The 57,671-nt window shown below is 61.0% G+C and carries 50 protein-coding genes and 3 pseudogenes (1 of these 53 running past the window's edge); 21 read left to right on the top strand and 32 right to left on the bottom strand.

The annotated features are described in order from the left end of the window. Positions 1–238: the 3' end of an aldose epimerase family protein gene (locus JFU58_RS09885; protein ID WP_093209920.1), read on the top strand. 911 nt of this gene lie to the left of the window's left edge; only the last 238 of its 1,149 coding nucleotides appear in the window; the start codon falls outside the window, past its left edge; it ends in the stop codon at positions 236–238. A 56-nt stretch (positions 239–294) separates the two neighbouring features. On the opposite strand, the gene araH is transcribed toward JFU58_RS09885, so the two are convergent. The 7 genes from araH to JFU58_RS09850 form a co-directional block, all read right to left on the bottom strand. After that, positions 295–1,263 (bottom strand): L-arabinose ABC transporter permease AraH, encoded by a 969-nt coding sequence (gene araH, locus JFU58_RS09880; protein WP_201140434.1) that lies wholly within the window; start codon positions 1,261–1,263, stop codon positions 295–297. A 10-nt stretch (positions 1,264–1,273) separates the two neighbouring features. Beyond that, complete coding sequence (gene araG, locus JFU58_RS09875) at positions 1,274–2,815, bottom strand: L-arabinose ABC transporter ATP-binding protein AraG (protein ID WP_201140433.1); 1,542 nt, start codon at positions 2,813–2,815, stop codon at positions 1,274–1,276. 64 nt (positions 2,816–2,879) lie between these two features. Continuing rightward, positions 2,880–3,884: a substrate-binding domain-containing protein gene (locus tag JFU58_RS09870; protein WP_201140432.1), complete on the bottom strand. Its 1,005-nt coding sequence runs from the start codon at positions 3,882–3,884 to the stop codon at positions 2,880–2,882. A gap of 48 nt (positions 3,885–3,932) precedes the next feature. Beyond that, positions 3,933–4,808, bottom strand: a complete 876-nt coding sequence (locus tag JFU58_RS09865) for an SMP-30/gluconolactonase/LRE family protein (protein WP_201140431.1) — start codon at positions 4,806–4,808, stop codon at positions 3,933–3,935. Between the two features lie 39 nt (positions 4,809–4,847). Then, on the bottom strand, positions 4,848–6,428 hold the full coding sequence (locus JFU58_RS09860) for an aldehyde dehydrogenase (NADP(+)) (RefSeq protein WP_201140429.1): 1,581 nt from the start codon (positions 6,426–6,428) through the stop codon (positions 4,848–4,850). Between the two features lie 11 nt (positions 6,429–6,439). After that, a complete protein-coding gene (gene araD1, locus JFU58_RS09855) occupies positions 6,440–7,432 on the bottom strand; it encodes an AraD1 family protein (RefSeq protein ID WP_201140427.1) in 993 nt (330 codons plus the stop codon). A gap of 21 nt (positions 7,433–7,453) precedes the next feature. Then, positions 7,454–8,776, bottom strand: coding sequence for an MFS transporter (locus JFU58_RS09850; RefSeq protein WP_201140426.1), 1,323 nt, complete (start codon positions 8,774–8,776; stop codon positions 7,454–7,456). A gap of 192 nt (positions 8,777–8,968) precedes the next feature. Here JFU58_RS09850 and JFU58_RS09845 point away from each other — a divergent pair, with 192 nt between their 5' ends. Genes JFU58_RS09845 through JFU58_RS09835 form a run of 3 tightly spaced genes read left to right on the top strand, consistent with a single transcriptional unit; the run spans position 8,969 to position 12,433 of the window. Beyond that, positions 8,969–10,705 (top strand): IlvD/Edd family dehydratase, encoded by a 1,737-nt coding sequence (locus JFU58_RS09845; protein WP_017480274.1) that lies wholly within the window; start codon positions 8,969–8,971, stop codon positions 10,703–10,705. A 56-nt stretch (positions 10,706–10,761) separates the two neighbouring features. Further along, positions 10,762–11,484, top strand: a complete 723-nt coding sequence (locus tag JFU58_RS09840; protein ID WP_063030227.1) for a FadR/GntR family transcriptional regulator — start codon at positions 10,762–10,764, stop codon at positions 11,482–11,484. 34 nt (positions 11,485–11,518) lie between these two features. Then, positions 11,519–12,433: a LysR family transcriptional regulator gene (locus tag JFU58_RS09835; RefSeq protein ID WP_201140425.1), complete on the top strand. Its 915-nt coding sequence runs from the start codon at positions 11,519–11,521 to the stop codon at positions 12,431–12,433. On the opposite strand, the gene JFU58_RS09830 is transcribed toward JFU58_RS09835, so the two are convergent. After that, positions 12,426–13,367, bottom strand: a complete 942-nt coding sequence (locus tag JFU58_RS09830) for a cupin (protein WP_201140424.1) — start codon at positions 13,365–13,367, stop codon at positions 12,426–12,428. The genes JFU58_RS09835 and JFU58_RS09830 overlap by 8 nt on opposite strands. Before the next feature lie 179 nt (positions 13,368–13,546). On the opposite strand from JFU58_RS09830, the gene JFU58_RS09825 reads away from it, so the two are divergent. After that, the gene (locus JFU58_RS09825; protein ID WP_201140423.1) at positions 13,547–14,965 is read left to right on the top strand and encodes a restriction endonuclease; all 1,419 of its coding nucleotides are present in this window, start codon (positions 13,547–13,549) and stop codon (positions 14,963–14,965) included. 257 nt (positions 14,966–15,222) lie between these two features. Here JFU58_RS09825 and JFU58_RS09820 read toward each other — a convergent pair whose 3' ends face one another. Next, a complete protein-coding gene (locus JFU58_RS09820) occupies positions 15,223–15,801 on the bottom strand; it encodes a hypothetical protein (RefSeq protein WP_201140422.1) in 579 nt (192 codons plus the stop codon). A 110-nt stretch (positions 15,802–15,911) separates the two neighbouring features. On the opposite strand from JFU58_RS09820, the gene JFU58_RS09815 reads away from it, so the two are divergent. Further along, positions 15,912–16,292, top strand: a complete 381-nt coding sequence (locus JFU58_RS09815; protein ID WP_201140421.1) for a RidA family protein — start codon at positions 15,912–15,914, stop codon at positions 16,290–16,292. Positions 16,293–16,528: 236 nt separating this feature from the next. Then, positions 16,529–18,517: a peptidase U32 family protein gene (locus JFU58_RS09810; RefSeq protein WP_003217801.1), complete on the top strand. Its 1,989-nt coding sequence runs from the start codon at positions 16,529–16,531 to the stop codon at positions 18,515–18,517. Positions 18,518–18,536: 19 nt separating this feature from the next. Here JFU58_RS09810 and JFU58_RS09805 read toward each other — a convergent pair whose 3' ends face one another. Continuing rightward, positions 18,537–19,436, bottom strand: coding sequence for a DMT family transporter (locus tag JFU58_RS09805; RefSeq protein ID WP_201140420.1), 900 nt, complete (start codon positions 19,434–19,436; stop codon positions 18,537–18,539). A gap of 130 nt (positions 19,437–19,566) precedes the next feature. On the opposite strand from JFU58_RS09805, the gene JFU58_RS09800 reads away from it, so the two are divergent. Both JFU58_RS09800 and JFU58_RS09795 read left to right on the top strand, forming a co-directional pair. Next, positions 19,567–20,010 (top strand): Lrp/AsnC family transcriptional regulator, encoded by a 444-nt coding sequence (locus JFU58_RS09800; RefSeq protein WP_201140419.1) that lies wholly within the window; start codon positions 19,567–19,569, stop codon positions 20,008–20,010. Between the two features lie 96 nt (positions 20,011–20,106). Continuing rightward, complete coding sequence (locus JFU58_RS09795) at positions 20,107–20,961, top strand: NmrA family NAD(P)-binding protein (RefSeq protein WP_201140417.1); 855 nt, start codon at positions 20,107–20,109, stop codon at positions 20,959–20,961. Positions 20,962–21,090: 129 nt separating this feature from the next. Here the strand turns inward: JFU58_RS09795 and JFU58_RS09790 are convergent, their stop codons facing one another. Beyond that, positions 21,091–21,864 (bottom strand): SDR family NAD(P)-dependent oxidoreductase, encoded by a 774-nt coding sequence (locus JFU58_RS09790; RefSeq protein WP_201140414.1) that lies wholly within the window; start codon positions 21,862–21,864, stop codon positions 21,091–21,093. 131 nt (positions 21,865–21,995) lie between these two features. Between JFU58_RS09790 and gcvA the strand changes: the two genes are divergently transcribed. Continuing rightward, on the top strand, positions 21,996–22,907 hold the full coding sequence (gcvA, locus tag JFU58_RS09785) for a transcriptional regulator GcvA (RefSeq protein WP_177025357.1): 912 nt from the start codon (positions 21,996–21,998) through the stop codon (positions 22,905–22,907). 439 nt (positions 22,908–23,346) lie between these two features. Here gcvA and xylB read toward each other — a convergent pair. The 5 genes and pseudogenes from xylB to JFU58_RS09760 all read right to left on the bottom strand — a co-directional run bounded on the left by xylB (position 23,347) and on the right by JFU58_RS09760 (position 29,337). Continuing rightward, positions 23,347–24,820, bottom strand: a pseudogene (gene xylB / locus JFU58_RS09780) (xylulokinase). A 1-nt stretch (position 24,821) separates the two neighbouring features. Next, positions 24,822–25,814: a substrate-binding domain-containing protein gene (locus JFU58_RS09775; RefSeq protein WP_201140412.1), complete on the bottom strand. Its 993-nt coding sequence runs from the start codon at positions 25,812–25,814 to the stop codon at positions 24,822–24,824. 21 nt (positions 25,815–25,835) lie between these two features. Next, positions 25,836–26,777 carry an ABC transporter substrate-binding protein gene (locus JFU58_RS09770; RefSeq protein ID WP_201140411.1) on the bottom strand — a complete coding sequence of 314 codons (942 nt, stop codon included), beginning with the start codon at positions 26,775–26,777 and terminating at the stop codon, positions 25,836–25,838. Between the two features lie 33 nt (positions 26,778–26,810). After that, positions 26,811–27,779 (bottom strand): ABC transporter permease subunit, encoded by a 969-nt coding sequence (locus JFU58_RS09765; protein WP_003209708.1) that lies wholly within the window; start codon positions 27,777–27,779, stop codon positions 26,811–26,813. Between the two features lie 25 nt (positions 27,780–27,804). Further along, complete coding sequence (locus tag JFU58_RS09760) at positions 27,805–29,337, bottom strand: sugar ABC transporter ATP-binding protein (protein ID WP_201140410.1); 1,533 nt, start codon at positions 29,335–29,337, stop codon at positions 27,805–27,807. Between the two features lie 410 nt (positions 29,338–29,747). On the opposite strand from JFU58_RS09760, the gene JFU58_RS09755 reads away from it, so the two are divergent. Genes JFU58_RS09755 through JFU58_RS09745 form a run of 3 tightly spaced genes read left to right on the top strand, consistent with a single transcriptional unit; the run spans position 29,748 to position 32,749 of the window. Further along, the gene (locus JFU58_RS09755; RefSeq protein WP_177025353.1) at positions 29,748–31,103 is read left to right on the top strand and encodes a sensor histidine kinase; all 1,356 of its coding nucleotides are present in this window, start codon (positions 29,748–29,750) and stop codon (positions 31,101–31,103) included. Further along, complete coding sequence (locus JFU58_RS09750) at positions 31,088–31,471, top strand: response regulator (RefSeq protein WP_003209702.1); 384 nt, start codon at positions 31,088–31,090, stop codon at positions 31,469–31,471. The genes JFU58_RS09755 and JFU58_RS09750 overlap by 16 nt, the downstream gene beginning before the upstream one ends. A gap of 9 nt (positions 31,472–31,480) precedes the next feature. Continuing rightward, a complete protein-coding gene (locus tag JFU58_RS09745) occupies positions 31,481–32,749 on the top strand; it encodes an EAL domain-containing response regulator (RefSeq protein ID WP_093209876.1) in 1,269 nt (422 codons plus the stop codon). Between the two features lie 270 nt (positions 32,750–33,019). Here JFU58_RS09745 and JFU58_RS09740 read toward each other — a convergent pair whose 3' ends face one another. Then, a complete protein-coding gene (locus tag JFU58_RS09740) occupies positions 33,020–34,015 on the bottom strand; it encodes a succinylglutamate desuccinylase/aspartoacylase domain-containing protein (protein WP_201140409.1) in 996 nt (331 codons plus the stop codon). Here JFU58_RS09740 and JFU58_RS32235 point away from each other — a divergent pair. Next, positions 33,960–34,592: pseudogene (locus tag JFU58_RS32235) on the top strand (TetR/AcrR family transcriptional regulator); the annotation flags it as partial. The gene JFU58_RS09740 and the pseudogene JFU58_RS32235 overlap by 56 nt on opposite strands. On the opposite strand, the gene JFU58_RS09735 reads toward JFU58_RS32235, so the two are convergent. From JFU58_RS09735 to JFU58_RS09700, 8 genes and pseudogenes are all read right to left on the bottom strand, one after another. After that, a complete protein-coding gene (locus JFU58_RS09735) occupies positions 34,548–35,546 on the bottom strand; it encodes a DMT family transporter (protein ID WP_201140408.1) in 999 nt (332 codons plus the stop codon). The pseudogene JFU58_RS32235 and the gene JFU58_RS09735 sit on opposite strands and share 45 nt — an antisense overlap. Further along, positions 35,543–36,240, bottom strand: a pseudogene (locus tag JFU58_RS09730) (ABC transporter permease). Before JFU58_RS09730 ends, JFU58_RS09735 begins: the two are co-directional and overlap by 4 nt. Before the next feature lie 7 nt (positions 36,241–36,247). Then, positions 36,248–36,952, bottom strand: coding sequence for an ABC transporter permease (locus JFU58_RS09725; protein WP_063030286.1), 705 nt, complete (start codon positions 36,950–36,952; stop codon positions 36,248–36,250). Between the two features lie 147 nt (positions 36,953–37,099). Beyond that, positions 37,100–37,936, bottom strand: coding sequence for a transporter substrate-binding domain-containing protein (locus JFU58_RS09720; protein ID WP_063030288.1), 837 nt, complete (start codon positions 37,934–37,936; stop codon positions 37,100–37,102). Between the two features lie 24 nt (positions 37,937–37,960). Then, positions 37,961–38,722, bottom strand: a complete 762-nt coding sequence (locus JFU58_RS32590; RefSeq protein ID WP_201140454.1) for an ATP-binding cassette domain-containing protein — start codon at positions 38,720–38,722, stop codon at positions 37,961–37,963. A 47-nt stretch (positions 38,723–38,769) separates the two neighbouring features. Further along, positions 38,770–39,954: an aminotransferase class I/II-fold pyridoxal phosphate-dependent enzyme gene (locus JFU58_RS32585; RefSeq protein ID WP_242488242.1), complete on the bottom strand. Its 1,185-nt coding sequence runs from the start codon at positions 39,952–39,954 to the stop codon at positions 38,770–38,772. Positions 39,955–40,057: 103 nt separating this feature from the next. Continuing rightward, positions 40,058–40,849, bottom strand: coding sequence for a CDP-diacylglycerol diphosphatase (locus tag JFU58_RS09705; RefSeq protein ID WP_201140407.1), 792 nt, complete (start codon positions 40,847–40,849; stop codon positions 40,058–40,060). 69 nt (positions 40,850–40,918) lie between these two features. After that, positions 40,919–41,902: an aldo/keto reductase gene (locus JFU58_RS09700; RefSeq protein ID WP_201140406.1), complete on the bottom strand. Its 984-nt coding sequence runs from the start codon at positions 41,900–41,902 to the stop codon at positions 40,919–40,921. A gap of 112 nt (positions 41,903–42,014) precedes the next feature. Here JFU58_RS09700 and JFU58_RS09695 point away from each other — a divergent pair, with 112 nt between their 5' ends. Both JFU58_RS09695 and JFU58_RS09690 read left to right on the top strand, forming a co-directional pair. Next, positions 42,015–42,941, top strand: a complete 927-nt coding sequence (locus tag JFU58_RS09695; RefSeq protein WP_201140404.1) for a LysR family transcriptional regulator — start codon at positions 42,015–42,017, stop codon at positions 42,939–42,941. A gap of 57 nt (positions 42,942–42,998) precedes the next feature. Beyond that, positions 42,999–44,345 carry a cation:proton antiporter gene (locus tag JFU58_RS09690; RefSeq protein WP_063030298.1) on the top strand — a complete coding sequence of 449 codons (1,347 nt, stop codon included), beginning with the start codon at positions 42,999–43,001 and terminating at the stop codon, positions 44,343–44,345. 3 nt (positions 44,346–44,348) lie between these two features. Here the strand turns inward: JFU58_RS09690 and JFU58_RS09685 are convergent, their stop codons facing one another. From JFU58_RS09685 to JFU58_RS09675, 3 genes are all read right to left on the bottom strand, one after another. Further along, positions 44,349–44,489 carry a hypothetical protein gene (locus tag JFU58_RS09685; protein WP_167410157.1) on the bottom strand — a complete coding sequence of 47 codons (141 nt, stop codon included), beginning with the start codon at positions 44,487–44,489 and terminating at the stop codon, positions 44,349–44,351. An 11-nt stretch (positions 44,490–44,500) separates the two neighbouring features. Then, positions 44,501–44,713, bottom strand: a complete 213-nt coding sequence (locus JFU58_RS09680) for a hypothetical protein (protein ID WP_063030300.1) — start codon at positions 44,711–44,713, stop codon at positions 44,501–44,503. 72 nt (positions 44,714–44,785) lie between these two features. Then, positions 44,786–45,331 carry a hypothetical protein gene (locus tag JFU58_RS09675; protein WP_063030302.1) on the bottom strand — a complete coding sequence of 182 codons (546 nt, stop codon included), beginning with the start codon at positions 45,329–45,331 and terminating at the stop codon, positions 44,786–44,788. Positions 45,332–45,730: 399 nt separating this feature from the next. On the opposite strand from JFU58_RS09675, the gene JFU58_RS09670 reads away from it, so the two are divergent. From JFU58_RS09670 to JFU58_RS09660, 3 genes are all read left to right on the top strand, one after another. Beyond that, entirely contained in the window at positions 45,731–47,140 is a 1,410-nt protein-coding gene (locus tag JFU58_RS09670) for a circularly permuted type 2 ATP-grasp protein (protein ID WP_063030304.1), read from the top strand. A 2-nt stretch (positions 47,141–47,142) separates the two neighbouring features. Continuing rightward, entirely contained in the window at positions 47,143–48,093 is a 951-nt protein-coding gene (locus JFU58_RS09665; protein WP_076013496.1) for an alpha-E domain-containing protein, read from the top strand. Positions 48,094–48,305: 212 nt separating this feature from the next. Next, on the top strand, positions 48,306–48,737 hold the full coding sequence (locus JFU58_RS09660; protein ID WP_063030306.1) for a nuclear transport factor 2 family protein: 432 nt from the start codon (positions 48,306–48,308) through the stop codon (positions 48,735–48,737). Between the two features lie 4 nt (positions 48,738–48,741). On the opposite strand, the gene msrA is transcribed toward JFU58_RS09660, so the two are convergent. The 3 genes from msrA to msrB all read right to left on the bottom strand — a co-directional run bounded on the left by msrA (position 48,742) and on the right by msrB (position 51,882). Further along, positions 48,742–49,437: a peptide-methionine (S)-S-oxide reductase MsrA gene (gene msrA / locus JFU58_RS09655; RefSeq protein ID WP_093209859.1), complete on the bottom strand. Its 696-nt coding sequence runs from the start codon at positions 49,435–49,437 to the stop codon at positions 48,742–48,744. Positions 49,438–49,582: 145 nt separating this feature from the next. Then, positions 49,583–51,340 carry a cytochrome c biogenesis protein DipZ gene (locus JFU58_RS09650; RefSeq protein WP_201140402.1) on the bottom strand — a complete coding sequence of 586 codons (1,758 nt, stop codon included), beginning with the start codon at positions 51,338–51,340 and terminating at the stop codon, positions 49,583–49,585. Positions 51,341–51,369: 29 nt separating this feature from the next. Continuing rightward, the gene (gene msrB, locus JFU58_RS09645) at positions 51,370–51,882 is read right to left on the bottom strand and encodes a peptide-methionine (R)-S-oxide reductase MsrB (protein ID WP_093209854.1); all 513 of its coding nucleotides are present in this window, start codon (positions 51,880–51,882) and stop codon (positions 51,370–51,372) included. A 298-nt stretch (positions 51,883–52,180) separates the two neighbouring features. Between msrB and JFU58_RS09640 the strand changes: the two genes are divergently transcribed. Together JFU58_RS09640 and JFU58_RS09635 are read left to right on the top strand one after the other, a co-directional pair. Then, positions 52,181–52,891, top strand: coding sequence for a response regulator transcription factor (locus JFU58_RS09640; RefSeq protein ID WP_093209852.1), 711 nt, complete (start codon positions 52,181–52,183; stop codon positions 52,889–52,891). Continuing rightward, complete coding sequence (locus tag JFU58_RS09635; RefSeq protein WP_201140400.1) at positions 52,888–54,369, top strand: sensor histidine kinase; 1,482 nt, start codon at positions 52,888–52,890, stop codon at positions 54,367–54,369. The genes JFU58_RS09640 and JFU58_RS09635 overlap by 4 nt, the downstream gene beginning before the upstream one ends. Before the next feature lie 432 nt (positions 54,370–54,801). On the opposite strand, the gene JFU58_RS09630 is transcribed toward JFU58_RS09635, so the two are convergent. Beyond that, positions 54,802–57,327 (bottom strand): hypothetical protein, encoded by a 2,526-nt coding sequence (locus tag JFU58_RS09630; RefSeq protein ID WP_201140398.1) that lies wholly within the window; start codon positions 57,325–57,327, stop codon positions 54,802–54,804. Positions 57,328–57,671: the final 344 nt, after the last annotated feature.

Genomic DNA, 57,671 nt, shown 5'->3' with positions numbered 1-57,671 from the left:
GTCCGGTCGGCGCTTGCAGCTGTATACCAGTGAACCCGGTGTGCAGTTCTATACCAGCAACTTCCTCGACGGCTCGATCAAGGGTAAAGGCGGCAAACCTTATGCCCACTGGAGTGCGTTTACCCTGGAAACCCAGCATTTTCCTGACGGGCCTAACCAGCCGAACTTCCCCTCAACCCGCCTGGATCCCGGCCAGACCTACACCCAAAACACCGTGCTGAAATTCTCCGCCGACTGAATCAGCTTGATCGTTCCCACGCACAGCGTGGGAACGATCGCAGCTCCCCCCAAGGATCAGCGTTGTTTCATACGGTCGATCACCACCGCCAGCAGCAGGATCGAGCCGCGGATCACATACTGGTAGAAGGTGTCGATGTTCTTCAGGTTCATCGCGTTCTCGATGATCGCCAGAATCAGCACCCCGGCAATCACGTGGCGAATCATGCCGACCCCGCCGCTCAACGACACCCCGCCCAGCACGCAGGCAGAAATCACCGTCAATTCGAAACCCTGGCCAATCATCGGCTGCCCGGAGGTCATGCGCGAAGCAAGGATCACCCCGGCCAAGGCGCCGATCACTCCGTGCACGGCAAAGATGATGATCTTGGTGCGATCGACGTTCACCCCCGCCAGCAACGCGGCTTCCGGGTTGCCGCCGATGGCCATGGTGTTGCATCCGTAGGTGGTGTAGTTGAGGAGCCAGCCGAAGAACAGGAAGCACACGATGGTGATCAGGATCGGCACCGGCACGCCAAACAACTGGCCGTTGCCGAAAACGAAGAACCCGTCCTGGGAGACGCCCACCGCCTTGCCATTGGCAAAGATATAGGCCAGGCCGCGCACGATCTGCATGGTCGCCAGCGTGGTAATAAGCGCATTCACCCGCAACTTGGCGATCACGATTCCGTTGATCAACCCCACCACCAGGCCCATCAGCAGTGCGGCACCGATGCCGAGCAAGACGCTGTCGGTGTCACGCATCACGATCGCCGCCACGACCCCGGCGCAGGCAATCACCGAGCCCACCGACAGGTCGAAATGCCCTGACGCCAGGCAATACAGCATGGTGCACGCGGCAATCCCGGTGGTTGAGATCGCCAGCCCAAGGCCGCGCATATTGAGCGGCGACAGGAAGTTGTCGATCAGCAAGGTGCAGAGCACGAAGATCCCCACCGCGGCCATCAGCATCGCCCAGTTGTCGAGCAGGCTGCGCAGGTCCAGCGGTTTGCGCGCCGTGGGCACAGCCGTGTTTTGGCTTGTCATAGTCACCTCGTCAGTTCCCCTGGCTCGCGGCGCGTTGGCGCGGCAGGGCCATTTGCAGCAGGTTGGATTCATTGGCGTGTTCGCGGCTCATCTCGCCGCGCATCGCGCCTTCACACAGCACCAGGATGCGGTCGGAAATGCCCATCACCTCCATCAGATCGCTGGACACCACAATCACCGCAATACCGCGAGCCGCCAGGTCATGGATGATCTGGTAAATCTCGGCCTTGGCGCCGATATCGATGCCCCGGGTGGGCTCGTCCAGCAGCAGGACTTTCATCGGCATCGACAGCCACCGCCCGAGAATCGCCTTTTGCTGATTGCCGCCGGACAGGTACATGATCTTCTGCGCCGCCGTGGGCGTCTTGACCTTCAGCGCCTTGATCTGCGTGGCGGCGTTGTCTTTCTCCCAGCCACCGCGCAACAACCAGCCAAAGCGCGAATGGGCACTGCGCGCGCTGATGTTGATGTTCTCGGCGACACTGGACAGCGGCACGATGCCCTCCTTCTTGCGGTCCTCGGGGCACAGCAAAATACCGGCGTCGATGGCGTCACGGGGCGAACGCAGGCGCAGCGCATCGCCGCACAACTCAAGGCTGCCGGCACTGTTGCGCTCAAGACCGCCCAGCAGCCGCAGCAACTCGGTACGCCCGGCGCCCACCAACCCGAACAGTCCGAGAATCTCCCCCTGGTGCACCTCGAAACTCACTGGTTCACGCAAGCCGGGGCCCAGCAAGCCATTGACCTTGAGGGCCACCGCCCCCCGCTCACGGGGCCGGTAATCGTAGATGTCCTGAATGTCGCGACCGACCATACAGGTCACCAGTTGATCGTGGGTCAAGGTGCTCATGTCCTCGAACGTGCGCACGTAGCGGCCGTCCTTGAACACCGTCACCGCGTTGCAGATGCGGAACACCTCTTCCATGCGATGAGACACGTACAGCACCACTTTGCCCTCGTCCCGCAAGCGACCGATGATTGCCATCAGGCGGTCGATCTCCCGCGCTGACAAGCTGCTGGTGGGTTCGTCGAACGCAATCACATGGGCGCCACGGGACAGCGCCTTGGCGATTTCCACCAACTGGCGCTGGCCCAGGGACAGGCGGCCGACCTTCTCCTGGGGATCGATTTCATCCGCCAGGCCCTTGAGGCATGCCAACGCCTGTTGGCGCAACGCGCTGCGATTGATCAAGCCAAAGCTGGCCGGCAGATGCCCGAGGAACAGGTTTTCGGCGACGCTCATTTCCGGCACCAGGTGCAGCTCCTGGTGGATCACCGCGACGCCGCTGGCGATGCTGTTCGCCGCGCACTTGAAGGCCATGGTGTGCGCGCCGATCTGGACGCTGCCGGTGCTCGGCACATAGGCGCCACCGAGGATTTTCAGCAGCGTGGATTTACCGGCGCCGTTCTCGCCCATCAAGCCGTGGACCTGCCCCGGGTGGGCGCTGAAGCTGATGCCATCCAGCGCCTTGACCCCGGGAAACGCCTTGCCGATACCGTTGAAACACAAGCTGGCACCGGTGTTGTCGGGTTGTTTCTGTTGCGCGTGCATAACCACCTCGTCACACAGGTCAGGTGGCCCTGTCAGCAGGGCCGCCGGGGAACGTCAGCGGTCTTCAGTTCCACAGACCGATCTTTTCCAGTTCCTGCTTGAAGTTCTCGCGGGTGATCAGCGTCACCTCGTCCATCGCGGTGTACTTCGGTGGTTCCTTGCCGGTGGTGACCCACTCGAACATCATGCTTGCGGTGTTGTAGCCCTCGATGTGCGGGCTGGGCAGCATGGAGCCGAAGAAGCCGCTGTTGGCTTTCTTCAGCTCGCCGATGGCGTCGGTGCCGTTGATGCCGATACCAATGACATTGGCGGCGGCAAAGCCGGCGCTTTCGGTGGCGCGCACGCCGCCGAGCACCGTGTTGTCATTCATGCCGCCGATGATCAGGTTTTTCGCGCCGCTGGGCAGTTTCACCAGTGCCGAGTTGGTGGCGTCCATGCTGCCGGGGACGTCGAGGGTCTTGAGGGCTGCATACAGGATGTGGTCGTCCGGAATACCCGCGGCCTTCAGGGATTTGACTGAGCCGTCGGTGCGCTTTTTGCCGGTGTCGAGTTCGTTGTAGGTGTTGATCACGGCATAGGTGTCTTTCCAGTCCCAGCCGCGTTTTTTCGCTTCCGTGGCCATGGCACTGCCCTGCTTCTCACCCACTTCAAAGGCGGCCATGCCCAGATACGGCACGTCTTCCATGAAGTTGCCCTTGGCATTCACAAATCGGTCATCCACGGCGATCACTTTCAAGCCATTGGCTTTGGCCTTGGCCATGATGGCCGGACCGAGGGACACGTCCGGCGGGCAAATCACAAAACCCTTGGCGCCGTTGGCCGCCAGGCTGTCGATGGCCGAGAGGGTTTTCTCGCCGTCGGGTACAGCAATCTTGATCACTTCAAAGCCCTTGTCCTTGCCGGCCTTTTCGGCGAAGGCCCATTCGGTCTGGAACCAGGGCTCTTCGGCCTGCTTGACCAGAAAGCCGATCTTCACCGGCTCGGCCGCCAGCAACAGGCTGCTCAGGCTGACGGCGGATACCGCCACAGCGGCGCAGCACAGGGAACGGATACCACGACGACGATTCATAGGGTGACTCCTTGTTGTTGTATTTGAATGCGTTAAACAGCCTGTTGGTTATCCTGCAAAGCGGTGACAGATTTTCCCCGGCACATCGACCTCGATCGCCAGCACCGCGCCGTCCAGCGGGTGATTCAGCGGGCTGGCGGCACTGGTGATGTACAAGGTCTTGAGGTCCGGGCCTGCGAACACGCAACTGGTGGGACGACTGACCGGCAGCTCAATCACCCGCTCGACTTCACCGTCCGGCGTCAGTCGCAGCAGGCAACTGCCGTCCCAGCGGGCGTTCCAGATATAGCCTTCGGCGTCCATGGCCGAGCCGTCCGGGCCACCCCGGGAGTGAGGCCCGAACCAGACCTGCGCGGGTTCAAGCTGACCATCGTCGGTGATCGCGTGCCGATACAACGTGCCGTCCAGGCTGTCGCCGAAATGCACGTGGGTAGTGGCGTCGTTCCACAGCAAGGTGTTGGGAATGCCCAAGCCCTGCAGCAGCGGCGTGACCTGCCCGTCGGCATCGACCCGGAACAGGCCGCCGGAACGCCGCAGCACCGGCAAATCTTCACCGTGCGCGCCGATGTTGTTCTGCATGGTGCCCAGCCACAGCCGGCCCTGGGCATCGCAACGGGCTTCGTTGGCACGGTTGCCCGGTTGCGGATCGGCGACGCAGAGCAAGGTCAGGCGTGGATCCCTCGGCGCCGAATCGAGGTCGAGGCGATACACGCCACTGCTCAGGGTCACCAGCGCATCGCCGCTGGCACACGGGATAAAAGCCGAGACGGGCTCAGGCAGTTGCCAGGTGTGCAGTTGCCCGTCTTTCAGGCGTAACGCCTGCTGGCCGATGATATCCACCCAATACAGCGCCTGACCCTGCTCGTCCCAGAACGGGCCTTCGCCGAGCCGAGCGCGGTGCGGTGTGACGGCATTCCACGACATGAAACCTCCTGCTTTCTTGTTGTTTTCAGGTGGTACGGGTTACAGCGCGTCGCGCGACGGCTGCCCATCTACCAGACGCTGAATGCGCAACGGGTTGGCATTCTTCAGCGCGTCGGGGAGCAGGCTATCAGGGTAGTTCTGAAAGCACACCGGTCGCAGGAAACGCTCGATCGCCAGGGTGCCCACCGAGGTGCCACGGGCATCGGAAGTCGCCGGATAAGGCCCGCCGTGGACCATCGCGTCACACACCTCGACGCCGGTGGGATAACCATTGAGCAGGATGCGCCCGACTTTTTGTTCCAGCAGCGGCGTCAACTCGCCGAACTGGGTGAAATCCGCCGGCTCGCCAATGATCGTCGCCGTCAGTTGGCCATGCAGGCCGTGCAACGCGGCACTCAATTGCGCCTGATCGGCGACTTCCACGAACACGGTGGTGGGGCCGAACACTTCTTCCTGCAGCACTTCATCGCCGTTGATCAACAGGCTGGCATCCGCTTTGAACAGCTGTGGCTGCGCCTGATTGCCGGCTTGCGCCTGGCCCGCCAGGTGCTCGATGCCAGGATGGGCGAGCAGCGTGTGCAGGCCTTTGCCGTAGCTGCTCAAGGTGCCGGTATTGAGCATGGTTTGCGCCGGCTGGTCGCCGATCAGTTGGGCGACCTGTTGGGTGAAGGCAGTGAACGCTGGCGACGCAATCCCGATCACCAGGCCCGGGTTCGTGCAGAACTGGCCGCACCCTTGCACCACCGACGCCACCAGGTCGCGGGCGATGGTGTCTGCCCGGGTTTGCAGGGCTTGGGGTAAGACGATCACCGGGTTGATGCTGGACATCTCGGCGAACACCGGGATCGGTTGCGGACGTGCCGCTGCCATATCACACAGGGCCCGGCCACCCTTGAGCGAGCCGGTGAAACCCACGGCGCGGATCGCCGGGTGCTTGACCAGTGCTTCACCCACCCCGCCGCCGAAGATCATGTTGAACACGCCGTCGGGCATGCCGGTGCTCTGCGCCGCCCGCATGATCGCTTCGGCGACCCGCTCGGCAGTGGCCATGTGGCCGCTGTGGGCCTTGAACACCACCGGGCAGCCGGCCGCCAGCGCGGCGGCGGTGTCGCCACCGGCAGTGGAAAAGGCCAAGGGAAAATTACTCGCCCCAAACACCGCGACCGGGCCGAGACCGATGCGGTACTGGCGCAATTCCGGGCGTGGCAAAGGCTGGCGATCCGGCAGCGCCAGATCGATCCGCGCCCCGTAGAAATCACCGCGCCGCAGCACCTTGGCGAACAGCCGCATCTGGCCGCTGGTGCGGCCGCGCTCGCCCTGGATACGCCCGGCGGGCAACGCCGTTTCGCGGCAGACCAAGGCGATAAAGTCATCGCCAAGGACGTCCAGCTCATCGGCTATTGCCTCCAGGAACGACGCACGATGCTGCGCGCTCAGGCTGCGATAAACCGGGTAAGCCGCTGCTGCGGCGTTGGCTGCCGCGTCGACTTCCTGCGCCGTCGCCTGGTAGAAATCATAGGGCAACGCTTCGCCGGTAGTGGCGTCGACGCTGTGCAGCGTGACGCTGCCGGTAGCGCTGCGCTGGCCGCCGATGTAGTTGTGGCCGTAAATCCGGGTCATGTCTGTCTCCTTCAAAGAGTGCCTATGTCGCCAGGTGCGGCGCCGCCATTGGCCACGGCAATGCCGTTGATCAAGGGCGCGCCAAATTCGGCCTGGCTGATTTCAAACACATCGCCTGGCTGGGTACGAATGCCGTCGGCAAACGACAAGGTTGCGGTGCCGAAAAAGTGGATATGCACGTCACCTGGGCGCAGGAACTGGGTGTATTTGAAATGGTGATATTCAAGGTTCTCGAGGCTGTGGCACATGTTGGCTTCGCCACTGAGGAATTCGTGCTGCCACAGCACCTCGCCGTTGCGCAGGATGCGGCTGGTGCCCGCCAGGTGCTGGGGCAGTTCACCCAGGCGCAACTCGGGACCATAGCTGCAACTGCGCAGTTTGGAGTGGGCCAGGTACAGGTAATTCTTGCGCTCCATCACGTGGTCGGAAAACTCGTTGCCCACCGCGTAGCCCAGGCGATACGGCTTGCCGTCGTGACCAATTACGTAGAGCCCGGCAATTTCCGGCTCTTCGCCGGCGTCTTCGGCAAACGCCGGCCACGGGAACGGCTGGCCCGGGCGCACCACGATGCTGCCGTCGCCTTTGTAGAACCACTCCGGTTGTACACCGGTCTGGCCAGAAGCCGGTTTGCCGCCCTCCACGCCCCATTTGAAGATGCGCATGCTGTCGGTCATCGCGCTTTCGTCACTGGCGTTCTGGTGCATCTTGTCCCGCGCCGACGCACTGCCCAAGTGGGTCAAGCCGGTACCGCTGACCAGCGTGTGCGCCGGGTCCGGGTGATCCAGCGGTGGCAGGATCTTGTGCCCGGCCAGCAGTTCGGCGTAGTCGTGGCTCTCGCCCAGGCCGAGGTGATCTATTTGCTGTTGCAAGGTGACGCCGGCCTCGATGGCGGCAAGTGCCAGGTCACGTACCGTGCGTGCGGCGTGCACCTCGCGTACCTGATCACCCTCGACCACGCCCACCCGGCGTTCGCCGTTGCTCAATTCAAACTGCACTAAACCCATGAGTCTTCTCCTGATTGCCAATTAAGTACGGGTGGCGCCACGGGCGCTGGCGGCGAACTGGTCCGGCGGCAGTACGTGCTTGCGCTCCAACAGCCGATAGACCACCCCCGTCAGCACCACCCCGAACAGCATCACGCACGCCAGGAAGTACAAGCCCGATGCGAGGTTGCCGGTGTACTCCATGAGGGCGCCGATCACGAACGGCCCGATGTAGCCGCCGAGGTTGCCCACCGAGTTGATCAAGGCGATGCCCGCCGCCGCACTCGCGCCGGCAAAGAAACGTCCCGGCAAGGTCCAGAACACCGCCGTGCAGGAGAACAGCGCGAACGCCACCAGGCACAGCGCTGCCAGTTGCCACAGCGGCGCTGTCAGCCAGGCGCTGAGGAACAGGCCGATGGCGCCCAACACGTAGAGCACGGCGAGGTGGCCGTAGCGATCATTCAGGCGATCGGAACTGCGCGGGACGATCAGCAAACCGATGATCCCGAAGAGGTAGGGCACCGCCGACACGAACCCGGTCGTCAGGTCGCTGCCGCCGAACTGCTTGATCAAGGTCGGCAGCCACAGGCCCAGGCCATAAATGCTCAAGGTCACCGGCAGGTAGAACAGCGCCAGCAGCAATACGCGTTTGTCCTTCAGCGCATGCAGCGGGTTGCCGTGCCGGGTCTGGCCGTAGGCCTGCAGGTCTTTGGCCAGCTCGCCGGTGAGCCAGTCCTTCTCGGCCTGGTCCATCCATTTGACCTGTTGCGGGCCGTCCGGCAGATAACGCAGCACCGGCCAGGTCAGCAGGATCGCCGGGGTGCCGATGACGATGAACAACCACTGCCAGCCGTGCAGGCCGAGAATCCCGTCCATGCCGAGCAAGCCGCCCGCAACGGGGCCGGTGATCATCATGGCGATGGGCTGGGACAGGATGAACAACCCGAGGATCTTGCCGCGGTGGCGCACCGGGAACCATTGGGTGATGTAGTAGAGGACGCCCGGGAAGAACCCGGCTTCGGCGGCGCCCAGAAGGAAGCGCATCACATAGAAACTGTGGGGACCCTGGACGAATGCCATGCCGATGGTGATGGCGCCCCAGGTGACCATGATCCGCGCGAACCAGCGCCGCGCGCCGAAACGGTCGAGCATCAGGTTGCTGGGGATTTCCAGAAGGAAGTAGCCAATGAAGAACAGCCCTGCCCCCAAGCCATACGCCGCATCGCCGATGCCGACATCCGCGCCCATGTGCAATTTGGCGAAGCCCACGGCCGAGCGATCCACGTAGGCAATCAGGTACAGCAAGATCAGGAAGGGAATCAGTTTCAGCGTGATGCGACGTATCAGCCGCTGTTCCTGGCTCATGTGAGCAGTCTCCGATTGTTATTTTTATAGAGCGTTGCGGGTCGCCTCTCGCGAAAAACCGCCAGGGCCAGGCCTCGTTGAATCGGACTATATAGTAATACTATTTAATCAACAACACTTCCAAAGCCTCGAATTTACGCCTATGTTAAGCCAGGATTAGATCAATATAGTCTTACAATAAGAGAGTCAACCATGTCCGAGAAAAAGCCCGTCCTGCGCTCCGCCAGCTGGTTTGGTACCGCCGATAAAAACGGCTTCATGTACCGCAGCTGGATGAAAAATCAGGGGATTGCCGATCATCAGTTCCATGGCAAACCGATCATCGGGATCTGCAACACCTGGTCGGAACTGACGCCCTGCAACGCGCACTTCCGCCAGATTGCCGAGCATGTGAAGCGTGGGGTGATTGAAGCGGGCGGCTTTCCTGTGGAGTTTCCGGTGTTCTCCAACGGCGAATCGAACCTGCGCCCCACCGCCATGCTCACCCGCAACCTGGCCAGCATGGACGTGGAGGAAGCCATTCGCGGTAACCCCATCGACGGCGTGGTGCTGCTGACCGGCTGTGACAAAACCACCCCGGCGCTATTGATGGGTGCCGCCAGTTGCGACGTGCCGGCAATCGTTGTCACCGGCGGGCCGATGCTCAACGGCAAGCACAAGGGCCAGGACATAGGCTCGGGCACCGTGGTATGGCAGCTCAGCGAACAGGTCAAGGCGGGTACCATCACCCTCGACGATTTCCTCGCGGCCGAAGGCGGCATGTCCCGCTCGGCAGGCACCTGCAACACAATGGGCACCGCCTCGACCATGGCCTGCATGGCCGAAGCACTCGGCACTTCCCTGCCCCACAACGCGGCGATTCCGGCGGTGGATGCGCGGCGTTATGTACTGGCGCACATGTCCGGCATGCGTGCGGTGGAGATGGTGCGTGAAGACTTGAAACTGTCGAAGATCCTGACCAAGGAGGCGTTCGAAAACGCGATCCGCGTCAACGCAGCCATTGGCGGCTCAACCAACGCGGTGATTCACCTGAAAGCCATCGCCGGGCGTATCGGCGTCGAGCTCGACCTGGACGACTGGACACGCATGGGCCGTGGCATGCCGACCATCGTCGACCTGCAACCGTCCGGGCGCTTCCTGATGGAAGAGTTCTACTACGCCGGCGGCCTGCCGGCGGTGCTGCGCCGCCTCGGTGAAGCCAACCTGATCCCGCATCCGAACGCGTTGACCGTCAACGGTAAGTCCCTGGGCGAAAACACCCGGGAAGCGCCGATCTACGGCCAGGACGAAGTGATCCGTACCCTCGACAACCCGATCCGCGCCGACGGTGGCATTTGTGTGCTGCGGGGCAACCTCGCGCCACTGGGTGCGGTACTCAAGCCTTCGGCCGCCAGCCCCGAGCTGATGCAGCACCGCGGGCGCGCCGTGGTGTTCGAGAACTTCGACATGTACAAGGAACGCATCAATGACCCGGAACTGGACGTGGATGCCAACTCGATCCTGGTGATGAAAAACTGCGGGCCCAAGGGTTATCCGGGCATGGCGGAAGTCGGCAATATGGGCTTGCCCGCCAAACTGCTGGCCCAGGGTGTGACCGACATGGTGCGGATTTCCGATGCACGCATGAGCGGCACGGCCTACGGCACCGTGGTGCTGCATGTGGCACCGGAAGCGGCGGCCGGCGGCCCATTGGCCACGGTCAAGGAAGGCGACTGGATCGAGCTCGATTGCGCCAATGGCCGCCTGCACCTGGACATCCCGGACGCCGAACTTGCGGCGCGCATGGCCGACCTTGCTCCGCCCCAACAGCTGATTGTCGGGGGCTACCGCCAGTTGTACATCGACCACGTACTGCAGGCAGACCAGGGCTGCGACTTCGACTTCCTGGTGGGCTGCCGTGGTGCGGAAGTGCCGCGTCATTCCCACTAATTGGGACGGGAGCAATGCTATGATGCCGCGTATTTCGCCAGAGTAGCCTCCCTGTTATGGATCAGCAGCCGACCAAGCCGCGCAAGAGCATGCACGCCCAAATCGTTCAGGACTTGGGCATGCACATCGTTTCCGGACGCTTCAAGCCGGAAGAACGATTGCCCATGGAGGCCACCTTGTGCGAGGAGTACAAGGTCAGCCGCTCGGTATTGCGTGAGGCGACTCGGGTGCTGAGCGCCAAGGGTCTGGTGATTTCCAAGCCGAAGGTCGGCGCTGTGGTGCGCCCTCGGGTGCAGTGGCACTTGCTGGACCCGGACGTGCTGTCGTGGCTGATGCAGTCGACACCTCACAGCGAGTTTTTCAACACCCTGGCCGGTGTACGTCGGATCCTCGAGCCGGAAATCGCCGCCATGGCTGCGACCACCGCGACCGACGACGACATTGCTACCATCGAAAAAGCCTACCTCGGCATGGAAACCGCCAATACCCACGACGCGCTGTTACAGGCCGACCTGGACTTCCACCGCGCAATTGCCGATGCGACCCGCAACGACTTGCTGGCCTACATGTGCAATATGCTGTCGCTGCCACTTCGCGAGTCCATCAACATCACCAACCGCCGCCCCGACATCCAGGGCCTCAGCCTGCCCCGGCACAAGGCGATCCTCACGGCGATCAAGAACCGTGACGCCCTCGGCGCGCGGCATGCCTCCCTGGTGCAACTGGACGATACCCGGGTCGCGCTGGACACCGTGATGAATGTGCTGACGCCGCTGTAGGCCAGGCAACCCACCGTCAAGATCGAGGCCGCCCTTGGATTACTTCGCTGCGTTAACCGCCTTTGTCGAAGCCGCCGAGGGCAATAACTTCTCCCGCGCCGCCGACCGGCTTGGCATCAAGGCCTCCACGGTTTCCCGTTACGTGAAGGACCTTGAACAGGACCTCGGCATCGCCCTGTTCAACCGCTCTACACGCACGCTGCACCTGACTGAGGGAGGCCAGACGTTTCTGATGCACGCACGCCGGGTACTGGATGAACTCGAACAAGCCAAGGCCGCCACCTCCGCACTGAACGAACAGCCACGCGGCGTGCTCAAGCTCAACCTGCCGCCCGCCTTTGCCCGCCACCATGTCCTTCCCACCTTGAATGCCTTCCTGGCCCGCTACCCGCAGATCAAGCTGGAACTGGTGCTGGACGACAGCCACGTCAACCTGATTCATGCCGGTGCGGACTTGGCGATCCGTATTGGAACCCTGGCGGATTCCACGTTGAAGGCACGCAAGATCTGCGATGAGCGCTACCGGCTGGTGGCCAGCCCGGGGTTTTGCCGGGAATATCCGGCGCCCTCCGTTCCTTCGGGACTGGCGGCGCTGCCGGTGATTCTGGGGAGAGATATCGCGGCGGATATCGCGTTTGCCAACGGGCATGAGCTGTCGCCGCTGTTGCATAAAGACGCTATCCGCATCAACGACCTCGACGCACAGCTGATCGCCGCACAACAAGGCCTGGGGTTTGCCTTGCTGCCTGACTGGCTGGTGGCCAAGGCTGTTGAAGCCGGCGAGTTGGTGGTGTGGTTGCCGGAGTGGACTGTCCGGATCGCCGGCCGCGAACCGGCGGTGTGGTTCGTCTATCCACCCAAGCGCATCGTGTCTTCCAAAGTGCGATGCTTCATCGACTTTATCGTCGAGCAGCTGGGCGAAACACCGCACTGGAAACGTCTCAACTGAAGCGGATATCCAGCGACCGCAGATAGGTTTGCAGCCCGGCGTCCTGGATCGGAATCAGGAAGGCTTCCGTGTCGGACTCGTTGAAGTGGGCATGCCAGTAGCCTGGCGGGGTGACGAACGCCAGGCCAGGCGACCAGTCGACCCGCACCGGGTTGCGGATCTGCCCATCGGCGTCCAGTTCGGTGCCCACCAGCGAGTAGCAACCCTTTGGGCAGTCGATGATGAAATCCAGCGCAATCGATTGGTGCCGGTGAGGCTTTTGAATCGACCCGGCCGGCAGGATGCCGTACATCGCCCACAGCACATGGGTCACGGTTCGGGTCTGCGGGAAGTTGCGATTGCCCAGCAGGATGCTGATACGGCTGCGGTCCTGGGCGCGGGGATCATCGGCCGCTTCACGCAGCTTTGCGTTGGCCAGTTCTGCGGGATACAGCGTCGGTACGAAGCGATCGGTACTGCGGGTCACACCCAGGTAACGCAACAGCGGCTCATCGTGGACGTAGTACAGCCGCGCATCCTCAGATGCACTGAACTGCGCTTGCTGCAGGCCTGGCAGCGCGATGAAGCAGCCTTTGGTCCAGTCGATGCGGTGCTCGCCATGGACCACAACGCCCTGCCCCGCAATGACATAAAACACTTGTGAGGTGGCATTGGGTTTCAGCTCCAGCGTGTCGCCTGCGTTCAGGCGCATGAAGTTCGCACACAGCCCCGGCCCGGTCGCCGGGCCTTCGCAGCCCAGTGCCTCGCTGAGGTCCAGCGGGACCACCCGGGACGGGCCGCTGTCATACAGCGAGGCCGGAAAGCTGTGGTAGGGAATGCGAGTGATCAGGTTGGCGCTGATGGGGTTCGCGGCCTTGCTGTATTCGAAGTACTCGGCGTCGAGCAGGTGCAGGGGTTGGGTATCGGTCACATCAGGCTTGAATTCGCTATTCATTATGATCACCTCAATCTACGGCTGGATTTCGCAACGGCCCATGGGGCGCTGCGGCGGTGAAAGCACTATAGGCATTCGGCGGTGGTGAATTAATCCCTTATGCTGCACAGCAGTTATGCGAAATGGGGCAGGCTCCCGTCTGCCTGACGGCCTTATCAATGCTATAGAGTGAGATCAAATTGGCTTTACTGGACTTCTCTGAAATCCCGCCCTCGAAGTCGCCCTCAACGGATGTCGACGCGTTTGAAAAGTTCGCCAGGGACTTCTTCGTGACTATTTTTTCAGCGGTCGTTGAGAAGACTGTAGGTCGCGGGCCAGATGATGGTGCCGATCTCGTGATCCGTGTGGGCGCCGAGCGCTGGCTTGTCAGTTGCAAAAACTACACAAACGGCTCTGTTCCGCGCAGTGCCGAGGACTCACCTCTCGGTGATATGCAGCAATGGGGTTGCCAGAAATTCATCGGCTTTTATGCTCCGGCCCCTTCCTCCGGGCTAGAGGCAAAACTGCGGCAAACGAAAGATAACAACCCGTCGTTCAACTATCAGATATTTGACAGTGATGATATCGAACGACACTTGATCTCCACCGTAACTTCCGCCGGTTGGATCCTTGCGTTTCGCTGGTTTCCAAGAAGTTATCCCAGAATTGCGAGTTCGCTGGTCTTGCCGGTTGCTGAATTTGGACCAGAGCACGTCCTGACAGAGCCCGGCGCTTCGCGGATTGCGGGGTTGCATACGACGGTGAGGTATTGCGAAGACAATCTTGAAGCGGCCAATGCGGCCGCAGAAGATTTGGTGTCGTTCGCTAACGAGTTAGCTACTGAAAAAGCGTTTTCTTCCATATTCATGGAGCGTATCAAGGAATTCTGCCTGGTGGTTCCTGGTTCGTTTTTGCGCCCGGCATTTGTGGCTGACGATGCCGTCTGCGCCCAAGACCTGTATCCAAGTTGGGACATAGACCTGATCAGAACTATCTGTACGTCGAGAAACCGCTACGGTCTGAAAAGCTTGTGTGTGGTGTGGTCTTTCTGGAGCCTGAACCTTGCCCAGGCCGTCTATTGTTACGGCAGGACACTGATCGATAAAGACGTGGATATTTCAAGCCACGTCGATGAGGTGTCTCCGGGGGATTTCGCGCAGGCCGTGGCCAACTATGAAAAAAGCCCGGGCGCCGCCTATCGAGTGCGTGGCTTGCGAGATGCGCTCTCACTGGCTGACATTACTTCCTCCGGCCGAACCGCCGAGCGAGGCTACTTCGCCTCCTTGTTGTGTTTTTTCCCTTCAGGATTAAGTGCGGGTATTTCCAGAGAGTATGCGTTGACGATGTTGGCGATGGCGCTGGATGAAGAGCAGCAACTTACCCGGTCTATCAGAACGCTGGTAGCGTCGTTCGACGCTGACGATCAAACCTACGTGGAAGCCAGGGGCGTCAACTTGCATGAACTACTGATTTCAGTGAACGTTATTGATACTGACTATTTTGAAAAAGTTCCTCGGCTGGATCCTCTGCTGAAATGTGCCTCTACCCGCTTTACCGAAACCTGGATACCCGCGGGCCCGGTCAACGCTTCAGTCGCCGAGGCGCTAGGCTTTCGCTGAAAGCAAGCAAGATGAAAGTCATGAACTTTTTTATACGTTGTGAACTTAATCCAATATAAAAAATCCGCCGCAGAGACTGCGGCGGCAAACCAAAGGATTTTGTCGAAGCAGAGCGGCTAAGACAGGGTTAAAACTACAGCAGCGTGCGCGCATGCGTAGTGAATTTTAATTAATCGAGTTTAATCGTTCCTTCACTGGTTCTTTACGGCCAGCCAGTTAAACATTCGCCGTAGCGCAGAGGCCGGCGACGGGTCTTCTCAGTTTGATCGAAAAAGCAGCAGTAGCGCGATGATCACAAACAGAGCACCGCACATACACATCAACCCATTGATTTTGGTATTCATCGCTTCAGCGTTTTTGACGATTGCATCCAGTTGGCTTGTGTAGTCGATGCGCGTTTGTTGCGTATTCGACTCGGCAGGTTTGGGATGGTCGTTGGAACTTACTTCAGCGTGTGCAGCAATGAGGCTGCCCCCAGCGCCACCGCAAGCGATGGTGATCATGAGCTTGAACATCTCGACTTTTTGGTTTTCAACAGATTGCCAGAGTTCTTTCCCCTCAAGCAGAGGAAAGTACCTTGGCAAGTACAACAGCTGAAAAAAGACGGCCAAACCGATCAAGATCACCCCTTTTATGAATCGGTCCTGCGAGCATCCAACTACCCCCACGAGTAACATCAGGCTGGCCAGGATCATGCCCGTCGAACCATAGACTTCCCGTTGAGAAAACGGGGCTCCAATGAGTCCGACTACAGCGAATCCGATCAACAAACGGTTAAAGATTTTATGCCGCCGATTTGCATCGACTTCCGGAAACACAGAGGAATATTTAAGCATGTCAGGGTCGCTTCCTTGCAATCGTGTTGAGATAGCTGGTAAGTCTAACGGTTTTTAGCGACGTTCAATTAAACTGGCATCAACTTCTATCACTTAAAGAAAGAGCCCCAATGTCCAACCACGACCTCGCCTTCACCCCCGACCTCGACCCGGATTCCATCTCCTCAGACGTCATCGGCTTCAACGGTATTCTCGTCTCCACGCAAATCCCTACCCGCGCCGACGGCAGCCTGGAGCTTGGCGACATCACCCTGCAAAGCGAATGCACCCTGCAAGCCCTCAAGGTTGCGCTCGAACGTGCCGGCAGTTCGATTGACCGGGTCATGCACCTGACCATCTACCTGACCGACATGGCCGACCGCGCCGCGTTCAACGAAGTCTACAAACGCTACTTCGCCAAGCCTTGGCCGGTGCGCGCAGCAGTGGGCGTGGCGGCGCTGGCTGTCGAAGGCATGCGGGTGGAAGTCACGGCGATGGCCGCCAAGGGCTGAGCCAAACGCTCTATATCAACCAACGATGATCAAATGTGGGAGCTGTCGAGCCCCAGCGAGGCTGCGATGGGATCGCCTCGGTGTCACTGATACACCGCGGTGTCTGCATCGCGGGCAAGCCCGGCTCCCACCGTTGAATGCATTCCAATTTGGGAGCACGCGTAGGCTTGATAGATGTCGATAGCGCATTTCGCAGCTACAATGCCCGCCTCCGTGACAAGCCTGACTAAAAAACTATGTCCTTGCCCAAGCATCACCTGGAATTGCTCAGCCCTGCCCGCGATGTTGCCATCGCCCGCGAGGCCATTCTGCATGGCGCCGACGCCGTGTACATCGGCGGCCCGAGTTTCGGCGCGCGCCATAACGCCTGCAACGACGTGAGCGATATCGCGCAGTTGGTGGAGTTCGCCCGGCGCTACCATGCGCGGGTGTTCACCACCATCAACACGATCCTGCACGACAACGAGCTGGAGCCGGCGCGCAAGCTGATCCACGAGCTTTACGATGCCGGCGTCGACGCGCTGATCGTCCAGGACCTGGGGGTGATGGAGCTGGATATCCCGCCCATCGAACTGCATGCCAGCACCCAGACCGACATCCGCACCCTGGGCCGGGCCAAGTTCCTCGACCAGGCCGGGTTCTCGCAACTGGTGTTGGCCCGTGAGCTGAACCTGCAAGAGATCCGGGCGATTGCCGATGAAACCGATGCCGCCATCGAGTTCTTCATCCACGGTGCCTTGTGCGTGGCCTTCTCCGGCCAGTGCAACATCTCCCACGCCCAGAATGGCCGCAGCGCCAACCGCGGCGATTGCTCCCAGGCCTGCCGCCTGCCCTACACCCTCAAGGATGACCAGGGCCGTGTGGTTGCCTTTGAAAAGCACCTGTTGTCGATGAAAGACAACAACCAGAGCGCCAACCTGCGCGCCCTGGTGGATGCCGGCGTGCGTTCGTTCAAGATCGAAGGCCGCTACAAGGACATGGGTTATGTGAAGAACATCACCGCCTATTACCGTCAGCGCCTGGACGAGATTCTCGAAGACCGCCCGGACCTGGCTCGCGCCTCCAGCGGCCGCACCGCGCATTTCTTCCTGCCGGACCCGGAAAAGACCTTCCACCGTGGCAGCACCGACTACTTCGTCACCGACCGCAAGGTCGACATTGGCGCCTTCGACACCCCAACCTTTACCGGCCTGCCGGTGGGTGTGGTGGAGAAAGCCGGCAAGCGTGACTTGCAAGTGGTCACCCATGAGCCGCTGTCCAATGGCGACGGCCTCAATGTGCTGATCAAGCGCGAAGTGGTGGGTTTCCGCGCGAACATCGCCGAGCCAAAAGGCGAGTTCGAAGAAGACGGTGAGAAGCGCTACCGCTACCGCGTCGAGCCCAATGAGATGCCGGCCGGCCTGCATCAACTGCGGCCGAATCATCCGTTGAACCGCAACCTGGACCATAACTGGCAGCAGGCGTTACTGAAGACCTCCGCCGAGCGCCGTATCGGCGTGTCGTGGGCGGCTCGCCTGCAGGAAGACCGCCTGGAACTGACCGTCACCAGCGAAGAAGGCATCAGCGCCAGCGTTGCCCTGCCCGGCCCGTTTGGCGTGGCCAACAAGCCGGAACAGGCCCTGGAAACCCTGCGCGACCTGCTGGGCCAACTGGGCACCACCCAGTACCACGCCACCGCGATCGAGCTGGATGCGCCGCAGGCGTTCTTCATCCCGAATTCGCAGCTCAAGGCCCTGCGCCGTGAAGTGATCGAGGCGCTGACCGAGGCGCGTATTCAGGCTCATCCACGGGGCGGCCGCAAGGCGGAAACCACGCCGCCGCCGGTGTACCCGGAATCGCACCTGTCGTTCCTGGCCAATGTCTACAACCAGAAGGCTCGCGACTTCTATCACCGCCATGGCGTGCAACTGATCGACGCGGCGTACGAAGCTCACGAAGAAACCGGCGAAGTGCCGGTGATGATCACCAAGCACTGCCTGCGTTTCTCGTTCAACCTGTGCCCTAAACAGGCCAAGGGTGTGACGGGGGTGAAGACCAAAGTGGCACCGATGCAGCTGATCCACGGCGACGAAGTGCTGACGCTGAAGTTCGACTGCAAGCCTTGCGAGATGCACGTGATCGGCAAGATCAAGGGCCACATCCTCGGCCTGCCGCAACCGGGCAGCGTGGTGGGTTATATCAGCCCGGATGACCTGCTCAAGACCATCCCGCGCGGCGCACACTGAGTCGCGGGTGAGCGTCATGCTACGGCGTGATGCTCACCACTGTTTTCGAACGCCACCACCAACCCCGCTGCAACCCCGCCGCCGCGAGCAAAATCGCCGCCACGCCCAGCCATTGCAACCAGCCCAGGCGATGCCCAAAGGCAATCCAGTCGACCAAGATTGCCGCAATCGGGTAGATAAACGACAGCGCGCCGGTGATTGCCGTCGGTAACTTCTGGATCGCGCCATACAGCAGCACGTACATCAAGCCGGTATGCACCACGCCCAAGGTCAGCAATGCCGCCCAAGCATCCATCGAGGCAGACAGGCTGTGCCACTGCATCAGTGGTGCCAGCAGCAAGGCGCCCGTGGTCACCTGGATCAACGCCATCAAATGCGGCGGCACTTCCTTCAAGCGCTTGATGATCAGCGCCGCAATCGCATACAGAAATGCCGCGCCCAGGGCCAACGCCACACCCATCAAATAGTCATCCCCGGTGTTTTGCTGACTGCCATGGGCGGTGACAATCGCTAGCATTCCCACGAACGCCACGCTCAACCAGGCAAGTTTTTGCACGGTGATTTTCTCCCCCAGGAACACCGCCGCCAGCATCACCAACATAAACGGCTGGACGTTATACACCGCCGTGCTGATGGAGATTGAAGCCCTGGCGTAGGACTCGAACAGCAGCAACCAATTGCCCACAATCGCCACGCCGCTGAGCATCGCCAGCCCGAGCTTGGTGTAGCTCAGCAAGTCCAGGCGCAGGTAGCCCAGCAACCCGCACACCACCAGCAGCGTCAGCGCGCCGATCACGCAGCGCCAGAACACCACTTCGACCACCGGCACACCCGACACCAGTACGAACCAGCCGATGGTGCCGGAGATGAGCATGGCGGCGACCATTTCCCATGAACCGCGACGTATGGATTTGTCCATGATTGAGCTCCTCAAGTGAGGCTCAATTATGGCAATCTGGCCGGTAGCGACTCCAGATTCTAAATAAGGCGAACCTTGCATTTCGCCTATTCTTATTAGGCAAACCTGAGCAATCGCTTTCGGAGCGACCATGATTGACAGCATTGACCAGCAACTGATCGCCGCGCTGATGGATGATTCGCGCTTGTCCCTCAAGGCCTTGGCGGGCATCACCGGCCTCTCCTCCCCCAGCGTCGGCGAGCGGCTGCGGCGCCTGGAAGAGCGCGGCGTCTTGAAGAACTACACCGTGGACATTGACCCCAAGCATTTTGGCTATCTGCTGCAAGCCATCGTGCGCATCCGGCCACGTCCCGGGAAACTGCAGGAAGTGGAGCGCCAGATCCAGGCGATCCCCGAGTTCACCGAATGCGACAAAGTGACCGGCGATGACTGCTTCATCGCACGCCTGCATGTGCGCACCATGGACCAACTGGACACACTGCTTGACCGACTCAACGCTTACGCCGAAACCAACACCGCCATCGTCAAGAAAACCCCGGTAAAACGCCGGTTGCCACCACTGGGTGATTCATGATTCTGAGTCACTGATGCAGTGACTGGATCGCTATTCTGTCAACGCAGAGCGGTGTTTATGCTTGATCCACCCATTGGAACAACAGGCGTAAACACCATGTATGTCATCACCGGAATCACAGGCAAAGTCGGCGGCGCCCTCGCGCGCTTTCTCCTCAACGATCGTCAACCCGTGCGCGCAGTCATTCGCGATGCCAGCAAAGGCGCCGAATGGGCCGCCCTTGGTTGCGAGGTCGCCATCGCCAATATGGACGACGCCGCTGCCCTCACCGAAGCGTTCAAGGGCGCCACCGGCGTGTTCATCCTACCGCCATCGGATTTCGACCCGGAGCCCGGCTTCCCCGAGGCGCGCAAGGTGATTGCCGCCGTCGCCCAAGCCATCGAGGCGGCGGTACCGCAAAAAGTGGTGTGCCTGTCGACCATCGGCGCCCAGGCCGAGCACCTGAATCTGCTAACCCAACGCACCTTGATGGAACAGGCGCTAAGCGCGTTGAACGTGCCGGTGACCTTCCTGCGCCCGGGCTGGTTCATGGAAAACGCCGCCTACGACGTAGCCACGGCCCGCGAACACGGAGTGATCCACAGCTTCCTGCAACCGCTGGATAAGACCGTACCGATGATCGCCACCGCCGACGTCGGGCGCCTCGCTGCGCAATTGTTGCAGCAACACTGGACTGGCCGCCGTGTGGTTGAGCTGGAAGGTCAGAGGGTCAGCCCGAACGACATCGCCCGCACCTTGACCGAAGTGCTTGGTCGCGGTGTGACTGCACAGGTGGTGCCTCGCGATGCGTGGGAGCCGATGTTTCGTGAGCAAGGCGCGCAGAATCCAATGCCGCGCATGCGCATGATTGATGGGTTCAACGAAGGCTGGATCTGCTTTGAGCAGGCGGACGTGGTCATGGGTGAGACCACATTGCTCAAGGTGCTACGCGAACTGGCTGCCAACGTCTAAACCTGGGCTGGAGGGCTTTTTGTGGCGAGGGAGCTTGCTCCCGTTGGGCTGCGCAGCGGCCCGAAAAATCGTGGGAGCGCTTCGCCCTCCAGCGGGAGCAAGCTCCCTCGCCACAGGCTGAGTTTTCGATCAGTTACGCCCGGCAGTCACGCCGCCATCGACGGGCAACACGGTCCCGGTAATCCACGAAGCCTCACTGGACGCCAGGAACAGGATGGCCTGGGCGATATCCGCCGGTTGGCCATTGCGCCCCAGCGGGTGAAAAGCGTTGAAGGTCGGCAGCACTTCCTTGACCTGGTTTTCGTCCATGAACGTCCCATACACCGGAGTTTCCACTACGGCCGGTGCCACGGTGTTGATGCGAATGTTGGACGACGCCAGTTCAATAGCCAGGTTACGGGTCAGCGCATGCACCCCGGCGTTGGCCGCCGAGTACGCAGCCGACGGTGTAGCGCCAATGGCCTGGATCGCCCACAGGGAACCGGTCTGCACAATCACACCACCGCCACGCTGCAACATGGCTTTCGCCGCCGCCTGGGCCATGAAGAATTTGCCCTTGAGGATGGTGTCGAGAAACCAGTCGTATTCCTTGGCATCCACTTCGAGGAACGGTTTGGGGCGGAACACTCCGGCGTTGTTGACCAGGATATCCACACCACCGAAAGCCCTTACCGCTTCGTCTACCAGCGCCTGGGCAGTCGCCGGGTTGGCGATGTCGCCAGCCAACGCACGAATCGAAGTGCCGCTCGGATCGATTTCTTCAGCAGCACGCTGCAGCTTCGCGAGATCACGACCACCGATCACCACATTCGCCCCCTCCTCCACAAAACGGCGTGCGACTTCTTTACCGATCCCCGAACCGCCCCCGGTGACGATCACAACTTTGGAAGAAAACCTTTGCATGACGAATAACCCCTGAGCGTATGGTTTGCCAGCGTCTGTAGCTTGTATCGCTGGATTGCCTGCTATTCTTGCGATTCAGCGTCAGGCCAACAAACCAGATCTCTTTCGTCGCCATTAAAGAAATTCTTTAGATGAACCCACTTGGATACCTCAATGCCTTGCGTGCTTTCGAAGCAGCGGCCAGGCATCAAAGCTTCACTGCGGCGGCCGAAGAGCTGAACGTCACCTCCGCCGCCGTCGGCCAACAAGTGCGCAGCCTGGAATCCTGGCTGGGGCTGCCGTTATTCACCCGCGCCAGCAGCGGCAATGCCCGACTGTTGCTGACGGACGTGGCCCGTTCTGCGTTGCCGGATATCCGCGAGGGTTTTGATCGGTTGCGAGTGGGATTGGCACGTCTCAAGGAAGCGTCACAGAGTACCGACCTGACCGTGACGGTCAGCCCGGCGTTCGCCGGCAAATGGTTGCTCCCCAGACTGGAGCGTTTTCAGCAGTTGCATCCGGAAATCGACGTACTGCTGAACACCAACCTCAAGACCCTGGATTTCCTCACCGAGCGTATCGACATCGGCGTGCGTTATGGCGCCGGTAATTGGCCTGGATTAGCAGCGATCAAGTTGATGGATGAAGACCTTTTTCCCGTCTGCTCCCCGAACTATCCAGCGCTGGCGGACGGCAAGCTCAGCCTGGAAGCGCTCGCACAGTGCACGCTGATTCACGACCTTTCGATGGCCGGCGACCCCAGCTTCCCAAGCTGGCGAACCTGGCTGGACGCGATGGAGCAAACGGGAACGGATGCCAGCCACGGGCTGCGTATCAACAACTCAGCGGCCGTGGTACAGGCCGCGATCGAAGGACAAGGCATCGCGTTGGGCCGCAGCGTCATGGTGCGCGACGACCTGGCATCCGGGCGTCTGATCCGGCCGTTTGGCGAAGTCAAAAGCGCCGTGGCCCTCGCCTACTACGTGGTCTACCGGCCAGAGTGCGGCGAGCTGACAAAAGTCCAAGCGTTCCGCGACTGGATATTGACCGAGACTGCTACATAGATCGCAGACAACTGGTTTTTTCAGATAAACCGAGGTGATGCCATCGCAGGCAAGCCAGCTCCCACAGTTGACCGTGCCCGCTTTAGCTTTTGATTTGGCTTTTGCTTCACCACACTCAAGCCGGCCGGTAGGCCGCTGTGCTCTTGATCTGCTTTTGATCTTGATCTTAGGCGCCCCGTTAAACCACGCTGGCCGAACGCAGGCTTTGGAGCGTGGGTAACCTGGCAGGACGCCAGGTTAGCCGTCCTGGGCCATGGATGGCCCATGACGGCGGCCCACGGTCCAAAGCCGGAGTGAGGGCACACCGAGCCTGGGCGAGGTGCCGAGTGGTGGGGCAAGAGCGTTTTGCTTACTTTTGCGCTTTTCAAAAGTGAGCCGCTGTAAGAGCGGAACCAATAGCAGCCGTTACCCAAATAACGGATATACACCCAAAACTTAGCTAATCGTGCAAAGCCTTAGCCGCCCCCAACAGCCCCTGAAACTTCCGATAACGTGCCTGCAACACACCCGCTTGAGCACCATCCGGAAAAAACCGCGCCTTCACCGGCATCCCCGCCTGCAACAGCGCCCCACCCCGCCCAATCGCCACAAACCCCAACTTCGCCGCACCAATACACGCCCCCAACTCACTGCCATGCAACGTATAGATCTCCCGCCCAAGAATATTGGCCAGCAACTGCGCCCAATACTCACTGCGGGCCCCACCCCCACCAACGCACAAGCCCCCACCGAGGCCCCGGCCGACTGCACCGCACTCAGCGCATCCAACAAACCGAACCCAACCCCCTCCATCACCGCATAACCCAACATGGCCGGCGTGCAATCATGCCCCAGATTCATAAACCCACCCCGCAACAGCGGGTCGTTATGAGGCGTACGCTCCCCCGCCAAATACGGCAAAAACAACGGATTGGAAACCGGCACAACCTGCCCGATCGGCAACTCGGCCTGCACCCGATCTAACAACGCCTGCTCATCAACCGACCCCGTCAACCGCGTCACCCAACGCAAGCAACTGGCCCCGGCCAACATCGCCCCCATGGTGTACCAACGCCCAGGCAACGCATGACAAAAACTATGCACCGCACTCGCCGGATTCCCCGCCGAGTGACCAGTAATCGCCACGATGGCCGCACTCGTCCCCAACGTGATAAACGCATCACCCGCATTCACCCCCCAATGCCCACCGCCGCCACCGGGTTGTCCCCGCCACCGCCAGCAATCACCAGGCCCTCAGCCAAGCCCAGTCGCCCCGCCGCCGCAGCATTCAAACAAACGCTGGCCGCGCCGCCTTCCACCAGCCGTGGCATCTGCGCCAACCGCAAACCCGTGGCCTGCAGCATCGGTTCAAACCATTCCCGGTTGGCCACATCCAGCCACAACGTCCCCGCACCATCAGACACATCACTCACGCGCTCACCACTCAAGCGCAAACGCAGATAGTCCTTGGGCGACAGCACGCAATCAATGGCGCTGAATACCGCCGGCTCATGCTCCTGCAACCACAGCAGCTTGGGCGCCGTGAGACCGGCCATCGGCAAGCTACCGGTGATGCCGGCAAACTCACGGCCCAACGCTTCAGCCTGGGCCATGGCACGGGAGTCATCCCAGAGAATCGCCGGGTACAACACCCGGTCGTCTTGCCCCAGCAATACCGCCCCGTGCATCTGTCCGGACAAACCGATGCAGCCGACACGGCCATAGGCATCCGGCTGATCAATGCGCAGTTGGTCCAGGGCCTTCAGGCACGCTTGCCACCAGTCCTCAGGCGCCTGCTCGGACCAGCCTGTGTGCGGGCGCGAGACCGTCAGCCGCGCCCCCGCATGAGCGAGGACGCGGCCTTGCTCGTCCATCAGGATCGCCTTGAGTTCCGAGGTGCCGAGATCAATGCCAAGGGAAACCGGGTTGTTCATATCAGGGGCAGCCGCATGAATTACGAATCTTCAGGGTGGGCGCGAGCCGCACGCTGTGTGTTTTACGCTTGGGCGACGCCATGCGCTCAAGCAGCAGGTTGACCGCACGGGCGCCCAGTTCCTGGACCGGCTGCGCGATCAGGGTCAGGCGCGGCACAAAGAAATCCGCCCATTCAAAATCATCGAAACCCACCAAAGCCATTTGCCCGGGCACATCGATATGCGCATCGCGCAACGCATGCATCGCACCGAGGGTCATCAGGTTGTTGCCCGCCATGATCGCCGTGGGCGGTGTGTCCAAGGCCAATAACTGCGCCGTCGCTTGCCGTGCAGGTTCGCTGCTCGACCCACCATTGACCAGCAACTGCGGATCAAACGGTAACCCCGCCGCAAGCAACGCGGCTTGATACCCGGCCACGCGCTCACTGGAAGTGCCCAGCCCCGCCCGCCCGGAAATAAAGCCGATCCGCCGGTGGCCGTGCCCGATCAAGTGCGCCACCAAAACCTGGGTCGACAAGGTGTTTTCCACCCCGACCTGATCGAAACGGTCGCTCATCATCCGGTCCACCAGCACTGCGGGTACTTCATTGGCCTGCAAGTACTCCAGGGCCAGGGAACCGGTAGACGGCGCCAGCAGAATGCCGTCCACCCGTCGATGGTGCAGCGTCGTAACCACCCGCAACTCCTGCTCGGGATCGTCGTGGGTATCGACAAACAGCATCATGTAGCCGTGTTTGGCGCACTCGGTTTCAATCGCGTGCACCGTTTCACTGAAGTAGTGGTTGGACAGCGCCGAGATCGCCACGCCAATGGTATTGGTGGTGGATCGAGCCAGGGAGCGCGCCAGCGTGTTGGGGATGTAGCCCAACTGCCGGATCGCGCTCTGCACCGCTTGCACCGTGTCCGGGCTGACCTTGCGGGTGCCGTTCAAGACGTGGGAAACCGTCGACGTCGACACCCCTGCAATTCTTGCCACATCCTCCATGGTTGCCACGGTGCTCACTCCTGGGTTCTTTTAATGTTTGCTGGACCAACCGCTATAGGAACCGACGTTGTCGCGGGTGATCAATTTTGGCGCCAGCAGGGTAACCGCTTCGGCGGGTTGTTTGTCATTGAGAATGTCATTGCCGACGTTGACGGCCGTCTGGGCCATGGCCCATGGGTCCTGACTGGCAGAGGCCTGGATCAGGGTGTCGGTCTTCAGGGCATTCTCGATGTCCGGCGCGCCGTCCACGGAGGTGATGATGATGCCGCTGCGTTTCAGCTGCTTGGCCGCCAGGTCGCTGCCGATGGCTTGCGGGTCGTTGATCGCGAACAGGCCGTCGATTTTCTGGAAGCGGGTCAGGTAGCCCTGCATCACGTTCAAGCCGCCTTCGCGGGAGCCTTTGCCGTCCTGGTCATCAGACAGCACCTTGATATCCGGCGCACTGGCCAGCGCAGCTTTACAGCCTTTGACGCGATCGGTCACGGCGGTGACCTGCGGGCCATTCTGGATAATCACGTTGCCCTTGCCCGACAGTTTGTCGACGATGAACTGGCAGGCGAGCTTGCCGGCTTCGACGTTGTCGGTCTGCACCGTGGCATTCACGCCCTTCGCATCGACGTCCACCGCCACCACCACGATCCCGGCGTCACGGGCTTTCTTGATCGCCGAGGCCATGGCCGACGGGTCGACGGCGTTGAGCAGGATCAGGTCGACCTTGGACGAGATGAAGTTGTCGATCTGCGAGAACTGCTTGCTCAGGTCGTAGTCAGCCGACACCGAGGTGACCTTGACCGCCGGGTTCAGCTCCTTGGCCCGGGCCGTGGCACCGTCGGCCAGGGTCACGAAATACGGGTTGCCCAGGGAACCCGTGCTGATGCCAATGGCTTTCAGTTCACGGGCCTCCACGGCTTGGGACATCAACACGGCAACGCCCAGGGAGGCGACAACAGGAAACATGCGTTTGAAGTTCATGATGACTCTCTTGTGATTGTTGTTTGAGTGAAATCAGGTCCGCGCACCGGACTGGCGATAGCGATCCAGCGCTACGGCGCCAATGATCACGATGCCCTTGATGATGTACTGCCAGATATCCGAGACGCCCAGCAGCACCAGGCCGTTGGTCAATACCGCGATGATCAGGGCACCAATCAGCGTGCCGCCGATGGTGCCGACGCCGCCGGTAAAACTGGTGCCGCCGAGGATCACCGCGGCAATCGCATCCAGCTCATAGGATTGCCCCAGTTGCAGGCCATTGGCGGCGAACAGGCGTGACGCGCTCATCACCGCGCCGAGGCCGGCTAGGGCACCGGACATGGCATAGACGAACAGCAGGACTTTCCACACCTTGATCCCCGACAACCGCGCCGCTTCCGGGTTGCCACCCACGGAGTAGATCTGCACCCCCATCACCGTGCGCCGCAGGATGAACCACGACAATGCGATGACGGCCACGGCGATGATCACCAGCCACGGCACGCCCAGCACCGAGTCGTTGCCGATAAACGCGAATGGCAGGTCCGGGTTGAATACGGTTTTGTCGTCGGCCAACAGGCGTGCCAAGCCGCGCATGGCCGTCAGCGCACCGAGGGTGACGATAAACGGCGGCAGGCGCATGAAGGCGATCAGGCCGCCATTGACCAGGCCCAGCAACAGGCCGAAGCCAACCCCGGCGGCAATCCCGAACATGCCGAATTGCGGCGACATCGAGGCTTGCAGCGCGACCACGGCCGAGGCCGCGAGAATCGCGCCTACCGACAGGTCGATGCCCGCCGTGAGGATCACAAAGGTCATGCCCGCCGCCAGCACCACGTTGACCGACGCCTGCTGGGTGATGATCGACAGGTTCTGCACCGTCATGAAGTTTTCGCTGGCGAGGGCAAAGCCCACCAACAGCAGCACCAACACCGGCAGCATGCCCACCGTGCGCATCAGTTCCCGAATACGCTCAGCCTTGCCGATCGTTGCCACAGTCATGGTGTTGCTCCCGCTCGTAGTTGAATTAGCCATGGGCGGCCACCTGCTCGCTGCCGGTGGCGAGGTCGATGATCGCCTCCTGGGAAATATCCAGCCCCGATGCCCCGCCCACTTCGGCTACCAATTGCCCTTCGCGCATGATCAGCACGCGGTCGCAGGTGCCGATGATTTCCGGCAACTCGCTGGAGATCACCACGATGCCTACGCCGGCCTTGGCCAACTGATTGATGATGCGGTAGATCTCGGATTTGGAGCCGATGTCCACGCCACGGGTGGGTTCGTCGAGGATCAGCACATGAGGCTTGACCTCCAGCAGCCGGGCCAGCAGCACCTTCTGCTGATTGCCACCGGACAAGCTGCCGACATTGACCTTGCCCGACGCCACGCGGATCGACAGGGACTTGATTGCATCGCGTGAGCGTTGTGCCGCGTGGCCACGGTCGAGCACCCCACCGGCATGGGCATCCGGCACACAGGCACAAACGTTGATGTTGTCGGCCACGCTCATGTCGAGAAACAGGCCCTGGGCCTTGCGGTCTTCGGTGAGGTACACCACGCCGGCACGAATCGCATCCGCCGGGTTGCGCAGTTGGGTCACGGTCTTGCCGACCACCTCCAGGGTGCCCGAAGTACGCGGGTCGGCCGCAAAGATCAGCCGCGCCAGTTCGGTACGGCCAGCGCCCACCAGCCCGGCAATGCCCAGCACTTCACCGGCGTGCAGGTCGAAACTGCAATTGCGCACGCGCTTGCCGTCGGCCATGTCGCGCACACGCATCACCACCTGGCCGGGGTCGTAGGCGGCATGTTCCTTCTTGTAGAAACCGGAAAGGTCGCGGCCCACCATCATCTTCACCAGCACCTCGGCCGACAGCACGTCCCGCGCCAGTTCGCCGACGTACTCGCCGTCCCGCAGCACCGAGACCCGATCCGACAGTTCGTAGATTTCGGCCATGCGGTGGCTGATGTAGATGATCGCCAGGCCTTGGCTGCGCAGCTGTTTGATCAGCGCAAACAGGCGGTCGGTTTCCCGGGAAGACAGCGGCGTGGTGGGCTCGTCCATCACCAGGATTTTCGCGTGGGCATGCAGCGCCCGGGCGATTTCTACCAGCTGACGCTCGGCGATGGACAGGCTGGCGACGCGGGTGGTGGGCAGGAACTCCGCGCCGAGCCTTGCCAGCACTTCAGCCACCCCGGCTTCCATGCCCTTGCGGTCGATGGTCCAGCCACGGCGCAGTTCACGGCCCAGGTAGATGTTCTCGGCCACCGTGAGGTTCGGGCACAGGCTGAGTTCCTGGTAGATCACGGCAATGCCAAGGGCTTTGGCGGAGGCTGGGTTGTAACTGGCGACAGGCTGGCCATCGATGAGGATGGTGCCGCCGTCATCGGCCTGGTAGGCACCGGAGAGGATTTTCATCAAGGTCGATTTGCCGGCGCCGTTCTCACCCATCAAGGCGTGGATTTCACCGGGGTAGACCTTCAGGCTGACGTTCTTGAGCACCCGCAGGCCGTTGAAGGTCTTGCTGATGCCCTGCATTTCAAGCAAGGGTTCAAGGCTCATGACTGAGCTCCTGGTTTTATTATTGTTGTGTTCAAGCGTTTGCCGATGACAGCCATCGGCAGACCTGACTGCTGCCGACTCTAATCAGATATATTTGCTTACGCAAGCGCTTGCGTCAGCCGTTTATCGCTTGATTAAACGTTTCACCTGATGAATAAATGTTCAATCGGCGATCTGGACCGGTTAAGCGCACACAAAATCGCGCCTTGTTCATCGGAATCTATCCAGTTGGGTGATTTTTCGAAAAAGGCACTGCTTTTGGCCACCGCACCCCCTGTGGTTTGCTGTTAATCTGCTATCGTCCAAAGACATCATCTCCTCCTCATCGTGCCTGCGCGATCTTCTGTGAGCATGCTCTGCGGCGCTGCGTTTGGGCAGCGTCAGGCCTCAAGCTCACGGAACACGTCACGATGGACAATTCTTCAGCCGACAGCCCCATCGAGCCGCAATCCCGGGCCGAGAAAATCGTCGAATTCAAACGCCAGAAAGCCCTGCTCAAGACCGGCGCGCTGCAAGACGCGATCTTCAACAGCGCCTACTTCTCCAGCATTGCCACCGACGAAAAAGGCGTGATCCAGATCTTCAACGTCGGCGCTGAACGCATGCTCGGCTATGCCGCCGCCGATGTGCTGAACCGCGTCACACCGGCCGACATTTCCGACCCCGCCGAGCTGATCACCCGCGCCGCCGCCCTCAGCCTGGAACTGGACACACCGATCACGCCCGGCTTCGAAGCCCTGGTGTTCAAGGCTTCCCGGGGTATTGAGGACATCTACGAGCTGACCTATATCCGCAAGGACAACAGTCGCCTGTCGGCGATGGTCTCGGTCACCGCCCTGCGCAACCGCAACGACGCGATCATCGGCTACCTGCTGATCGGCACCGACAACACCGCACGCAAGCAGGAAGAGGCACAACGCAAAGGCTTTGAGCGTGCCCTCGAAGAGAAGAACCTGGAGCTGGAACACGCCAGCCACATGAAGTCCGAATTCCTCGCCACCATGTCCCACGAGTTGCGCACGCCGCTGAATGCCGTGATCGGTTTTTCCGAGGCGCTAAAGGACGGCCTGGTGGGCGACATGAGCGATATCCAGCGCGAATACATTGGTGACATCTTCACCAGCGGCCAACACTTGCTGTCGCTGATCAACGACATCCTCGACCTGTCCAAGGTCGAGGCCGGGATGATGGACCTGGAACTGGAGGCCGTGGAGCTGGCAGGGTTGTTGGCCAACAGCCTGCTGATCGTGCGGGAAAAGGCCGCGCTGCAACGCATCCAGTTGAAACTTGAATGCCAGGACGACTTCGGCACCCTGGAACTCGACCTGCGCAAGACCAAGCAGATCATCTACAACCTGCTGGCCAATGCGGTGAAGTTCAGCGAGCACGGCGGCTCGGTGACCCTGTCAGTGCGCGAGGTGAGTCGTGCACAAGTCGGGCAGGTTCCTGGCGACTGGCCCACCTATGGTTTTGCCCTGCAACCCAGCGAGCACCAACAGTTCCTGGAATTCAGCGTCAGCGACACCGGCATCGGTATCGCCCGGCACGACATGAGCAAGCTGTTCAAGGCTTTCAGCCAGATCGACAGTAGCCTGGCGCGCAAATTCGAAGGTACGGGTCTGGGCCTGGCGATGGTCAAGCAACTGACCGACCTGCACGGCGGCAGTGTCGCCGTGGCCAGCCGCGAAGGTGCCGGCGCGCGATTTGTGGTGTGGCTGCCACTGCACCGCGCTGCGGATGCGGAGGCCCCATGGCCGAAATCCTGATCGTCGAAGACAACGAAGCCAACATGCGCCTCGCCCGCTTGCTGCTGGTAAACGCCGGCCACAGCGTGTTGTGGGCGGCCGATGCCGAGACCGGGTTGACCCTGGCCCGGGAAAAACAACCGGCGCTGATCCTGATGGATATCCAGTTGCCCGGCATGGACGGCCTGGCGGCCACGTCACTGCTCAAGCAGGACCCTCACACCGCCCACATCCCGGTGATCGCCCTGACCGCCATGGCCATGAAGGAAGACCGCGACAAAACCCTGCGGGCCGGCTGCGATGCCTACATCATCAAGCCACTGCGCTACAAAGAGCTGTACCAGGTAATCGATACGCTGCTGCAAAAGAACATTACGCCTCCGACTTGAGTCCTCTCCATGGCCAGCCAACCCGCAACGCTCTTGATCGTCGATGATGAAATCCAGGTACGCAAGCTGCTGGAAACCCTGCTGCGTCACGAGGGTTACCAGACCGTGAGTGCCGCCAGTGGTGAAGAAGCCTTGCAGTTGGTGGCGCAACGGCCGCCAGACTTGATCCTGCTGGACATCATGATGCCGGGCATGGACGGTTACGAAGTGGCCAACCAGCTCAAGAGCAACCAGGCCACGGCGAACATTCCGATCATCATGCTCTCGGCCCTGAGCGAATCCAGTGCGCGACTCAGTGGCCTGGAAACCGGTGCTGAAGAATTCATCAGCAAACCAGTGGAACGGGTCGAGTTGTGGCTACGGGTACGCAACCTGCTGCGGCTCAAGGCCCACGGCGATCAGTTGAAAAACCATAGCCTGTTGTTGGAGCAGCAACTTAAACACCACCAACAGGAGTCCTCGCGGTTGAATGTGCATGACCTGGCGCGCCTGGACCTTGAAAAAGCCCTGCGCCTAGCCGTCGAGCGCGAAGAATTCGTGCTGCATTATCAACCCAAGGTCGAACTGGCCAACGGTCAGGTGTGTGCCCTTGAGGCCCTGCTACGCTGGGACCGGCCCGGTTACGGTGCAGTGTCTCCGGCGGTGTTCATACCGATCCTGGAAAGCCAGGGGCTGATCGTCACGCTAGGGCGTTGGGTGATCGACAACGTGTGCCGTCAGATCGCGACCTGGCAATCCAGCGCGGTGGGTGCGGTGGAAGTGTCGGTCAACGTTTCCGGGCATCAATTGATCGAGGGCGACCTGATTGCCGATATCGCTCAATCACTCGCGAATGCCGGCGTCGAGGCCCATTGGCTGGAGGTTGAACTGACCGAAGGCTCGTTGATGGAGAACACCCAACACACCATCGCCAGCTTGCAACGCCTGCGGGCCATGGGGGTGAAGATCTCCATTGACGACTTTGGCACCGGCTATTCCAGCCTGGCTTACCTGCGGCGGTTCCCGATTGATACGCTGAAAATCGATATTGCGTTTATCCGCGAAGTCACCAGCAACCCCCAGGACGCGGCGATCACCCGCACCATCATCGAACTGGCCCACAGCCTCAAGCTGCGAGTGGTCGCCGAAGGTGTGGAAACCCAGGCACAGCTGGAGTTTCTGCGGGAAGCCGGCTGTGATCAGATCCAGGGGTATCTGTTCAGCCGGCCGCTGCCGATGAAAGAACTGGAGCGCTTGTTGCTGGAAAAACGCGGCCTGGTCAGGCCGCAGCCCCACTGACTTCGAACAGCCCCACCCGCTTCTGCAACTTGTTGGCTCTGCTTTTCTGTGGGAGCGGGCTTGCTCGCGAAAAACCTGAGAGCGCCGCGTTCATCCAGAATGCCAGCGTCATCGTTAACGACCTTCGCGAGCAAGCCCGCTCCCACATTTGGACCGTGCCCGCTTTAGGTTTTGATCTTGCTCTTCAACACTCAGCCGGCCGGGAGGCCGCTGTGCTCTTGATCTGGCTTTTGATCTTAGGTTACCCAAATAACGGATATGTACTCCCGCCTAAGGATCCAACACCCCCCCGCTGTAACCCTCAGACAACCGCGTCCCGGTAAACTTGGCCACCACCGAACCCTGTGACACCAACCGCTCCCGATGCCTCGTCACCATCCGCCCGGTTTGCGCCGCATGCAGCACCACTTCAGAATCCGGATCCCCAGGCCGCCGGATAATCCGCGCAAACCGCTCACCCTCTTCCACCTGTTCGCCCAAACCTTTTTCAAACACCAACACCCCGGCACACGGCGCCAGAATGGTCTCCATACAGCCCATGTCCACCACTTGCCCCCGCCATTGCGCAATCACCGGCGCCTCATCAATCACCCCACTGGCACAAAGCCAACCCCAGATCCCGTCACCATCCCGCCCGGCCAAGGCATCACTCACATCCGCCTGTCCACGCAATTCAATCGTCGCCGCCAACCGCGGCTTCCCGTGATCAATGATCGTCTCTTCAAACGACCCATCACCGCCCTCGTCCCAGACAATCACCACATCCACCTGCAACGCCGCCGCCAACACCTTGCCCTCAGGCCAAAAGCTGCGATGGATATACAGATACGGCAGCGCCTCATCATCAGTGTGCAGATCCAGCACCAACTCCGCATCAGCCGCCAGTTGCACCAGACTTTTCTGCCATTGCGCCAAGTTGCTCGCCGGCCGCTCCATGGCCAATGAATGATCAAACGCCCGATTAAAGTTCTGCCCGGTGGCCTCATGAAACCGCCCCAACAACCGCCCCTGGCGAAACTGCCCAATGCCAAACGGATTAGCCTGAGGCACCACCGTCACCGAGCCCTTGAGTCGCCCCCGGTCCTGACACGCCTGCAACCGTGGCAGCAGTTGATGCAACACCAGCATCCCGGCGATTTCATCGGCATGCACACCCGCTTGCAGGTGCACCCGAGGCCCGCTGCCGTCACCCTCGAAGCGCCAGGCGCCGATGTGCAGGGTGTTCCCGGAATCGCCGGGGACTTGCCACGAAAGGTCTTTTGCCATGCCGTTGCCCTCCTCTTGTTGGTTCTGCAGGTATATATTGAACACACGTTCAACCATCTGGGATGTGCCTGTGACCGAAGACCGTCGCGACCTGCTGATTGCCGCCACCCTCACCAGCCTCGCCCGGGACGGGCATGCCGGCATTTCGGTGCGGCGCATCGCCGCTGAAGCCGGGGTTTCGGTGGGGTTGCTCAATCACCATTTCGGCAGCATCGATGCACTGATCGCCGAGACCTATCACAAGCTGGCCAGCGAATTGACCACCGCCCTCTGGCAGGAAGTCGACCAGGCCGAGGGCCCAGCAGCGCGGCTGGATGCATTTCTCGCCGGTTCGTTTTCCTCGCGGGTGATGGACCCGAAACTGTTGGGCGTCTGGGTGGTGTTCTGGAGCTTGATCCGCCACTCGGAACACGTGAATGACTCCCATGAAAAAAGCTACCGCGCCTACCTCGAACTGATCCGTCAATTGCTCGACGACCTGGCCCAGAGCGAAGGCTTCGTGGTCCACGACACGCGCCTGGCCGCCATCGGTTTATCGGCGATGCTCGACGGACTCTGGCTTGAGTGGTGCCTCAACCCCGGCACCTTCAGCCCCGGCAACGGGCTGCACATCTGCCGCTGCTGGATACAAGGGCTGCGTCACGGAGCATTCGGCGCCGACCACGTCTTGTGACACGTGATGCCGGGCGCTGAGCATGGCCAGGGTGCCGCTGACGGCGATCAGCGCGGCGCCGAAGATCAGCGACACGTCCATCACCGTGCCCCACACCAGGCTCGACAGCAGAAAGGCCCAGATCAAGCCGGTGTACTCAAACGGCGCCAACAGCGTCGCCGTGGCCCGGCGGAAACTCGCAAACAACAGGAACTGGCCAATGCCGCCCACCAGACCGGCGCCGAGCATGCCCAGCCACGCCGGGGTCGGCGACGGTGTGTGGGTCCAGGGCAGCGTCACCGCCATGCAAATCACAAACACCACATTGGTGATCAGCATCTGCTCCAGCACCGAAGTGTTGTCGTCCACCTGGCGCAACTGGATATAGGTAAATGCCCAGCACAGCGCGGCGGCCAATGTCAGGGCGATTGGCAGCGGGTCGACCATGCTGCTGGGGCGACAGGCGATCACCACGCCGACAAAGCCGATGATCAGCGAAATCCACTGGCCGCGACTGGCGCGTTCCTTGAGGATCAGCGCCGCCAGCAGCGTGACCATGATCGGCGCGGAAAAATACAGGGTGGTCATCTCCGCCAGGGTCAGGTCCTTGGCGGCGGTGTAGTACAGCAGCCAGGCCAGCAGTGACAGCATGCCGCGGATGATCAGCAGCTTGCGGCTGACCGAGTTCCAGGCGCGTTTGAGCAAACCCAGGCGCCCGGCGATCACGCACGCGGCGACCACCACCAGGCTGCGCCAGAACAGGATGGTGAACACTGAATAGTCGGCCACCAGCCATTTGATCCCGGCGTCCTGCAACGCCAGGAACGCATAGGCCAGCGAGCACAGGGCAATCCCTTGCAACGAGCGATCGGTTTTCATCCGGCATACCTGCGCAACGGTGTGCCCCGCCGCTCGGCGACGGCATACAGGGCTTCAATCAAAAAGGTCAGGCACAGGTAGACCCCGGCCACCAACAGCAGCGGCTGGTAGATCTGCAACGTCTGGGCGCGCACCACGTTGGCGGCGCCGAGCAGGTCGACCACGGCGATGGTTGAAGCCAGTGCGGTGGACTTGAGCAACATCACCGTCTCCCCGCCAGGGTCGGCAGCAGCAGGCGCATGGCCCGTGGCAAGCGCACCCGCAACAGGGCCTGGCGCGGCGTCATGCCAAACGCCGAGGCGGCTTCCATCTCACCCTTGGGCACCGCCAGCAGGCCGCCGCGAATCACTTCACCGACGTACGCGCCCACTGACAACACCAGGGCAAACACGATGTACCAGTAACCATCCCGCAGGAACGGCCACAGGAAACTCCCGCGAATCATCGGGAACTGGGCAAACAGGCTGCCCAGGCCGTAGTAGAAAATGTAGATCTGGATCAGCAACGGCGTGCCCCGCAGCACACTGGTGTACCCCAGCGCACAGCGGGCCAGCCACTTGCGCCGTGACAGCCGCGCCAGCGCTACCAGTACCGCCAACGCGAAGCCGAGCACTGCCGAAATCACCAGCAACGACAGGGTCGTCTGCAAGCCTTTGGCGATCAGTCCTGCGTAATAACTTATCCACTCAGGCATGTGCGGCTCACTCGACAACCGGCATCCAGCGACGAATACGTCGTTCCAGGCGCCCGGAGAGGTAGTTGGAGGCCAATGTCACCAGGTAATACAAGGCGGCGGCCGTGAGGTAGAACAACAGGTAATGCCGGGTCGAGCCCGCCGCCTGTTTGGCGGTGTACAGCAGTTCGTTGGTGCCTACCACGCTGATCAGCGCGCTGTCCTTGATCAGGTTGATCCACAAATTGGACATGCCGGCCAGGGCGTACGGCGCCATGATCGGCAGGGTTACCCGACGGAACAGGCCAAAGCCGCTCAAGCCAAACGCCCGCGCCGCTTCGATCTGGCCGTGGGGAATCGCGAGGATCGCCGCGCGGAAAATCTCCGAGGCGTACGCGCCTTGCACCAGCCCCAGCACCAGGACGGCTACCAGCGGGCCGCTGATGTTGAATTGCGCAAACCCCAGCCACAGCATCAGCGCGTTGAGGCCCATGGAGCCTGCGTAGTACAGCAGCAGGATCAGCAGCAACTCGGGCACGGCGCGAAAGACTGTGGTGTAACCGCGCATCAGCAGGGCTATCGGGCGCGGTGCACTGAGTTTGGCACAGGCCACCACCAGGCCGATCAACAGCCCCACCGCAAACGAACCTGCGGAGATCTGCAGGGTCATCCATAACCCTTTGAGCAATGCATTGCCCCAGCCTTGCTCGCTGAAGTTGAGTAGATCGAACATCGCGGCTCCCTATTTCGATGACACGCAGTGACCCTGTGGCGAGGGAGCTTGCTCCCGCTGGACTGCGCAGCAGGCCCATTTTTGGGGGGCGCTTCGCACCCCAGCGGGAGCAAGCTCCCTCGCCACAAGCACTCCCTTTCTACCGGGTTAGTTTGTGTAGGGGCTGTCACATACCTTGCTGACGTACGCTGGGGTATCGGCTCTTTTGCACGGGCTGACCGACACACCAAACACGCTCTGGGACAGGTCGGCGTAGTCCTTGCTCACCAGCAACTCACCGATGGCCTTGTCCAGGCGGGCCTTGAGTTCGGTGTCCTCCTTGCGCAGGCCGGCCCCCACGCCGCGGCCGATGATCGGGTCGTAAGGCACTTCGGCGATTTCCGCCAGGCCCTGGGCTTCGGGGGTCTTGACCATCATGGCGATGGCGACACCGTCGGCCATCATCAGGTCGGTGCGCCCGGCGATCAGGTCGGCGTTGGCCGATTCCTGGGTGTCGTAGTACTTCAGGTCAGCAATGTTCTCGTAGTACTTCTTCAGGTAGTTGGCGCTGACGGTGGAGATCTGCACGCCGATGATCTTGCCCTTCAACCCCGCCGGCGTGACCTCGACGGTGGTGCCCTTGGGGCCGGCAATGCCCAGCAGCGAGTCGTAGTAGGCGCGGCTGAAAGCGATCTGTTTTTCGCGCTCTTCGGTGACCGACATCGAGGAGAAAATCACGTCGATTTTCTTCGCCAGCAACGAAGGAATAATCCCGTCCCACGCCACTTCCTTGATCTGACACTCAGCCTTCATCAAGCCGCAAAGCTTGTGGATCAGATCCACCTCAAAGCCGGACCATTCACCGTTGCCGCCCTTCACCGTGAACGGTGGGTAGGGTTCCGCCGCTACCGCGAACACGATGGGTTTCTCCGCCGCCAACGCCGTACCTGCCGCCAGCATCAACACTGCACTGCTCAACCACTTTGCCAATCGTTTGGATTTCATGATCTTGCCCCGTCTTTTTTGGAGTTAGCGAGTTTGATGCGCGTTGACGAACTGCCGGCAACGTTCACTGCGTGGGTCGATAAACACCGAGTCCGGCGAGCCGGTTTCCTCGATCAGACCTTGGTGCAAAAACGCGACTTTGGATGACACGTCCCGGGCGAACGCCATTTCATGGGTCACCAGGATCATGGTGCGGCCCTCTTCCGCCAGGGAACGAATCACCCGCAACACTTCGCCCACCAGTTCCGGGTCGAGGGCCGAAGTGGGTTCGTCGAACAGCATGACTTTGGGACGCATGGCCAGGGCGCGGGCGATGGCCACCCTTTGCTGCTGGCCGCCGGAGAGGAACGCCGGGTATTCGTTGCGCTTGGCGGCCAGGCCTACCCGGTCGAGCAAGGCTTCGGCGCGTTCGATGGCTTCGGCGCGGCTTTCCCGCAGCACCTGGATCGGCGCTTCGATAAGGTTTTCCAGGACCGTGCGATGGGGCCACAGATTGAAATTCTGAAACACCATGCCGAGTGTCGAGCGAATCCGCACCAGCTGTTTGGCGTCGGCCACCAGCGGTGCGCCGGGCCGGCCGTAGTTGAGCTTGATGCTTTCGCCGTCGACGTGAATGCTGCCCTGGTCCGGCACTTCGAGCATGTTGATACAGCGCAGCAAGGTACTTTTTCCCGAGCCGCTGGCGCCGATCAGCGAGATCACTTCGCCTTCGTGGGCCGTCAGGGAGATGCCCTTGAGCACTTCGATATTGCCGAAGCGTTTGTGCAGGTCGAGCACCTCGATCATCTTCTTCGCCGCAACCGGCTGCACGCTGATGATTTTCGCCGCAGGCGCTATGGGTGGTTCAGCAGCGAGCTTGGCGACGAAGCGGCTGATGCGTTCACAGGCTTCCGCCAGCCGGGTTTCACCCAGGGTGAACGACAGCCGCACAAAGCCCTGGGCCGGCTCGCCGAACGCCGCAGCATCCAGCACGGATACCCCGCTTCGCGGAACAGGCGCCAGGCGAAATCCAGGGAGCTGAGGCCGGTGTCCCGCACATCCACCAGCACAAACATGCCGGCTTGCGGAGCGCGTACGTGGATGCCCGGGCAACCGCTGAGGCCCGCCACCAACAGGTCTCGGCGGCGACGGTAAGTTTCACGCATGCCTTGAGTGACTTCGTCGTGGGCCAGTACGGCAGCCGTCGCGGCTTCCATCACAAACCCTGGCAAGCCGTAGAGCATGCTCAATACCAGGGTTTCAGCGTGGGCGACCATGGCAGGTTCAGCCATGATCCAACCGATGCGCCAGCCGGTCATGGCGTGGGATTTGGACAGGCTGCCAATCACGATGCAACGTTCGGCCATGCCCGGCAGCGCCGCCAGGCTATGGTACTCGCCATCGAACACCAGGCTTTCGTAGACCTCGTCCACCACCACCCACAATTCATGCTCGATTGCCAGGTCGGCAATCGCTTGCAGCTCCTGGGGATTGAGCACAACACCGGTGGGATTGTTGGGGTTGGAGAAGAAGATCGCCCGAGTACGAGGCGTGATGGCGGCGGCCAGCAGTGCCGGGTCGAGGCGAAAACCCGAATCGGCCGAACACGGCACTCGCACCAGCGTCGCGCCGCTGGCCTTGAGCGTGGCTTCGTAGGTGACGTACATCGGGTCGAGGACGATCACTTCATCACCGGCCTGTAACAGGCACAGCGAAGTGACGAACAAAGCGTTCTGCGCGCCGGCCACGGTGATGACGTTTTCCGCGTTCAGCGGGCGATCCAGGGATTGGCTGTAGCGGGCGGCGATGGCGTCGCGTAGTGCCGGGCGGCCGGGGATTTCGGTGTAGTGGGTGTCGCCCTGGCGCAGGGCGTCGACGGCGGCGTCGGTGATGAACGAGGGGGTGGCGAAATCCGGATCGCCGACACTCAGGATGATGATGTCTTCGCCTTTGCTGCTGGCCTGGAAGGCGGCGTGGTGAATGTCCCAGGCGGCTACGCCCTGCCCTGCAATTCGCTCAACAAAGGGTGAAAACCGCATGCCAGTGCCTCTCGTTCAATCAGAAAAAGCGCAAGCCCGCCTGTTACCAGGCAGGGGGTGCAGCCAACATAATTGAAACTGAACACTCGTTCAACGGCAAATTTCACCGGATGTCGTTAACAGCTAAAACAGGTCGTTGTGGTGGTTTGCCCATCAGGTTGCACTGATGGTCTTGCAGTTCTTCGGCAGACGCCAGGTTCCACTCCTTGAGCGTCAACCGCGTGGTCAGCAGCACGAAGTTGCCGTTCGCACCCGGTGTCAGCAGCAAACTGTAGCTGGCCATGGCGTCACCCCGGGCCTGCGCGTACTCATTCAAGATCGCCAGCGGGTCGCGCAGGTCGAAGTCCGCTGCCGACATGGTGCGGGCGCTATAGGTGTGCCCCAGCAGTTTTACCGGAAGGGTTTGCCATTGCTCGTTGAGGGTCGCGGCGCGTTCGTTAAGGGCGTTGAACACGTCGGGCCGCAGGCAGGCGATATGGATGTGCAGCTGGTTTTGCGAGCGGCCATAACGCGAGTTGATCGCCAGCGACACAAAGCGGTCGGCAATCGGTGTTTGCAGGCCGGCGGAGAGTACATCGTGGTTTTTCCAGGCCTGGGCGAAGTAATGGGGCAGCAGGTTCCGGGTCAGCGCGATGTCTTCGATGCCGGTGATTTTATCGGTAGGGATCAGCAAATCCTGATACGGGCCGTTGAGGTCCTTGAGCAGTGCAAAGCCTTTCGCCGGGTCGACCTTGAGGCACGGGCTGGGATTGTGGTGCTGGTTCTGATCAGGCACGCATTGGCGGCTGACGATCTGCCACAGCGCATCGGGATTGCCCCGCCACTTCCAGGCGCCCGCCAATGCCACCACACACAACAAACCACCGACAGTCTTGAATACGGTACCGCGCTTCATGCCAAAAACCTCAACGCCAAAGGGATGTCTTCTGTTGTTTTGCAACCGCAGACATCCCTGTCGCAAAGGTTAACGCTGAGCAGGGGCCATGAATTCCGGCCCTACCGGATCTTTTATCGTGCTGGCGAGAATACGGTCGATATGTTGCAGGTCGTCGGCGCTCAGCTGCCAGCCGAATGCGTCCTCGATGCCTTTCAGTTGCTCCGGGCGACGGGCGCCCCACAGCGCAATCGTCGGGCCCTGGTCCAGCACCCAGCGTAATGCCAGGGCCAGCACAGACTTACCGTGGCATTCGCGGGCGTACACGTCCAATGCCGCCACCGCCGCCAGGTATTGCTCAAAGCGTGGCGCCTTGAATTTCGGGTCGAGCTTGCGCACATCGTCACCGGTAAAGCGCGTGGCGGCGTGCATGCTGCCGGTCAGCAGGCCCCGGCACAGCGAACCGTAGGCCAACACCACCAAGGCGTTTTGCTTGGCATACGGCAGGATGTCGCTGTCGATCGCCCGCTCGAACAGGTTGTAGGGTGGCTGCACCGTGTCCAGGTGGGTGTACTGACGGAAGTCATCCATTTGCGCGGGCGAATAGTTGCTCACGCCCACGGCCAGGATCTTGCCCTCACGGCGCAGTTTTTCCAGCTCGCAGGCGGTCTCTTCCTGGGCCACCAGCGGGTCTGGCCAGTGAATCTGGTAGAGGTCGATGTAGTCGGTTTCCAGGCGCAGCAGCGAGTCTTCGATTTCCTTGCGGATGCGCTGGGCCGTGGCGTTGCGGCGCACGGTGCCATCGTCCCATTGCAGCCCGGCCTTGGTGGCGATCACGGCGTTGTGGCGCACACCGTGCAGGGCGCGGCCGATGAGTTCTTCAGACAGCCCGAGGCCGTACACCGGCGCGCTGTCGATAAAGTTGATGCCGCTGTCCAGCGCGTGGCGAATGGTCTTGATCGAGACCTCATTGTCGGCACCGCCCCACATCGAGCCGCCCATGGACCAGGTGCCCAGGGCAATCCGCGAAACGGCCTTGTCGATGCCCGGGATCTTGATGGTTTCGATACTCATGAAAAAAGCCTCCGCCAGAAACAATCAGTAAAAAAACGATTACTCTAGATCATCCGAGGTTGAATCGGGCTCAACGGCGCGTGCAACCCAAACCCCACAAAAGGTGCTTGATATGGCTGCGTTCAACCGTTCCGAATTGGCCGACCTGAATGTGTTCATGGCGATCATCCGCCGCCGCAGTTTCCGGCATGCCGCTCATGAACTGGGCGTCACCACTTCGGCCTTGAGCCACACCATGCGCAACCTGGAAACCCGCCTGGGGGTCAAGTTGCTCTACCGCACCAGTCGTGCGGTGGAGCCCACCGATGCGGGCGTGGTGCTCGCGGAAAAACTCAGTGCCGGCTTTGCGACGATTCAGGACGGCCTCGATACCCTTGAACTGTACCGCGAGGCGCCGATCGGCCGGCTGCGCCTGAACGTGCCACGGGATGCGGCGGTGTTGCTTGTCTCGCCCATCCTGGGTGAGTTCACCCGCGCTTACCCGCAATTGCGCCTGGACGTGATGATTGATGACCGCATGCTCGACATCGTCGCCGAAGGCTACGACGCGGGTATCCGCTATGGCGCCACGGTGCCCCAGGACATGGTCGCCGTACCGCTGACGGGCGAGCTGCGCTGGATCATGGTCGCTTCCCCCGCGTATCTCAAGCAGACCGGAACGCCTTCGGTACCCAAGGACTTGCTCGCGCACTCTTGCGTGCGCATGTACCTGGGCGACAAGACCACCTACAAATGGGAGCTGGGCAACGGCCCCCGCCAGCAGCGTCTCGACGTGCCTGGCCACTTCAGTGCGGCCGACACACAAACCATCGTCGACGCAGCGCTGCAAGGCGTGGGCATCGCCTATTGCCTGGAGAATCGCGTGCTGTCGGAACTGGCAGACGGCCGTCTGGTGCAGGTGTTGCCCGACTGGGTCTGCATCGGCGCGCCGCTGTGCATGTACTACCCGAGCCGCCGGCAGTCGCAGCCGGGGTTGCGGCAACTGATCGACATGATCCGTCTGAAAACCACCAGCTCGCCGTGGCTGGAATCACATTGAACCTGTTCCAGGCCGTGGTCCTCAAACCGGGATAGACCACGGCCTGGTGCATGCTCGATGACTTTTATTTTATGGATGGCCGTACTCGGCGCAGTGTTGCTCATCCTGGCCCTCACCTCCTCCTACCTGCGCTGGATGCCGGTCACTACCTCGGCTGTTTGCCTGCTACTGGGTATCTGCATCGGCCCGTTGGGCATGGACCTGCTGCACCTGGACATCAAGGGCTCTGCCCGTTGGATGGAACACCTGACGGAAGTCGCGGTGCTGTTTTCGCTGTTTGTCAGCGGGCTGAAATTGCGCCTGCCCCTCAAGCACCGAACCTGGCGCATTGCGTTTGGGATGGCCGGGCCCGTGATGCTCTTGACCATCCTCGGCACATGCCTGGCGCTGCATTGGCTGCTGGGGTTGTCGTGGGGCGTTTCGCTGTTGGTGGGGGCGATTCTGGCGCCCACCGACCCAGTGCTCGCGGGCCTGGTCCAGGTGAATAACGCTCAGGACTATGACTCGCTGCGTTTCGGCCTCTCGGGCGAGGCCGGACTGAACGACGGTACGGCCTTCCCTTTCGTGATCTTTGCGCTGATCTTCATGCAGCACGGCGGCTTCGACGGTGACTGGCTGGGCGGCTGGGTCCTGAAAAACCTGCTCTGGGCCGTACCTGCCGGGCTGCTTGTGGGGTACTGGATGGGCCGGGGCATCGGTCGTATCACCCTGAAAATGCGCATTACCAATGCCGACAGCACACTGTCACCCAATGATTACCTGACGCTGGCCCTGATCGCCCTGGCCTACGTGGTGGCGGAAGCCATCGGCGGCTATGGGTTTCTGTCGGTATTCGCCGCCGGCCTCGGGCTGCGCCAGGCCGAGTTCAAGTCCACCGGCAATTCACAAACCCCCGCCGAGCATCTCGCCCAGCCCGTGGTTGGCCACATGGAAGTGGAGCCGGAGCATGCGTTGCATGGAGACGTCGGGCAACTGCAAGACACGCAGATCGCCGCTGGGGTGATGATGGGCGATATGCTCGCCTTCGGCGGCCTGGTGGAGCGTTCGATGGAAGTGTTTCTAGTGACCCTGCTGGGGGTGGTACTGGTCAGCCATTGGGACTGGCGGGCACTGGCGGTGGGCGCGTTGCTGTTTTGCGTGATCCGGCCCCTCAGCGTGCTGTCGATACCCTGGGGCACCTTGCTCAATGGCCATCAGCGCGGATTGGTGGGCTGGTTCGGGATTCGCGGGATCGGCAGCATCTACTACCTGTTCTACGCCATCAACCACGGGCTGGTGGGAACCAGTAGCGCGGTGGCGGTGAACCTGACGCTGTCAGTCATTGCCCTGAGCATCGTCGTTCATGGTCTCAGCACGCAGCCGATGCTGGTGTGGTATGAACGACGTGCCCAGGCACAACAATGACGTCTACTCCTGGTTTTCGATATTGCCGACGTCGGCGGCATCATCCAGGTCGTTAAGCGGTACTTCGGCATCATCCATCAATGAACCCGGGTCTTCGTTGCCCGGGTCATTGAGTTCATCGTCTTCATCAATTTCAACTGACATGACCGTCTCCTCTAACCGCCTTGGGTATCGATATCGGCATCGGTTTCAGGCTTGGGCTCGCGCTCGGGCTTGAAGTCAGGACTGTAGTCGTTTTCCTTGGCCGTTGGGTCGCTGGCAGGCTTCGGGTCTTTCGGTGCGTCGGCCGCGGTGCCTGGCGCCGGTTCGCCGCGGTCGATGGCAGGATCGTTGCGGTTGCTGGTTTGCGGGTCGTTGTCTGTGCTCATGGCTCACCTCTGTTGGAAAACGCAGACTGCGTAAAGGTAAGGTCCTGTGCGGGTGGGTGAAGTTCCAATTGCTTATGAGCCGGGATTGTCCACCTGGATATAGAACGCATAGGCCCCCAGGATTACCCAGAACACCATGAACAGCCACGGCGCGCGCATCGAGAACAACAGCGACTTGCGATAGCCCTTGTGGGACGACTCCATCTCGGAAAACAGCGGCGACTCATCATAGGCCATGCCCATCACCGGCTCGCTGCGCAGCAGTTCGCTCTGCTTGTAGTGCCAGTGATCGATGATGTCGTAGGCCGCCCGAATGCCCGGCCAGGCGTTGAGGGAACTGAGGATGCCCAGCAGGGCCAGGAATACCGGCACCACCAGGGTGAACAGCTTGCCCCATTCCGGATTGAGGTTGCCCATGCCGGAAACGAAGGCGATCACCAGGAACGACTGCGCCGTGAGGTAGGCGTCAGTACGGTTGGCCAGGATGCTGGTTTCGTACTGGATCTCGCGCCGGTAGAAATCGAGACGATCCTTGGGTGAGCCGAAAATCTTCGCGTTGTGTTCGCTGTGGTCGGTCAGGCTCGATTCCGGGGTGTCGGGTGAAATGATTCTGGGCACATCCGTGCTCCGTGCTGGACTGAGACCCTTTAGAAGAATCAGGCCGGCGCGAAGTTCAAGTTTGTTAATGCGCCAATTTGGAGCACGCCCCGCCCCCTGTAGGAGCGAGCTTGCTCGCGAAGGGCATCAACGATACCGCTGGCATCCTGACTGAACGGGGTGTTCTCAGGTTTTTCGCGAGCAAGCTCGCTCCTACAGGGGTTTCGGCACAGGCATTGCTTTATCCATTCATCTGCCCGGATACAGGAGCAATCGTTACCTCTCGACCCAGAGCCCACCCCAAAAGAAAGTAAGGACCAGGCCTGCTGGCACCATCAGCCACGGGCTCATAAAAAAATGCGTTTTCTAAAGCGGCAGTGCCAAAGCGCAGTTAGTCCCGGCACTGACAAGGTAATTGGAATGGCTCGATCTTTCTTTGATGAAATGAATGACGCACAAGGCGTTTGCCGTGCGCACTATCAGGAATTCTCCCGCTGGCTGGCCAATACGCCGCCAGAACTGCTGGCCCAGCGCCGCCGTGAAGCCGATCTGCTGTTTCACCGCGCCGGGATCACCTTCACCCTGTATGGCGACGAGCAGGACACCGAGCGCCTGATCCCCTTCGATATCATTCCCCGCAGCATCCCTGCCAGTGAGTGGAGCGTCATCGAACGCGGCTGTATCCAGCGGGTGAATGCGCTGAACATGTTCCTCGCCGACATCTACCACGACCAGCGCATCATCAAGGCCGGGATCATCCCCGCCGAGCAAGTCCTCGGAAACGAGGGTTACCAGAAAGCCATGGTTGGCCTCGACCTGCACCGCGATATCTACTCGCACATCTCCGGGGTCGACCTGGTGCGCGATGGCGACGGCACCTACTACGTGCTCGAAGACAACCTGCGCACTCCCAGCGGCGTGAGCTACATGCTCGAAGACCGCAAGATGATGATGCGCCTGTTCCCGGAGGTGTTCGCCAAGCAACGCATCGCCCCGGTGGACCACTACCCCAACCTGCTGCTCAAGACCCTGAAAAGCTCCAGCCGCCTGGACAACCCCAACGTGGTAGTGCTGACGCCGGGCCGCTTTAACAGCGCGTTTTTTGAACATGCGTTCCTGGCCCGGGAAATGGGCGTGGAGCTGGTGGAAGGCGCGGACCTGTTCGTGCACGACCTCAAGGTATTCATGCGCACCACCGATGGCCCGAAGGCCGTTGATGTGATCTACCGCCGTATCGACGACGCGTTCCTCGACCCGCAAGCCTTCAACCCCGACTCGATGCTCGGCGTGCCCGGCCTGGTTGCGGCCTACTGCGCGGGCAATGTGGTGCTGGCGAATGCCATCGGCACCGGCGTGGCGGATGACAAGTCGATCTACCCCTATGTGCCGGAAATGATTCGCTTCTACCTGGATGAAGAGCCGATCCTGCAAAACGTGCCGACCTTCCAGTGCCGCAAACCGGATGAACTGTCCCACGTGCTCGCCCACCTGCCGGAACTGGTGGTCAAGGAAACCCAGGGCTCCGGCGGTTACGGCATGCTGGTGGGCCCCGCTTCTACCGCCGCCGAGATCGAAGACTTCCGGCAACGCATCAAGGCCCGACCCCACGCCTACATCGCCCAACCGACCCTGAGCTTGTCCACCTGCCCGACCTTTGTCGAAAACGGCATCGCGCCACGACATATCGACCTGCGGCCCTTCGTGCTCTCGGGCAAGGAAACCCGCCTGGTGCCCGGAGGCTTGACCCGCGTGGCACTGCGCGAAGGCTCATTGATCGTCAACTCGTCGCAAGGCGGCGGAACCAAGGACACCTGGGTGGTGGAGGGCTGAATATGCTGAGTAGAACCGCCGCAGATCTGTATTGGATGTCCCGTTACCTGGAGCGTGCCGAGAACCTGGCACGCATGCTCGAAGTCAGTTATTCGCTGTCGTTGATGCCCCAGGCCGGGCGCAGTGACGGGCTCGACGAGCTGGCCATGTCGCTGCTCAGCAGCGGCACCCTGGAAAGCTACCTCGAGCGCCATAAGCAGTTGGACGCCGAGCGCATGTTGCATTTCTTCGCCCTCGACGAGGAAAACCCGGCGAGCATCTACAACTGCCTGCGGGCTGCGCGGGGTAACGCCCACGCGGTACGTGGGCGGATCACCGCCGACATGTGGGAAAACCTCAATGCCACCTGGCTGGAGATGCGCAGCATTGCGGCCGGCGGCTTGGCCCGCCACGGCATCAGCCATTTTTGCGACTGGGTGAAGCAGCGTTCGCACCTGTTCCGCGGGGCAACATCCGGGACAATCATGCGCAACGACGCGTATCGGTTTATCCGGCTGGGCACCTTTGTCGAGCGGGCGGATAACACCTTGCGGTTGCTGGACGCGCGGTATGAGATGTTTGGGGAAGAGTCCGAGGAAGTCAGCGACCTTTCGGCACGCGGGTATTACCAATGGAGTGCGCTGCTGCGGGCATTGTCGTCGTTCGAGGCGTATACCGAGCTGTACCCGAATGCGTTGAACGCGCGGTCGGTGTCGGAATTGTTGCTGTTGCGCAGCGATGTACCACGCTCGTTGCATGCGTGTATTGAAGAGTTGAGCCATATCCTCGCGGACCTGCCGGGGAGCTATGGGCGTACGGCCCAGCGTTTGGCGGCGGAGTTTGAGGCGCGGCTGCGGTATACCGGGATTGATGAAATTCTGGAAGACGGACTCCACAGCCGGCTGACGGAATTTATCGATACCGTGCGGGAGTTGGCGCGGGCGATTCATAGCTCCTACCTTGAAGTCGTCTGATGTGATCGTTCCCACGCTCCGCGTGGGAATGAATCCGTTGACGCTCCGCGTCACGCCTTCAAAAGCGGACGCAGAGCGCAGGAACGATCGTGACGGCTGTGATGTGCGGCTCAATCATGTAACTGTCAATTTGGATCATTGATCCGGCCCTGGTGCCGCTCTTATGTTGGTGGGGTGCAACGCCCCGCCCATCATAAGAACAGGTGCCCACCATGTCCGAACAACTGAACCTATCTCCCGAGGCCGCCCACAGCCTCAAGCGCTGGCACGCCATGCTCGTTGCCGGTGACCTCAAGGCCCTCCCCGAATTGCTGGCCCCCGACGCAGTCTTCCGCTCGCCCATGGCCCACACGCCCTACCCCGGCGCGCCCGTGGTGTCGATGATCCTCAACACCGTGTTCAACGTCTTTGAAGACTTCACCTACCACCGTGAGCTGGCCACCGCCGATGGTCAAAGCGTGGTGCTGGAATTCAGCGCACGCGTGGGTGACAAGCAGCTCAAGGGCATCGACCTGATTCGCTTTAACGAACAAGGGCAGATCATCGAGTTTGAAGTGATGATCCGCCCCTTGAGCGGGCTGCAAGCCCTGGGTGAGGAAATGGGCCGGCGCCTGGCGCCTTACCTGGCGAAAGCCAAGGGCTGAATGTCTACTGGTTTTTCACCAGCACCGGTTCTGCGCGGTACTGCTCAGGGAACAGTTTTTTCAGCTGGGCCACCTTCGGCAGGTCGTTGATCACGATGTACGGATAGGACGGGTTTTCCGTCAGGAAGTCCTGGTGATAGGACTCCGCCGGGTAGAAGGCCTTGCCCATTTCGATTTGGGTCACGATCGGCTTGTCGAAGGCCTTGGCGGCGTCGAGTTGGGCGATGTAGGCCTGGGCGACTTTTTGCTGTTCGGCATTCTGGGCAAAGATCGCCGAGCGGTACTGCGTGCCGCTGTCCGGGCCCTGGCGGTTGAGTTCCGTGGGGTTGTGGGCCACCGAGAAGTAGATCTGCAGCAGTTTGCCGTAGCTGACCTTGCCCGGGTCGTAGGTCACGGCGACGGATTCGGCGTGGCCGGTATCGCCGCCGCTGACGCTGTCGTATTGGGCGGTGCTGGCCGCGCCGCCGTCATAGCCGGAGACCGCATTTTTCACCCCTAGCACATGCTGGAACACGCCCTGCACGCCCCAAAAGCAGCCGCCAGCGAACACGGCGGTTTGCAGGTTGTTCGAGTCTGCCGGCAGGTCCATGGCCGGCGGCGCAATCACCACCGCGTCGTCGGACGGGCCGAAAGAGAACGCCGAGCTGTGGCCGACAAAGGCGGCGAACGCCAGGGCGGGTAAGTACTTAAACAGTTTCATCTCAGTCACTCCGAAACATCAGAATAAACGCGGTCAACGGTGGGAGCTGGCTTGCCTGCGATAGCGATGTTGAATTCACTACCGCTATCCCAGGCAAGCCAGCTCCCACATTGATCGGGTTAACCCTGCAAAATTTCGCTATGGGTTAGCCGAAGGTAAAGGCGTAGGCCGCCACTTGCGGGTCTAGAAACTCGATGGTGAAGGTCCGGTCCTTGACCGCGCCCGGCTGGCGAACAAGCTGGTACAAGCGCTGCTCAGTCACCGTGCCACTGCCATCCGGAGCAACGTCGGTGCCGTGGGCATCCCCCGGCGCCTGGCCGTCAATAGTCACTTTGAAGCGCACCGGCTTGCCGTCGGCGCCAGGCCCCAGCACCAGATGCAGGTCACGGGCATGGAAGCGGTAGACGATCTTGCCGTGGGCCGCCGCGAGGGTGGCTTGCTGGCCGCCCACGTTCCATTGGCCTTCCAGGGTCCAGTTATTCAGCGCGAGATTGCCGGCTACCGGGTAGTTGGCGACCTTGTCGGTAGCCAACGTGCCCGTGGAGACAAAATTCTCGGCACGCTGGAAGCCCAGGTAGGTTTCCGGCGACTGCACTTCGTTCATGTCCGGTGCGGCCTGGATGCCCTTGGCGTCCGCTTCGATCAAGCCGCCCGCCACCTTGGTAGCGCCCGCCTCACGCAGCAGTTGCTGGATCACCCGTTCGGACTCGGCGTAGTCACCCTCGCCAAAGTGGTGATAGCGAATCTGGCCCTTGGCGTCGGCGAAGTAATGCGCCGGCCAGTACTGGTTATTGAACGCGCGCCAGATCTTGTAGTTGTTATCGATGGCCACCGGGTAGGTGATGCCCAAGTCCTTCATGGCCTTGGTAACGTTGTTCACGTCGCGCTCGAAGGCGAATTCCGGAGCGTGCACACCGATCACCACCAGGCCCTGGTCGCGGTACTTCTCGGCCCAGGCCTTCACGTACGGCAAGGTGCGCAGGCAGTTGATGCAGGAGTAGGTCCAGAAATCCACCAACACCACCTTGCCCTTCAACGCCTCGGCGGTCAGGGGTTCGGAGTTGAGCCATTGCACAGCGCCGTCCAGCGCCGGCAACTGGCCTTCCACCGGCAACGTGTCGCTGTGGTTGGCAGCCATCATCGCGCCGCCGGCCATCATCGCCCCGCTCTTCTGTTCATGCTTGGCGCTGAGTTTTTCCACCAGACTTTGTTCCAGGCCACCGGTCGAGGCCGTCGACAAGCGTGCCAGGATGCCGGTGTCCAGGCCCAGGGCAATTGCCGCCACACCCGCCAGCATCAATGCACCCAGGCCACGGCGCAGCCATTCACCGGCGCCCAGGGAACGCTTCATGAAGCCAAAGACTTTACCGCCGACCAGCAACGCCAAGGCCAGGGAGGTGGCAGCGCCTGCCGCGTAGGCCAGCAAGAGCAAGGTAGTGCCGATACTGGCGCCTTGCAGCGCGGCGCCCGTCAGCACCAACCCCAGGATAGGCCCGGCGCACGGAGCCCACAGCAGCCCGGTGGCCACGCCGATCAGGAATGAAGCGCCCGGCCGGGGCCGCGAATCGGCCCCGGCGGCTTCCGACAGGCGACTGCCCGCCGCCACCAGTGGCCGGGTCAGGCGTTCGGACAGACTGGGCAGGAGCAAGGTCAGCCCGAATAGCGCAACAAACAGCAACGCGAGCCAGCGACCGTACTGATTGACTTGCACCACCCAACCGCCGCCCACCGCCGCGAGCGAGGCGACCAGGGCGAACGTCATCGCCATCCCCAGCAGCAGCGGCAAGCCACTGCGCAAAAACGGCTGCCCGGTGCGAGCGAAGACAAAAGGCAGAACCGGCAGGATGCACGGGCTGACAATCGTCAGCACGCCGCCCAGATACGCGAGAACCAAAAGCCACATGGGGTATTCCCTTATAAGAAGACATCGAATTAAGCCGCGGTGAACGTCATGGCTGCGCCGTTCATGCAGTAGCGCAGGCCGGTGGGAGCCGGGCCGTCATCGAACACATGGCCCTGATGACCGCCGCAGCGCCGGCAATGGATTTCCTTGCGTTCCACACCGAAGGAAGTGTCGACGTGGCTGGCCACAGCGTTTTCCAGGGGTTGCCAGAAACTCGGCCAGCCGGTGTGGCTTTCAAATTTGGTGGCAGAGGCATACAGCGGCAATGCGCAACCGGCGCAGGCGAAAGTGCCGTTGCGATGCTCGCTGTTGAGGGCGCTGCTGTAGGGGCGTTCGGTGCCCTGCTCCCGCAGGATCGCGTATTGCTCGGCGGTCAGCAGGGTGCGCCATTCGGCGTCGGTGTGACTGACTTCGAAATGTTCGGCGGCTTCGGCTTCGGCAATCAGGGCGGGCCCGGCATTGATTTTTTGCAGCAGGCCACCGGCGATTACCGCAAGCCCAAGGCCGCCACCGGCCAGCAGCATTTGACGACGCGTATACATGACTTTCTCCTCACACAAGTGCTGATGGCTGTCGAACCCCCTATGGCTGACAAATAAACTGTGGCGAGGGAGCTTGCTCCCGCTGGCCTGCGCAGCAGGCCCATCTTTCAGGGCCGCTTCGCGCCCCAGCGGGAGCAAGCTCCCTCGCCACAATGGGGTTGCGTACTTATGCCATTGCGATGAGTCAAGGTTAGGCCCGGTCTGGTCGCGGAATCCTCACGCAGAGTTAAACAATTCGTGATAACTACACTGTTGCAAAACCCGCACAATGCGCGAATCACGAGAAAAGGTTTTGCCAATGGATCAGCCCAAACGTGTCCTGGTGGTCGAGGACGATGCGCACATTGCCGATTTGATCTGCCTGCACCTGCGGGACGAGCAGTTCGAGGTGGTGCACAGCGCCGACGGTAACGAGGCCGTGCAACTGCTGGAACAAGGCGGCTGGGATGCGTTGATCCTCGACCTGATGCTGCCCGGCGTCGACGGCCTGGAAATCTGCCGCCGCGCCCGAGCCATGACGCGCTACACGCCGATCATCATCACCAGCGCCCGCTCCAGTGAATTGCACCGCATCCTCGGCCTGGAGCTGGGGGCCGACGACTACCTGTCCAAGCCGTTCTCGATGCCCGAGCTGGTGGCACGGGTCAAAGCCTTGCTGCGCCGGGTAGATGCCATGGCCCGCAACCTCAAGATGGACGCCGGCAGCCTCGACCTCGGCCAGTTGTTCATCAACCCGCTGACCCGCGAAGCCACCCTGCAAAGCCAGCGCCTGGACCTCACGCCACGGGAGTTCGACCTGCTGTATTTCTTCGCACGCCAGCCGGGCAAAGTCTTCTCGCGCATGGACCTGCTCAACGCCGTGTGGGGCTACAGTCACGAGGGCTACGAACACACGGTCAACACCCATATCAACCGCCTGCGGGCCAAGGTCGAGACCGACCCGGCCAACCCGGCGCGCATCCTCACGGTGTGGGGCCGTGGCTACAAATTTGCCGAGCAATCGTCATGAGGCTGACCCTTACCCAGCGCCTGTCGTTGGTGTTTGCGCTGTTGCTGCTGATTTGCAGCGGCACTTCGGCCTGGTTGCAAGTGCGCTCCAACCACATGCATGAACTGGAGGTGGTGCAAGGCCTGTCCCGCGACCTCGCGGCACACATCGCCCGCGACACCCAGTTGATGGACGCCGACGGCCTCAAGCCCGATGCGGTGCGCAACCTGTTCAGCCAGTTGATGCTGGTGAACCCGAGTGTCGAGGTGTACCTGCTGGACATCAATGGCCGGGTGGTGGGCAATGCCGCGCCCAGCGGGCACTTGCGCCGTGACCAGGTGAACCTGGAGCCGATTCGCCGATTCCTCAGCGGCGCCCGGTTGCCGATCGTGGGCGATGACCCGCGCAGCGTCGACGGGCTCAAGGTTTTCAGCGCCGCGCCGCTCAAGGTCAATGGCCAGCAAACCGGCTACCTGTACGTGGTGCTGCTGGGCGAGGCCCATGACCTGTTCGATGCCCAGGACGCCACCAGCGTGGCTCTGAATATCGCGCTGTGGTCCATCGCCCTGGTAGCGCTCCTGTGTCTGCTGGCCGGCTTGACCGCCTTCGCCTGGATCACCCGGCCCCTGCGCCTGCTGACCGAGAAAGTCGGCCAGTTCGATATCAACGGTGCGCCGAAAGTCCAGCAGCCCGTGGCCACTGCCCCGTCGAGCCAGGACGAAATCGCCGTGCTCGACCAAGCCTTCAACCAGATGGAAAACCGCCTGGGCGAGCAATGGCGCGCCCTCACCCACCAGGACCAGGAACGTCGCGAAATGGTCGCCAACATCTCCCACGACCTGCGCACGCCGCTGGCTTCGCTGCATGGCTACCTGGAAACCCTGTCGCTGAAAGACACCAGCCTGAGCCCTAAAGACCGTCGGCGTTACCTGGGTATTGCACTGGACCAGAGCCGCAAGGTCGGTGGTTTGGCGCAATCGCTGCTGGAGCTGGTGCGGTTGGAACATGGTTTTGTGCAGCCGGTGATCGAGGGCTTTTCCCTGCCGGATTTGGTGCAGGACATCTTTCAGAAATTCGAACTGACCGCCGAGGCGCGCGGCATCGTCTTGAGCGCCACCCTGCCACCGCAGGTGCCAACGGTGTTTGCGGACCTGGGATTGATTGAACGGGTGCTGACCAACCTGCTGGATAACGCGCTGCGGCATACACCGGTGAACGGGGATATTCAGGTCACGCTTGCGCCCAAGGGGGATCGGGTGGAAGTGACCGTCAGTGACAGTGGGCCGGGGATTGATGCCGAACTGCGGGAAGGGTTATTCCTGCGGGCGTTTACGATTGGTGGTGCACGACGGGATGGCGGGTTGGGGTTGAGGATTGTGCATCGGATATTGCAGTTGCATGGGTGTGAGATTCGGTTAGTGGAGGTGGCTGGGCGTGGGGCGACGTTTAGGTTTTCTCTCTTCTTGGGCAGTGCTGAAAGTAAGTGTGCGACGAAATAACTTCATGAGATACAAAATCTTATCTCGCCGCACCTGCGCACACTCATAATTTGCGGATTTTCACATTATCCACTGCCATCCAATACCCAGAACCGGCATTCATCCAAATTTCGACTCTGACGAAATCCCTGTTTGGAGAAACGGTATAGACAGGCCTAAATATCAAACTGCCTCTTTTCCAGGACGAGGATGCTGGAAATGGGTTTGTTTGATCAAAAAGGTTACTGGTCCAAGACGCTCCGGCCCAATTGTTGCTGGAGGAAGTCATATAATCAAAAGTCAACTCATAAGTGCCACCAGAGGGGATCAGGCTGGCCGGAACACGCTTATATAGCGACATCGCCGTATTAGATCCGCTGGCGCCATACCAATAGTACGCCCCTGCTGTGCCCCTGAATTCCCAGCTGCTGTGCCCCACCACTAGCCAGTCACCTATATTGCGGTTATTGAAGTTACTATCTTCAAGATAAACAAAATCCTTAATAGTGTAGTGGTCATCGGAAAACTGACTGCCTGAGCCTCCGTAGCATTCGGGATATATCCGACTTTAAACTCAACGGTAACGGTGCCCCTACTTGGACACGTCGCCAGCCACGCCAAAGGTGCGGCGTATTCCAACCCGTTAGTCGAGGCATGCGCTGCTCCGGCCCATATCACATTCGAGCTGGGTGTGGCGCCCGTACAGCGATACGTCAGCCAGATTTTCATATTTGTATACTGAAACGGCCATTGGGCAATGGTGAGCTTGGCGGTTGATGGCAAGTTGGGAACATCCAGTACTCCACCGCTTGCGACATTGTTAATTCGGGGAGTCGGCAAGTTACCCATTGGAATAGAGGTCACCGTCACCGTCAGCGGCAGCGACGGCTCGCTTTTTCCGTTACGCGCCACCGTGTAAGTGAATAGGACTGAGGTGCTGGATCTGCCGATGTTCGCAGCAATAGCTGCCTTGGAAACATCAAACTCGACTCGGTTGGTGGCCTCATTACCCGGTTTGCTGGGGATCACCGGCGAACCAGCACCGGCAGTACCTTGCATGGTGACCTGAATCGAATCACCGTCGCGCATGCCGACATAGCTCACCACCAAGGTCGTGCCGGTCTGTACATCCAGTGGCGCAAGTGTGGCAGTACCGGGGCCTGTGATAGTCGCTCGGCTCAAGCCCGGCGGTGGCAACTCGCCCAGGCCCTGGCGAATTTCCACGGTGGCGATATGGGAATAACGGGGCCGTTGCTGGCTACGTTCCAGGGTGTAAAAGACCTTGACCTGTTCGTCCAGATTGGCCGTGATGTAGTCAATCAAAATGCTGTGCTCAGTGGTGGCTCCGTCTACGCCCACTTGAACCCTGACACTGGTACTGGCGCCAGGACCTATCCAGTACAAAGTGATCCAGTCACCCTGCAATGTGCCGGTAAACGGGGCAATCACCCAGGCATACTCCGTAATATCATCCGGGTTCAAAACCCCGTCGTACGCTTTTTCGACAATGGGTTCGGGCAGCTCCCGCACCGGCTCGCCCACATGGACTTTTAAGCGCAAGGACTCCTGAGGCAATGCCCCCTGGCGGGATAGAACGTAATACACCTCGGTGGGGTAACCGTTGAAATGCTTGAGTATGCTGTCAGGTACCATAACGAGCATCTCGCCTTCGGGCGTGATCGGGATGTTGCCAACCGGCGCGCCTATCCTACGCACAATGGGACTCCCTACCCCCTCCGCAACCACCATCACGTCCAGAAATGCGCCGTCAGGCCAACTCGCCTGGGCAGGAAACCTCACCGTGGCCTCAGGCAGGTCTGGTTCAAGGTAATCACCGATCAGTTGATCGATGGTCGGAGCAGGCCATTTGACTACATCACCCAGAATCCTCAGGTGGCGGTTGTATGAGCGTTTATCCGGCAATCCGTCGCCCTGGAGCAGGTAATAAGCGTACACCGTCCCCTTGGCCAGTGCAGCCACCAGAGCATGCTCGATATTGAAGTAATAGGCCTTGCCTCCGGACAGGTTTTGACTCTCCAGATGCGGCACTGCAACGCCCTCATTGTCGGTACCCGCCCACACCAGCGTGATGACCGAATACGCACGGGCGTCCGCGCTGCTGACACGCGCACCCACCCTTACCGCCTGGCCACCCAATTGCTCCAGTTCGATGTCCCGCTCAGTCTCGGGGAACGTCAGCCAAGGGGCCTCTGGGCGCTCCGTATCGAGGTACACGTCCACCCAGGTTATCGGCGACCAGCGCGCCCATTCATCCGGATAATTACCGGTCGCTCCCTCCACCTGGAAGCCCACGGGAATCGCTTCGCCGTTACCGGCGGCGCCGATGTTTGCGTAGTCGACAGTGAGGCGGATGTCGGTGTTCACCTCGTCAGGCTGGACCCGGTGTTCGATTCGCTCGGAACCCCAAACCAGAATCAGCAGGTCATAAGGCGCCATGTTTTCCCAATGCCGAAACACGATCTCGACGCCCTGCGCGGCGCGGGTGTCGTCGACGCCATCGATCAGCACATCCGGAGGCAGTTCGTAGACCAGGCGCTGATGCCCCGGCGTTTCGTCATCGGGATCACGCCCACCAGGACGCTGCAGGTTGACCCGTAGCCGCAGGCGTTCGGTTTCGTCGCTATTGCCGCTGCTGCGAATGACTTTGGCATACACCGGATCGGCCCACGCCTCGAGGATGTGGTCCACGGGTACGATGAACGGGATGCGCGTCAGGTCCTCATCGTCCTCGCGGATAAAGTTGCCCGCGACCGGCCACCGCGGGTCGCCCCAGTACAGCTCGAACACCGTGCCGGGCGGCGTATTTTCCGGGCGCGCCATGTGCACCAGCAGCGGGTGTTCGATATGCCGCAGGCCAATGCCACCATCGGCGGCCTCGATATCGTCGGGAATGGGCGGCTGAAGCAGTGGAATGTCGACGGTAGGCAGGAGGTCGGCGGATGGGCGATGCATGGGCATGATGAAAGTCCTCGTTGAGTCGCCGTTGGGCGCTGATCCCATCCAATACTTATGGACGCGTTGTGGCTACTGTCAGAATTCACAGGTGGCTAATCGCTACCTGTGAATTCTGACAGTAGCCAGGCGCATTTCAGGGGTATTTGATATCTCCAAAAGGCGCACCCATTTCGCTCAAGGTGCGCCGTCGTCCGAACAGGAGATTGACCGTGCCCAGCCAAAGCCACACTGCATCGCTCACCCCGTCGAATGTGCCCGAGGCCCTTGAGCGTCTGGTTATTCCCGGCATGACCCAGAACGTTCCCGGCTATGACGGCGGGTTACCCGAGTGGTTGTTTGCGTCCGGG

This window comes from Pseudomonas sp. TH34 (assembly GCF_016650865.1).
Taxonomy (GTDB): Bacteria; Pseudomonadota; Gammaproteobacteria; order Pseudomonadales; family Pseudomonadaceae; genus Aquipseudomonas; species Aquipseudomonas yamanorum.
Note: the sequence above shows the minus strand (reverse complement) of the source record. Positions and strands in the feature narration are given on the sequence as shown.

Bases quoted from the DNA above. Each gene is read 5' to 3' on its own strand.
- JFU58_RS09735 (WP_201140408.1), bottom strand. From the start codon at position 35,546: ATGAAAACCGATCGCTCGTTGCAAGGGATTGCCCTGTGCTCGCTGGCC.
- gcvA (WP_177025357.1), top strand. From the start codon at position 21,996: ATGAACCCACTTGGATACCTCAATGCCTTGCGTGCTTTCGAAGCAGCG.
- JFU58_RS09660 (WP_063030306.1), top strand. From the start codon at position 48,306: ATGTCCGAACAACTGAACCTATCTCCCGAGGCCGCCCACAGCCTCAAG.
- JFU58_RS09860 (WP_201140429.1), bottom strand. From the start codon at position 6,428: ATGACCCGGATTTACGGCCACAACTACATCGGCGGCCAGCGCAGCGCT.
- JFU58_RS09800 (WP_201140419.1), top strand. From the start codon at position 19,567: ATGATTGACAGCATTGACCAGCAACTGATCGCCGCGCTGATGGATGAT.
- JFU58_RS09640 (WP_093209852.1), top strand. From the start codon at position 52,181: ATGGATCAGCCCAAACGTGTCCTGGTGGTCGAGGACGATGCGCACATT.
- araH (WP_201140434.1), bottom strand. From the start codon at position 1,263: ATGACAAGCCAAAACACGGCTGTGCCCACGGCGCGCAAACCGCTGGAC.
- JFU58_RS09745 (WP_093209876.1), top strand. From the start codon at position 31,481: ATGGCCAGCCAACCCGCAACGCTCTTGATCGTCGATGATGAAATCCAG.
- JFU58_RS09665 (WP_076013496.1), top strand. From the start codon at position 47,143: ATGCTGAGTAGAACCGCCGCAGATCTGTATTGGATGTCCCGTTACCTG.
- JFU58_RS09790 (WP_201140414.1), bottom strand. From the start codon at position 21,864: ATGCAAAGGTTTTCTTCCAAAGTTGTGATCGTCACCGGGGGCGGTTCG.
- JFU58_RS09820 (WP_201140422.1), bottom strand. From the start codon at position 15,801: ATGCTTAAATATTCCTCTGTGTTTCCGGAAGTCGATGCAAATCGGCGG.
- JFU58_RS09850 (WP_201140426.1), bottom strand. From the start codon at position 8,776: ATGAGCCAGGAACAGCGGCTGATACGTCGCATCACGCTGAAACTGATT.
- JFU58_RS09795 (WP_201140417.1), top strand. From the start codon at position 20,107: ATGTATGTCATCACCGGAATCACAGGCAAAGTCGGCGGCGCCCTCGCG.
- JFU58_RS09740 (WP_201140409.1), bottom strand. From the start codon at position 34,015: ATGGCAAAAGACCTTTCGTGGCAAGTCCCCGGCGATTCCGGGAACACC.
- JFU58_RS09845 (WP_017480274.1), top strand. From the start codon at position 8,969: ATGTCCGAGAAAAAGCCCGTCCTGCGCTCCGCCAGCTGGTTTGGTACC.
- JFU58_RS09670 (WP_063030304.1), top strand. From the start codon at position 45,731: ATGGCTCGATCTTTCTTTGATGAAATGAATGACGCACAAGGCGTTTGC.
- JFU58_RS09815 (WP_201140421.1), top strand. From the start codon at position 15,912: ATGTCCAACCACGACCTCGCCTTCACCCCCGACCTCGACCCGGATTCC.
- JFU58_RS09635 (WP_201140400.1), top strand. From the start codon at position 52,888: ATGAGGCTGACCCTTACCCAGCGCCTGTCGTTGGTGTTTGCGCTGTTG.
- JFU58_RS09840 (WP_063030227.1), top strand. From the start codon at position 10,762: ATGGATCAGCAGCCGACCAAGCCGCGCAAGAGCATGCACGCCCAAATC.
- JFU58_RS09705 (WP_201140407.1), bottom strand. From the start codon at position 40,849: ATGAAGCGCGGTACCGTATTCAAGACTGTCGGTGGTTTGTTGTGTGTG.
- JFU58_RS09830 (WP_201140424.1), bottom strand. From the start codon at position 13,367: ATGAATAGCGAATTCAAGCCTGATGTGACCGATACCCAACCCCTGCAC.
- JFU58_RS09750 (WP_003209702.1), top strand. From the start codon at position 31,088: ATGGCCGAAATCCTGATCGTCGAAGACAACGAAGCCAACATGCGCCTC.
- JFU58_RS09755 (WP_177025353.1), top strand. From the start codon at position 29,748: ATGGACAATTCTTCAGCCGACAGCCCCATCGAGCCGCAATCCCGGGCC.
- JFU58_RS09765 (WP_003209708.1), bottom strand. From the start codon at position 27,779: ATGACTGTGGCAACGATCGGCAAGGCTGAGCGTATTCGGGAACTGATG.
- araD1 (WP_201140427.1), bottom strand. From the start codon at position 7,432: ATGGGTTTAGTGCAGTTTGAATTGAGCAACGGCGAACGCCGGGTGGGC.
- JFU58_RS09680 (WP_063030300.1), bottom strand. From the start codon at position 44,713: ATGAGCACAGACAACGACCCGCAAACCAGCAACCGCAACGATCCTGCC.
- JFU58_RS09810 (WP_003217801.1), top strand. From the start codon at position 16,529: ATGTCCTTGCCCAAGCATCACCTGGAATTGCTCAGCCCTGCCCGCGAT.
- JFU58_RS09760 (WP_201140410.1), bottom strand. From the start codon at position 29,337: ATGAGCCTTGAACCCTTGCTTGAAATGCAGGGCATCAGCAAGACCTTC.
- msrA (WP_093209859.1), bottom strand. From the start codon at position 49,437: ATGAAACTGTTTAAGTACTTACCCGCCCTGGCGTTCGCCGCCTTTGTC.
- JFU58_RS09690 (WP_063030298.1), top strand. From the start codon at position 42,999: ATGACTTTTATTTTATGGATGGCCGTACTCGGCGCAGTGTTGCTCATC.
- JFU58_RS09865 (WP_201140431.1), bottom strand. From the start codon at position 4,808: ATGTCGTGGAATGCCGTCACACCGCACCGCGCTCGGCTCGGCGAAGGC.
- JFU58_RS09805 (WP_201140420.1), bottom strand. From the start codon at position 19,436: ATGGACAAATCCATACGTCGCGGTTCATGGGAAATGGTCGCCGCCATG.
- JFU58_RS09700 (WP_201140406.1), bottom strand. From the start codon at position 41,902: ATGAGTATCGAAACCATCAAGATCCCGGGCATCGACAAGGCCGTTTCG.
- msrB (WP_093209854.1), bottom strand. From the start codon at position 51,882: ATGTATACGCGTCGTCAAATGCTGCTGGCCGGTGGCGGCCTTGGGCTT.
- JFU58_RS32585 (WP_242488242.1), bottom strand. From the start codon at position 39,954: ATGCGGTTTTCACCCTTTGTTGAGCGAATTGCAGGGCAGGGCGTAGCC.
- JFU58_RS09630 (WP_201140398.1), bottom strand. From the start codon at position 57,327: ATGCCCATGCATCGCCCATCCGCCGACCTCCTGCCTACCGTCGACATT.
- JFU58_RS09870 (WP_201140432.1), bottom strand. From the start codon at position 3,884: ATGAATCGTCGTCGTGGTATCCGTTCCCTGTGCTGCGCCGCTGTGGCG.
- JFU58_RS09695 (WP_201140404.1), top strand. From the start codon at position 42,015: ATGGCTGCGTTCAACCGTTCCGAATTGGCCGACCTGAATGTGTTCATG.
- JFU58_RS09770 (WP_201140411.1), bottom strand. From the start codon at position 26,777: ATGAACTTCAAACGCATGTTTCCTGTTGTCGCCTCCCTGGGCGTTGCC.
- JFU58_RS09720 (WP_063030288.1), bottom strand. From the start codon at position 37,936: ATGAAATCCAAACGATTGGCAAAGTGGTTGAGCAGTGCAGTGTTGATG.
- JFU58_RS32590 (WP_201140454.1), bottom strand. From the start codon at position 38,722: ATGATCGAGGTGCTCGACCTGCACAAACGCTTCGGCAATATCGAAGTG.
- JFU58_RS09685 (WP_167410157.1), bottom strand. From the start codon at position 44,489: ATGTCAGTTGAAATTGATGAAGACGATGAACTCAATGACCCGGGCAAC.
- JFU58_RS09725 (WP_063030286.1), bottom strand. From the start codon at position 36,952: ATGTTCGATCTACTCAACTTCAGCGAGCAAGGCTGGGGCAATGCATTG.
- araG (WP_201140433.1), bottom strand. From the start codon at position 2,815: ATGCACGCGCAACAGAAACAACCCGACAACACCGGTGCCAGCTTGTGT.
- JFU58_RS09650 (WP_201140402.1), bottom strand. From the start codon at position 51,340: ATGTGGCTTTTGGTTCTCGCGTATCTGGGCGGCGTGCTGACGATTGTC.